Genomic DNA, 57671 nt, shown 5'->3' with positions numbered 1-57671 from the left:
CGATAGGCGCGCTCCTCGACCTGCTTGTGCTGGTCGTACAGAAAACTGCCCACCAGGCCCGCACCCGCACCGATCGCCGCGCCTAGCCCGGCGTTCCCGGCGATGGCGCCGATTGCCGCGCCGGCCCCGGTCGTGCCGACGGTACCGCTCAGCATCCGCTGCTCGCTAGGAGACATGCCGGCGCACCCCGATACCAAGGCTGCGCCCAAAAGACCCGAGAAAATTCGCGATTTCATAACTGCCATCTCTCTTGTCCGTGGATCAATCGCTGGGCCGGGCCGTTTTTTTGCAGGGCCATTTTTCGGCCATGAATCTGAACATCACATCCACCGGCCGTTCGTTGCCGTATTCCGGGTGAGCTTGTGCCCAGGATACGAACTCGCTGATCGCCTGCTGGCGGGTCGGCTTCGGATCGGGAGGACACACCAAGGGTTGACTGTCGGGCCCGGAATACAAGGAGTCGTGATAGTGGTAGGCGCCCACCAGATAACCGGTGCAAAAATGCACGGCGGCGACATTGAGCGGATCGTCGCGGGGCGTTGTGCAAAGATCGATCAGGTCTTCGGCGTTTCGAACCAGAAAATCCTCCTCCATAACCGCCGAGGCGTAGGACATGGGGAGCAGGGTCGCCAACAGCACCATTCCTTTGATTATCAAACGCTTGACTCGCATGGGTTTACCTCCTTGAATCCATGTCTTGTCGGATATCGAACCGATCTTAATCGGCGCCACGCTGTTCCCGGCTTAGCCTGCGCATAGAGCAGCGCCGGCAGGATGTTGGGTGCACCCTCGGGCGCCTGCAGAGGTATCGAGCCGACAACGGAGCCTTGGTGATTTATCCCGATTGTGGCACCTGGGAGCCGATACTCCGGCCTAGGGTAAATGTTTCGTCCAATTTGACCTGAAATTTCTAATCCTCGGTTTGCAACGCAGTGCGGATGTCGTCGGACATCCCGAGCCTTATGGAATCCGCAGTACCTGGCCCGGATAAATCCGATCGGGGTCCTTCAGGACGTCGCGGTTGGCCTCGAAGATGCGGGGCCACTGGCTGGTATTGCCGTAATAACGCCGGGCGATCTTCGAGAGGGTGTCGCCGGAAACCACGGTGTAGGAGGCGCCCGCTGACGAAGGGTCGGCCGTTGCGGTGCTTTCCGCGCTACCCATCGGAGCAGCAGCGGATGGCGCCGAAGTTTTCTGGCTTCCCGGCTCTTCTTTGTCCCCCTTGCCAAAGAACTTGGCGGCGGCGCCGGCCGCCAGTGCGGCACCCAGGCCGCCCAGGAGGGCTTTGCCCATGGTTGACATTTGGCTCTTGTCCGGAACACGGCCTTCCGGCGTCAGCTTGTCGAGCAGTTCCGGCAGAAATTGAGAGAGCACGTTCGCACCCTGGCTGGCCGAAATGCCGGCCCGTTGCGAAAGCGTCTCGACCCGCTCCCTGCCCAGAATATCGGCCACCTGATCCGATGTGATGGAACGATTCCGTCCCGTTCCGATCCACGATGAAACGATATCACCGAGCCCCTGCCGCTGAGCCCGACTTCTGATCCCTTCGATCCCGCCGGTATTCTCGTCTTGCAGCATATCCAACAGACTTTCGGCGAGAGTCTGGGTTTGGCGCTGGGCGGAATCCGAGTCGCTGCCGGCCAGGCGTTGAACGATTTCCGTAAACAGGCTCACGATTCCTTCCTCCGTTTGCTTGATTTGCTCAATCGTTCCGGAGAGAGCAGTGGAACGACGATATGCCATAACGGGAACGGCCTGCCTTGCGGACGCCGCTTTCCCCCAGGTCGATGTGACTGTGTGACTGCCGAATGCCTCCTAAAGTTTCTGTATTGCCCGGGCGTCCCCGGTAGCCGCCGCCGTTCGAGCAACACACCCGCTTATGACGCTTCGAATGGCGATGCCCGCCCCACCGCCGCTTCGATTCAAGCCTATTTCCTTTGACGCTATTTCCAGGTAAAGATAGGTCTTCACGGCAAGAGGGCTGAAAACCATGAATTTTTGCTCTCTTAATTGTTTCCGGCTTTTCCAAGACCATCGCCCGATCCCATGTTGCCTCATCTCCGGCCTCTCATCCTGCCTTTGCTGAGGAGAAGAAAGTCCGTGAAAAAACGCCAGGTCGCCGCATTTTGCTTCGCCCTCCTGTCCGCGCTGTCGGCCCAGGCCGGGACCTACGACCTGGTCGTCGGCAAGAAGGCGGTGAATCTGACCGGCCGGGAGCGTACCAGCCTCGTGGTCAACGGCTCCATGCCGGCGCCCACGCTGCGTTGGCGGGAGGGCGAGGAAGTCACCTTGCGCGTGACCAACCGATTGGGCGAGCCGACCTCGATCCACTGGCATGGCATCGTGCTGCCTTATGACATGGACGGCGTCCCCGGCATCAGCTTTCCCGGCATTCCGCCCGGCGAAACCTTCACCTACCGTTTCAAGCTCGGCCAGAGCGGGACCTACTGGTATCACGGCCATTCGGCGATGCAGGAACAACTGGGGCTGATGGGCGCGATCATCATCGAGCCCGCGAAGGGCGAAATCCAGACTTACGATCGCGACTATACGGTGATCCTGTCCGACTGGTCGGACGAGAACCCGCACCGGGTGCTTTCGAAGCTGAAAAAACAGAGCGACTACTACAACTTCCAAAAGCGCACCGTATTCGATTTCTTTCGGGATCTGTCGGGCAAGGGGGTCAAGGAAACCATGGCCGACCGACTGGCCTGGGGCGAGATGCGGATGGACCCGACCGATATCGCCGATGTCACCGGCTATACCTACACCTTCTTGGTCAACGGCCAAAGTCCCGAAGCTAACTGGACGGCTCTGTTCAAACCGGGCGAGCGCATCCGTCTGCGTTTCATCAATGGGGCGGCGATGACCCATTTCGATGTGAAGATACCGGGGCTCAAAATGCGGGTCATCCAGGCGGATGGACAAAACGTGGAGCCGGTCGAGGTGGACGAGTTTCGTATTGCCGTCGCGGAAACCTACGATGTGCTGGTCGAGCCCCGCGAAAACCGAGCCTACGCCGTTTTCGCGGAAGCCATGGACCGCAGCGGCTATGCCGGCGCGACCCTGGCGCCGCGCCGCGGCATGAGGGCGGAGGTTCCGGCGCTCCGGCCGCGCCCGCTGGTGACTTTGGCCGAGATGGGCGCGGCCCACGGGATGAATCACGGTTCCGCGGCCATGAACCATTCGCCGGAAGAGGAAACCGGAGCGAACGGCCATGAAGGTCATGATATGGCGGGCATGGACCATGCTTCAATGCCGGAGATGAATCACTCGATGTCTCCCCATGCCGGTCACGAGGGGCATGCCATGGCGGACCACGGCGAGGAACCCGCCGGCACGGCTCATCGGGTGCTCACCTATGCCGATCTCAAAAGCGCGACGAAACACGCGGACTGGCGCGAGCCCGATCGGGAAATTGTTCTCCGCCTCACGGGTACGATGAACCGCTACATCTGGTCCATCAACGGCAAGAAGTACTCCGAGGCCGAGCCGATTCGCCTGAAATACGGCGAGAGGGTGCGTTTTACCTATATCAACGAGACCATGATGAACCATCCGCTTCATCTGCACGGCATGTGGCAGGACCTCGATAACGGCAAGGGGCCGTTCAACCCGCGCAAACACGTCGTCAACGTCAAGCCGGGCGAGACCGTGCATGTCGACGTGCCGGCCGATGCGCCGGGCGAATGGGCGTTTCATTGCCACCTGGTCTATCACATGGAAACCGGGATGTTCCGCAAGATCATCGTGGAGTATCCCGATACGGCTGCGAAAAAGGGAGCTTGAGAGCGTGACTCCGGGTCTCGATAACCACCGTAACCGGCATTCGATTCCGGTTTATGCAGCGGCCATCTTGATTGTGTTCGGCAGCGGCCGCGCGACGGCTCAATTGGACGAGGCGATCTACAACTATCTCAAGTTCGAACGGTTCGAGTACGAGGGAAACGCCAATATTCACCTCTTCAAGTGGGACGTCGAAGGCTGGACCGGCAGCGACTACAACAAGCTGTGGGTGAAAAGCGAGGGCGATTACGTCTTCGATCAGGATATCTTCGGGCGGGCCGATCTTCAGTTGCTCTACAGCCGCAACATCGCCACCTTTTGGGATGCCCAGATCGGCGTCCGCCGCGCCTTCGAGCCGGAACGCACCTTCGACAGCGTGATCGGCATCCAGGGGCTTGCGCCTTATTTTTTCGAGACCGAAGCGGCCATGTTCATCAGCGAGAACGGCAACGTGCTCGGACGCTTCAAGCTGGCCTACGAACTTTTGCTGACCCAACGCCTCATCGCCCAGCCGCGCGTCGAAATCAATGTGTCCGCAGACGACATCGAGAACCGCGGCGTAAAAGCCGGCATCACCGAATTCGAAGCGGGGCTCAGGCTGCGCTACGAGATCGTGCGGGAATTCGCGCCTTATATCGGCTTCGATTACGTCGAGGAGCAGTCCCTGCTGGAGCACAAGCACACAGTGAGGGCAGTGGCCGGTTTTAGGGCCTGGTTTTAGCTTCGCGATGTCCACAAAAGCTGTGGAGCGGCTTGTGGATAATAATGTGAAAAGCCACAAATGCTCACGTTATATCAATGGTTTAACGGATGTGTCCAAATCTCGGACACCGGTGCGGCAAACTGCTTGGGCTATGAGGCCGCAGGTTTTATCTCAGTTGTAATACCTCGTCTAATCTTGTGGGAGCGGGCTTTAGCCCGCGATCTTGGGTGGCCTCCAGTCGCGGGCTAAAGCCCGCTCCCACGGGAGGCAAGCACTCCTTTAGCGTGGGCGCGGCAGGGGTAGGCCGGAATAAGCTGATGCTAAGGTGATCGACTCCGCTCGAGTTCGATTGCCGTAGCGCAGACCGTCCGAATGGCATTCCCGAAGTCCGCGAAAGCGGCGTCCCAGGTACGAGGCGTATTCAGCAGCAGCCGTGAGCGGCAACGGCGTCGTAACTCATGGTCCGACAGCAATTGTTCCAAGCCGTCTCGAAAAGCGTCGGGATCGGCGATGGGCGCAACGAAGCCGGTCTTTCCGTGCTGCACGATTCGAGAAGCCTCGCCGACGGCCGTGGTCACGATAGGTAGCCCAACGGCCGCCGCTTCCGCCAAAGCCATGCCGTAAGCTTCGAACCGGCTGGCGAAGGCGAAGATATCCATCGCACCGAGAAGTTGGGCCAGTTTTGGCGTGTCCAGAACGCCGTGACGGGTAATCCGGGTTTGCAGCCCCAGTTCCGCGATCCTTGAGCGGAAACGTTCGGTATAGCCGGGATCGGTTCGATCGTCGCCTACTAAATGCCATGCCCAACAGTAATGCTGGAGTTTGGCCAGGATTTCGAGCAGTTCGGTTAGCCCTTTTGCGGGAAGCAGGTTGGCGACGGTCGCGATTTGAATTGTCCAGCCTGCTGTCGGCTCGGCCGAAGCTTGTCTTGCGGCGAGAAACGCGGCATCGACTCCCGGCTCGCAGAGGAAAACCGGTTTGCCGGGGTAGAGACGTTCGAGCAGACGTTGAATCGATAATCCGGTCGCGATGAAAAACTGGACACGCTCCGCGGCCCGCTCGAACCGGTCTTTCTCTTCTTTGCGCCGATCCGCGTCGAGCAGCGGGTTCAGAAAAGGGACATAATGCGCCAAAAATCCGTGGATCGGTCCGTCCTGAACCAGCGGACAGTTCGATAAGCTTTCCAAAAGTAGGCTGTCCCACAGAATAATCGAGTCGCGCGGCAAACGGGAAAACGTCGGCATCGCGCCGTCGGACGAGATAGCCATGGTTTCGAGCGGAAAGCCGCTTTCTACCGCCCGGTCGATCACATGGCGGTTAAAAACATTGCCGCCGGAGGGACAAGCATCGAGCGGCGGATGAACGAACACGAGTTTCATCGAATCAACCGAATAGAATCCAAATACCGAGAATGAGTCATAACGCGCCTCTTGAATCCAAACTGGTCGAATGGAGCGAACGCCATGCGATGTTGATGGGCCTGGCCGTCGGAGGTCTGTGGTTCCATGCGCCGCCGGAGTTTCTCGCGGCAATGGCCGCCGCGTCGTTTCTCGGTCTGATCCGGCAGTTCCGGCGGCAATGGACCCCCGCCGAAGCGTTCGGCGCGGCTAATGCGATCACCTTGATCCGTTTGATCGGAACGTTCTTCCTGCTGCTTTTTCCGATCGGAAACGGCTGGTTATTGGCTTCCATCGTCCTGCTCATTTTATACGCCGACGGCTTGGACGGATGGGTGGCCAGACGCTGGAAGCTGGCTTCACCCTTCGGCGATTGCTTCGACAAGGAAGTGGATGCGTTCTTTTTTCTGGCCCTGTGCCTGCTCTTATACAATCGCGGCCATCTCGGCGTTTGGGTGCTGTTTCCCGGAATGTTGCGTTATTTGTTCGTGTTGTTCGTCAAGATTGCGGGACCGCCGTGCCGCGTCGTGGAGGGCAACTGGTTTACCCGCTCCGTCTCGGTAATCGCCATCATCGTTTTCACGCTGTGTCTGCTCCCGGTGGGGCTGTTCTGTACCGAACTCGCGATGACGGCTACAGCCGGCTTGTGTGTCTCGTTTCTTTACTCCCTGGTTCAGCTCCGTCGGCCGCAACTCCGGATATGATCTGATGAGCCTACGCACTACGCCAGTCAATGGTTTGGATGACATTCGGGCGTTTTTCGACCGTCTCGCGCCGGCTTATCGCGATTGCCACGGCAAGGCGGACAAGCTCCTGCGCTATCGGCTCGGCATCATCGATCGCCTGCTGGACGGTGCGAACCGCAGTGTCCTGGTGGAAATCGGCTGCGGTACGGGAATGCATCTTTTTCCCCTGGCCGCCCGGTTCGAGCGAGTGCACGGCACCGATCTTTCGTCCGGAATGATCGAACAGGCGGAGCTTCTTCGTCTTCGACACCCTTACGCCGAACGCATCGGTTTGAGCGTCGATCCCGCCGAAGCCTTGATCTCGGTGGGCGATGCCGAAGCGGACGCGGTGCTGTGCGTCGGCGCCCTGGAACACATGCTGGACCAGCGGCAAGCGCTGCGTGAAGCCGGCCGCATTCTCAAGCTCGGCGGCGTCTTCGTCTGCCTCACGCCCAACGCCGATTATGTCTGGTACGCCCGGTTCGCTCCCTGGCTGAAGCTCAGTACCAAACATCTGAGCACGGATCGGTTTCTCGGCAAAGAAGAATTGGCCAATCTACTAGAATCTGCCGGATTCAAAGTCGACAGCATCGGCCCGTGGACCTTTATTCCGCGGGGCGATATGCCGCGGTCTCTCGCCGGGATTCTGGTGCTGCTGGACGGCGTCGGGCGTCTCTTGCGCATCCCGTCCTTTCGAGGCGGACTCTGGTGCCGTGCGGTCAAGCGCGGCTGATCGAACGGCGTTGTGAGTTTCAAAAGATCATCGCACGGGGCGAGGGCGCGTCCTTCGGGTTATCATTACGCCCGCTTTCCGGCCGGCGCTGTCGCGCACTAACCGAACGTGCCGGACACCCGAACCGATTTTCCGCTTTTGACTGACAACTAAAAAAACCGATGTCGTACTATCTGGAACCTAATAAAGATTACCGCAATGATAGCCTGCGCCATGGCGCCGAGTTTTCCGAGGAAGACATTCGCGTAGACACCGCGAAGCATTACGACGACTGTTATTGGGATTACCGGACCGCATGGTTCGATAACGAGAATCTGGCCTTGCATTACGGGTATTGGGACGAAAATACCAAGACTCACAGCCAGGCCTTGCTGAACAAGAATCGCATACTCGCCGAAATCGCCGGCATCAAGCCGGAAGACCATGTCCTGGATGCAGGCTGCGGCATCGGCGGCAGTTCGATCTGGCTGGCGAAGCATGTGGGTTGCCGAGCCACGGGCATTACCGTCAGCGCCCAGCAGGTCGAGCACGCCAAGCGGAACGCGGCCCGCCATGGAGTTTCCGACAAGGTGGATTTCCAGGCGGCGGATTTCTGCAAGACCCCGTTCCCGGACGAATCCTTCGACGTGGTTTGGGCGGTGGAAAGCAGTTGCTATGCGACGGACAAGCGGGATTTCTTTCGGGAAGCTTACCGCTTGCTGCGCAAGGGCGGGACGCTGATTGCCTGCGACGGTTACGCCACGCGCCGGGAATTCAACGAAGAGGAGTGGCAGGCCGTCATGGACTGCCTAAATGGGTGGGCCGTGCCTAACCTTTCCAGTGTCGAGGAATTTCAGGCCGGCATGGAGGAATGCGGATTCCGCGATGTGCACATCACCGAAGCCACGGCCGAGACCATGCCGTCGTCCCGGAGAATGTACCTGACCGCCCTGTGGACGTATCCGATGCAATTGACCATGCAATGGCTGGGACTCCGCAAAAAAGCCCAGACGGCGAATTTCAAGGTGGCGCTCGCCCAATACAAGGTATTCCGCGACCAGATGGTTCGCTACTGTATTTTTCGAGCAAAGAAGTAAGTGGTAGGGTGGGTTAGGTGTGCCCCCACACAACCCGCGTGTAGCCAGCGAGTTAGGCGCGCAACCCACCAAAGCGAGCGGCAAGGCTACTGAGCGTTGATCTGGTGGGTTACGGCGCACTCGAAGCGCAGTGATCGACGGCCAGCCTGTGCCGGAGTGCGCCTAACCCACCCTACGAAATCCCGGTTTTCGTACCCTACAGAAGCTATGTCGATACCGGGATAAGCTGTCGTAGATCGGCAATCCTTTGCCGACGAATGGGTTAAGTCCTGAGCCGGCTCCGAAACACCGGCAAGCGCACCCGCGCTTCGAGACCGCCTTCCGGGCGATTGTGAAGACTCAGCGTTCCGCCTTGGGCGCTGAGCAGATTGGCGGCGATCGGGAGCCCCAGGCCGGTGCCGCCGGTTTCCCGCGAGCGCGAGGTTTCCAGCCGAAAAAAGGGCTGCATCACGTCGCCGAGGTGTTCTTCCGGGATGCCGGGGCCGGCGTCCCGCACCCGAATCAGCCAGTCGTCGCCCGAGCGCTCCAAGGTTACGTCGGCTTTCCCGCCATATTTAACCGCGTTGTCGATGAGGTTGAGAAAGCTGCGCCGTAGCGCTTCCGGCCGGCCGGAGATCAGCGCGCCGTCCGGTCCTTCGAAGCGGGCGTTCCCGCCGGCGTCCTCGGTATCGTCGCAGAGGCTTTGCAGCAGGGCGCCGAGATCGATCGTTTGCGGCGGCGGCCCCGAGTCCAGGCTGCGCGCCAGGGCCAATCCTTCGTTGACCAGCGCCTGCATGGCGGCCACATCTTCCGCCAGCCGGGTGCGTAGCCGCTCGTCGTCGCACTGTTCCAGCCGCAGGCGCAACCGGGTGAGCGGCGTCTTCAAGTCGTGGGTGATGGCGGCGAGGATGCGGGTTCGCTCCTCGATATACGAACGCAAGCGTTCCCGCATCCGGTTGAAAGTCCGGGCCGCCTGCCGTACCTCGATAGGCCCGGATTCGTCCATGGGAGGATGATCCGGATCACGGCCGAACGACTCGGCGGCATGAACCAGGCGCCGCAAGGGTTGCAGGACCAGGCGGACGGCGAACCAGACCACGATTGCCAGCAGACCCGCCAAAATCGAAAGATTGGCGATGAACCCTGCCATCCTCGGTGCGCGAGGTGGCGGCAGCTCGCGGGTCGCTTCGATCAGAACCCGTTGTTCATCTGCAAACCGGATCCGCGCGCCGACGGTGCGGGACGGCGAACACTCGGCCGGGCCATCGCGGCAGTCGGGGCCTACGGTTCTCCAGGCCGCTTCCACCGTGATGGATGGTCCCGCCGCTTCGGCCAAGGCGGCGGTGAAGGAAGGGTCGTCCGGGCGCTCCTCGGACGACCGTTTGCGATTGGAAGGGTTGTCCGGGTGCTCCCCGGATGACCGTTTGCGATTGGAAGGGTCGTCCGGGCGCTCCCCGGATGACCGTTTGCGATTGGAAGGGGGGCTCTGGTGCTCCCAGAGATCCCGTTTGCGACTGGACGGCAGGGATTGCGCCGGTTCCGCCGCCGTCCCGTCCACCGGTTCGATGCGCCATTGACCGGACGGCAAGGCGCGAACCGTGGCTAGACGCTGTTCGGGCGGCAGGGCGGCCAACAGGTGCAGGATGTCGGCGATACGTTCGGCCGTCCCGTGCTCCCGAAAGCTTTGCACGATGCGTCCGCGCTCCTGCAGCGCCAGACTCAGGGTGATGAAGACCGCCGCCAGCACGCCGGCGAGCAGCAGGAGAAACAGCCGGACGGCGAGCGAGCGGGGTGGGAAGGGGAGTCTCACGGTTCCTGCTCCACCGTCGCGGCCAGTACGTAACCCTCGTTTCGCAGGGTTTTGATCAGGCTCGGTGCCCGGGCGTTGTCGCCCAGCTTCTGGCGCAGCCGGCTGACCCGGAGGTCGATGGAGCGGTCGAAGGGGTCCGCCTCCCGGCCGCGGGTCAAGTCCATGAGCTGATCGCGGGTGAGCACCCGGTTGGGATGGGTGAGAAACACCTGTAATAAACGGTATTCGGCACCCGATAGTGCCACCACCACGCCCTGGGAAGAAGTGAGTTGGCGCGTCTGCCCGTCCAGGGTCCAGCCGGCGAAGCGCCAGCGGTGCGCCGCATCCGAAACGCCTCGGTTCGGCAGTGAGCGGGCGCGGCGCAGAATATTGCGGATGCGGGCCAGAAGTTCGCGGGGTTCGAAGGGCTTGGCGAGATAGTCATCAGCGCCCATTTCCAGTCCCAGCACCCGGTCGATCGGTTCTCCGCGAGCGGTGAGCATGAGCACCGGGAGATCAGAGCGGGCGCGCAAATCGCGGCACAGGCTCAAGCCGTCCTGGCCCGGCAGCATCAGGTCGAGGACGATCAGATCGATGCCGCTGCTTTCCAGCACCTCTCGCATCTGCCGGCCATCGGCGGCCAGACTGACGCGGTAGCCGTGCTGCTTGAGATAGTCGCCGACCAGCATGCGGATTTCGCGGTCGTCGTCGATGACCAGAATGTGTTCTGTGGTGTCCATGGAGGCTTTTTACCGCGGTTGCCGGTTGAAAGTCATGGTCTTTTGTATCGCTTTGTATCGGCTGCGGTTGCCGACAAGAAACGATACAAAACCATCGCCGGCCGGACACATACCTGATACATGTGACGTGTGAAATAGGTTCCGAAGACGGCGGGACGACCCCGCAGGTCTAAGCAGTGTCTGTCGGCTTCAGCCGACTTTTCACAACCGAATGAGGAATCCATATGAAATCTTACCGCAAAGCACTTGTGATGAGTCTTGCCCTACTCAGCCCCGTAGCCGTGATCGCCGAACCCGCCCAAACGGGTACCGAATCCGGCATGGTCGGCCAAGGCCCCGGTGTCCCCCGCGGTGAACACGGGAAGCGCTTTATCGAGGAGCGGATGGCGGAACTGCACAAGGAATTGAAGCTGACGGCAGCGCAGGAAGCGGACTGGAACACCTGGTCCGCCAAGATCAAGGAAATCAGAGAAGCGAAGAAACAGTCGCGTCCCGACCGCGAGGCCATGAAGAACCTGCCGGCACCGGAGCGCCTGGAAAAAATGATCGCCCACAATAAGGCGAAACAGACCTATCTCGAAGAAGCTCTGGGTGCGACCAAGACCTTCTATGCCACGCTGACCCCGGAGCAGCGTAAAGTCTTCGACGACCTGACGCCGTTCGGCGAGCGTGCCCCCAAATGGAAGCACCACGGCGGCCCGCGCCATTCGGGCGCGAAGTGACGGGTCGTTCCGTAACTCGGAACCCATAGGCTTCGTAGGCTTCGTAGGCTTCGTAGGGCGGGTTAGCCGGTACCCCGGCGTAACCCGCCGATGCCGTTGAATCAAACCTTCTCGGCTAGTACATCGATCTGATGAATGATCAAGCCGAGCTCTCGGGTTTCCAAGCGCTCGGAGCGCTCCCGGTGCCATTGGTCGAGCGCTTCCTTCGGGAATTGCCCGGATTGGATGGCTTCGTCCCGGATCATGTTCAGCAAGGCGGTGAGGCAAACGGCATCGCGGTCGCGATAATAGGTGCGGCGGAGCGGGGTAATGTTCCAGTCGGAGCTGCCGTAGGCGATCGGTTCAAAGCCGGTTTCGCCGAGGATGCGGTGCAGCCGTCTTCCGGAGCGTGCGCCGCCGCTGTTTTCGTCCCATACCCTGCGCTCTTCCATCGAGGTGTCGTACAGGGCAAGGATGCGGCTTTCGAAATCTTCATCGCGGTAGACCGGAAACAGTGCGGTCTCGCCGTCGTAATTGATGGTGCTGTAAAACAGTCCCTTCGGCCGCAGCCAGCGTGCTATCCGTTCGGCCATGGTCCTTAGGGGCAGAAGATCCATCACCGCGTGGGTGATGACCGCATCGAAAGATGCCGGGGCTTGATTCGGCGCGAAGTGCTGTAAGTCGCTGCACACGAAATCTATCGAAATTTCATGGCTACTTTGCCGGGCACGGATGCCGGTCGGCTCCGCCGAGACATCGAAGCCTCTATGCCGAAGCAAATCAGCCATCCTTTCTTGGGCGATCCCTAAAAGCGTCGGGTCCCGATCCACGGCGGTGATGTGCAAATCGGCTTCGGTGACCAAATTCAGCAGCCGCCGCACGGAAGCGCCGGTGCCGGTGCCGAGGTCGAGGCAGGTCACGCGCGGTTGGCCGGACACCCATCGGGCAAACTCGGTTTTGACGTCGGGGTTCAGGCTGCGCTCGTCGAGCGCGAATTTGGCTTCGAGATAGTCGTGGAAATGGATGTCCACGGCCTTCGGGGTTCTAAAGCGAACTGCCGAAAGCCGCCCAATCCCGGTCGTTCTCCCACAGCTTGATCGTCATCTTTACGCCGCGCAGCGTCAGTCTGTCCCTGAGCAGTTCCCAGAAGATGCGGGCGAAGTGTTCGAGGCTGGGATTGAGGCCGCGAAAAGCCTCCAGATCGTTGAGGACGCAATCCTTGAACTCCCCGATCAGCGCCATCGTTGCTTGCTCCAGATCCACGATGTCGATCAGATAGCCGTGCCGGTCGAGCTGCAGGCCTTCGATCAGCACTTCCGCCTTATAGTGGTGGCTGTGCTCGTGGTTCTCGTCGCCCCAATCCCCGCCGATCAGGAAATGGCGGGCGATGAAGTCGCGGGTGATGGCAAGCTGGTACATCGCTATTCCTCGAATCGTCAGGTGTACTCGAAAACCGGCTGCAACACGCCCGCCCGTTTGCTGTCGACCAGCTCGAAAGCCTCCTGGCAGGCACCGGGTGGGAAATGATGAGTGATCAATCGCTCCGCGCGAATTTCCGCCAGCCACTCCCAGGCGAGGTCGATCCGGCGTTTCTTGCTCCAGCGGCCGGAGAGCAGCGGATTGATCGTGCTCACCTGGCTCGAAATCAATCGAATCCTCTGCCGGTGAAAATGGCTGCCGAGATCGAGCGGCGTCGTGCTTTGGCCATACCATGAACCGATCACGATGCGTCCGGCGAAACCGGTCAGCTCGATGGCCTGGTTCAGAGCGGTGACGTTCCCCGAGATTTCGATGGCGGCATCCAGTCCGTCTGCGCCGTCGTAGAAAAGACAGTCTTTAAGGGCTGCGACTTCCCGCTTGACGTTCGGATTGATGGACAAGGCCGCGCCCATCTCCGTGGATTTTTGCCGACGGAAGTCGAGGGGATCGGCCGTGATCAGTTCTCCCAGCGGGAAACGGCTGAGGACCGCGGTGGTGAGCAGCCCGACGATGCCTTGCCCGAACACCATGATCCGCTCTCCGGGCAGCGGCGCCGTATCGAAAACCAGGTTCAGCGCCGATTCCATGTTGGCGAGAAACAAGGCGCGTTCCGCCGGAACGCCTTCCGGCAGGATTTGGCAATCCCTCTTATCGACGATGGCGTAGTTTTGATGGGGGTGATAGGCGAAAACCCGGCGGCCCAGCCACTCCCGGTCTTCGTCCGAGCCCACGGCGGCGACCTCCCCGACCAGGGAGTAGCCGTACCGGAACGGATAGCTGAAGTCTCTTTGCAGGCTCCCGATGCTCGTGTCCTGGGGCAGTTCCGCGGGAATCTCGCCCCGGAAAATCAAGGATTCGGTGCCGGGGCTGATGGCCGAGCACAGGGCTTTGACCAATAATTCCCCGGACCGAGGGGAAGGCACATCGGTATCCTGCACCGCCACCGACTTGGGGGCCACGTGATAAACGGCTTGCACTCGCATCAGAGGTAACCGATGGGGCCGAAGGCGATGATATCCGAACCCAGAATATGGTACTGGCAGTCCGTTATGGTTAAAGGCATTTGCTCGCCGGAGCGGCATAGATCGTCGATGGCTTTGAGTCCGCCAATTATTTTTGGTGTTATTGTAATCACGCAATAATTCACTAAGTGATGTTTGAGAAAGGTGCCAATGATCTTCGATCCCCCTTCAACCATGAGGGTGCGGATGCCGAGTTGGCGAAGTTTCGTCAGGGTTTCTTTCAAGTCGACGCAGCCGTCCTCGCCCGTTCCGACTACGACAATCTGCGCGCCGGACGCTAAGAGCGCATCCCGTTTGCCCGGGTCCGATTCGCCGGTGGTCACAATGATAGGCGGTTTTTTCGACTGCTTCAGAACGCGGCAGTCCGGCGGCGTACGCAGGCTGCTGTCGAGAATGACGGGCTGCGGGTCTTCGCCCTCATAGTAACGGACATTCAGCTGGGGATCGTCGCTGAGTATCGTGTTAACCCCGACCAGCAGCGCGTCGTGGTGCGCCCTCAGAAAATGCGTGAGCGTCAGCGACTGCCTGGAGCTCAGAGCATAAGGGACTTGGGCGTCGACGGCAATGCTGCCGTCGATGCTCTGGGCGTAAGTCAGGGTGACGAAGGGGCCGACGTCCGCCGGGGGGTGGGTCAGTGAGAGCTGATCGACCAAAGGCCTGATGAAGGCCAGATCGTGGTGGAACGGCGTTCTTTCCCGGAACGTCAGCAAATGAGCCAGTTTCTCGGCCTTGGAGCGGAGATAACCCAGGTTGTCGTGGTGATGGCCGACCTCGATGGGTACGCGTGCCTCGACGTCGATGCCGTGCTCGGTAAGCTCATCGACTTTCCGGGGATTGTTGGTAATAAGCCGGATCGAACGGACGCCCAAATCTTTGAGCATCAAGGCGGCGACGCCGTAATGCCGCTCGTCGGGCTGATGGCCGAGGCTGATATTGGCCTCCACCGTGTCGAGGCCGTGATCCTGAAGATTATAGGCCTCCAGCTTTTTGCGAAGGCCGATGCCGCGTCCTTCCTGGCGGAGATAAAGCAATACGCCGCAGCGGGAGCGCCCGAGGTACTGGAGCGTGTGCTTGAGCTGATCCCCGCAATCGCAGCGCCGCGATCCAAACACGTCGCCAGTCAGACATTCCGAATGAATCCGAACGGGAACGCCGGTCTCACCGTTTACGTCCGATTTCACCAGGGCAAGATGTTCCTTGCCGTGCTCGGTGTAAAGATAAAGCGTGAATTCGCCGTAGCCGGTCGGAATTCGAGTCTTGACGAGATTCTTCACTACAGGTTTTTTGGAATTTCGCGGTGAAAAAGACGAACAGTATAAACACCAATGTCGCCGAGTCGATACCGAATGAGTTTTGTAGGGCGAGCTCGGTCGTCTTGCCTGGAAAGTAGGGGCACTTCGACGGAGCCTATCCCGTGCTGCGTCGAAGAATCCGGGATAGGCCCGTCGATGGCTTCCCTGCCGAATTAGAAAGGGGAGTGCCGGTGTATCGTTATTTCTTCCCGTAATCCGGGATCAGGCCAACGGCATCGATTCCGGCGATCGCGCAGCTCTCGTCGAGATCCGACAAGTCGCCGCTGATTCCGACCGCACCCATGATCCGATCGTCCGCCGAGCGGATCAGCACGCCGCCGGGAACCGGCATGAGCCGGCCATCCGCCACCTCGCCCAAAGCCGTCATGAAATAAGGGCGCTCTTTCGCCATCTTGCCCAATTCCCGCGACGACACGCCCATCCCGATGGCTCCCCAGGCCTTGGCCAAAGCGATGGAGCTCCGCATGAAAGACGCGCCGTCCTGTCGCTGCATCGTTTTCAAGTGACCGCCATCATCCAAAACCGCCACGGCCAGCGGCGCCAGTCCTAAGTCCCGCGCCTTTCTAAAGGCGCCGTCGATAATGGCATTGGCGATGTCGAGTGTCAGAGTGCTCATGCATTTTCCTTATTTTGTCCAAATAAAAGTTGGATTGCGGTAATACCGAGAAGCGGGTTTCCGTCCCACCTCGCTCTCAGCCTGAGCAATTTTATCCGTCTTTTCCGACATGTCATTCGGCTTCAGGCATGATTGTTTTCTTTAAATCCCGAAGAACCGGCAGCGCTCCCCGCATTGATGGCGTTTTTAGGTCGCCGGGCCGCCCGGCATCATTCCGCAGGGTTTTAATATCGACTGCCAGGCGCGGGTGTGGCGTTGCAGCGCGGCGTTAAAGTGGTGCCAGAGACCTTGATCATTTCCGGGATCAAGGATGACGGCGTAATAGCTCTCGAAGACGGGCGGAATCTCGACCCTTTGGTTTTCTTTCAAATACCTCATGCTTTCGAGCAATGGCGAGGCCGTTTGATGAAGCCGGCTGATGTAAGGCTGCACTTCACCCGCGTAGAACTTGACGAACACATTGAACAGATACTCGGCCTGCCGGGTTTTTTTGCCCATCGGGCAAATTCGGCCGGTCGATGCGGCCTGTTCCAGAAGCCGGGCGACCCGATCCAGATAAAACCCGCTAAGGCTCAGGGCACGGACGATTTTGCCGCCGGTTTTGTCCGCTTGGAGCTCGAAGTAGCGCTGCTCGAATTCATTCGGGGGAATCGACGGCGCTTCCTCGAGTTTCGAGCCAAGCGAGGCGAGATACCGAATCGGCCTTTCGAAGCGGGCCGCCGAGATTTTTTCGTCCCGTTGCAGCGGGTTCGTTGCCGTATCCATGAAGACACGGAATTCCTTGGCCGCGAAAGTGGCGTTCCAAAATGCCTTGGGTAAATTTTCGGCTTTGGCTTGCCGGATGGACTTTATTTTGCGATCGAAATCTTGGTCCTCTTCCGAGCTCTGAAGTTCCGCTTCGCACTCGGAGAGCTTGCGGAACACATTCAGTTCATAGAGGAAACGGCCGGTCTCGCGTTGTACTCGCCCAAGCGAGCTGTTTCGCCCGCTGATCTCGCCGATCAGCCCGCATCGGGTCATTTCCAGGTAAGTGATGACGCCGATTCGGATATCATCGACCGGGAGCACGATATCCCGCGCCCGCGGATAGGGTGGAACGGCGGGCGGCGCGGCCGCTTCGTCAATCTTGATCTCGGTCACGTTCGCGAGGCGTTCGAGGTAATTTTCGAACATCGCTTCCGGCGAATCGCCGCCGCAACCCGCCAATCCGAGTACGAGTACGATGACGATAAACCTCATGAAAGATGCTCTAAAGCTAGATCCGGGGTGCGATCCCGCGGCGCCCGAACCGACGATAGTCTTCATATACATAAGGCATTAAAGCAGTGAAACAAGTTCTCCTGAAATCGGGAGTGTGGCTTAATCGCCGGAGTGTGCGTTTTGTGTTAATGCTGGCGGTGCTGGCCTTCATTTTTGCCAAGATAGACCGCTCTTCGCTGCTGGCGCATCTAAGCCGCTTCGATCCCGCGGCGGGCATCGCAATCGTCGCGATCTTCCTGCTCTCGATCGCCGTGTTCGCCCTGCGCTGGTGGTACATAAGCCGCGCTTTGGGGGTAGAGGCTCCGTTCAAGGACTTTATCCGCGTCCTTTGGATCAGCCAGAGCGTCAGCGAGTGCGGTCCGCCGCTAGTGGTCGGCGAGTTGGCGCGGTTTCAGCTGATGCGGGGCTCCGCGGAAACCTGGCAGCTAGTTGTCGGCCAGGTCCTTGACCGATTGTCCGGGAAGGCCGTTCTGCTGCTCATGGTCGTCGGATTGACGCCGGTTTACCTGCGGTTATATCGCGAGTTTCCCGGGTTTCAAATCGCGTTGTTCGCTTTGATCCTGCTCGCATCGGTGAGCGTGGCCGCGCTCGTTTTCCGGCGATTCTGGCCGATGGCGCGTTTGCACACGGGGGTTGTTCTTGCGGTTTGTAATCCGTTGCGGTCACCGCGGCATTATGGGCTGTCCTTGCTGATTCAGATTCTGTTGGCCATGAATTTCGCTCTGGCGGCCATCGGATTGGGTATCTCTGCCGACTCGCTGACCGTGTTTGTGCTGGGGCCGCTGTTATTGCTGGGCGTCAGCTCGCTGCCGGGTTTGGTTTCGGACTGGGGCAAGCGGGAGGCGGCCGCGGTGTTTTTGCTCGCTCCCGCCGGATTGACGCCCGAGCAAAGCCTTGCCGTGTCGCTGGTCTTTGGAGCCTTGCATTTGTTGACGGCGTTGCCGGGTGCGCTATTGCTCCTGCTGGTGCGACGCCGGGCAACGGTTTCCGCCCCGAGCGGATAGCGTCCTCAATACATGGACAGGGTGAATCGGTCTTGCTTCAAAACGGGCTGCGGGGTGGTCTGCCGATAGCCGAACACGTACCGCTCGGCGGGACGAAGGGCGCGTAGGCGTACCGACTCCCTCAAGGACGGATACGCGATGGGGGCGGAGCGGTCCCATACCGGCCACTCCGAAAACAGCTCGCGCCAGACGTCCGGTTGTCGCCGGCGGAGCATATGAATCGGATCGAAGCCGTACCAAGCCGCCGGCGGCTCAATCAATCCGATGCCGTAAGCCTTCGCGAGCAGCCGCATTTCGTCCTGGAAGCGGCTTACCCGGTCGTACAGCACCGGCCACGCGATTTCGTGCATCGGGAAATAAGTTCTGCGCAACAATTCGAATTTCCACGGCGGCAGCCGTTCGATGCTCGCAAGCGGCAGGGACATCAGGGCGATTTCACCGCGCTGTTGGGCAAGCCGATCCAGGCACGCATCGACCCAAGCGAGCAGTTGGGGAACGGTGACGCCGTAAACCAGATCGTTGCCGATATCGATAACGGCGGCGAGTGGCGGAAGGCTGTCCGGGCCGTGTTTCCGCAAAGCCGCCCACAGCCCGCACTCGGCGATGCCGGGAAGCGTCCGGCCCAGCATTTGGCTCCAGAGCCCATAGGACCGACCGTGCCCGAATGCCGCCAGCACGGCCAACGGTTCTCTCAATCCCGCTCGCAAGCCATTCACGACCAAGGGAAAGGCCCGTGCAAGATTGCTCGCGCCCATAAGGATCACGGGCTGAATAGGCTCCTTGCTATTTTCGATAACCATTTTTTCCGATTTTGCGCCGCCGCGAAGCGATTTGGCTCAAGCATCATGGTCCATGAGCGGATTTGTCATGCGACGGTAACAATGCGGTGAGTAGAATAATCGGTTAAGAATTTGACAACACCATTCCCGTAGTTAAGCTCGCTTGGCGCTAGCGATGCGCCTTTAAGTCTTTTGAACGCCCGCCATGAAAAAACGATCCTGTCTGACGACGCTCCTCATTGTTTTAATCTTGTCGACGCCTTTGTCGGCTCCGGCTAATTCCAGCCGAAACCCAGGCTTGGACAGGATTCGCCACATTGTGGTGATCTATTTGGAGAACCACAGCTTCGACAATCTCTACGGGTTGTTTCCGGGGGCGGAAGGATTGGCGAGTGCGCCGGCGGACACAACGCGGCAGGCCGATCGGCAAGGTCGGACTTACGCCGGCTTGCCCAGGGTCATGAATACCGAGAAGAAGCCGGCCGTTCTCGACGAACGCTTTCCGTCGGATTTGCCGAATCGCCCGTTCGAGATCAGTCAGTATGTTCCGATCGATCAAAAAATCGGCGATCCCATGCATCGGTTTTATCAACACCAGGCCCAAATCAACGGCGGGCGCATGGACCGCTTCGCGGCTATATCGGATGCCGGCGGTTTGACCATGGGCTATTACGACGGCCGTAAGCTTCCATTGTGGGAATATGCGAAGAAATACACGCTGGCGGATCGTTTCTTTCAGGCGGCCTTCGGCGGGTCGCTGCTGAATCATTTTTGGCTGATTTGCGCCTGTACACCGCACCACGATAACCCACCTGTCGAACTGACCGCTGTTTTGAACGAAAAAGGCGAGTTGATCAAAGATGGGGTCTTCACGCCCGACGGTTACGCAGTCAACACCATTCAGTCGATCCAGATTCCCCACAATCCCGCGATCACCGATCCGCGCCGGCTTTTGCCGCCGCAAACCTTGCCCACTATCGGCGACCGCTTGTCGGAGAAAAAGATTTCATGGGCGTGGTATTCGGGCGGTTGGAACGACGCGATTGCCGGGCACGCCGATAAAAGCTTCCAGTACCATCATCAGCCGTTCGCGTATTTCAAGCGCTACGCCCCAGAAAGTCGCGAAAGGGCCAGGCATCTCAAGGATGAGTCGGACTTTCTGAAGGCCATTGAAAAAGGGACGTTACCGGCCGTTTCGTTCTACAAACCCATCGGAGCCCACAGCGAGCATCCCGGCTACGCGGATCTTCTGGCAGGGGAGACTCAGGCGGCGGCGGTGATTCGTAAGATCGAACAGAGCCAGTTGTGGCCGAATAGCGTGATCATCGTCACATACGACGAATACGGCGGGTTTTGGGACCATGTGCCGCCGCCTCCGGGCGACCGCTGGGGACCGGGCAATCGGGTTCCGACCATCGTCATTTCCCCGTTCGCCAAGCGCGGCCATGTCGATCACACGCCTTATGACGGCACGTCCATCCTGAAATTCATCGAGACCCGGTTCAACTTGGAGCCGTTGGGCGAGAGGGACGCCAAAGCCAACGACTTATCGAATGCGCTGGATTTGTGATCGCGTTAAGCCCTATTGGCGCTGCGCCAGCTCGTCCAGGCGCATTTTGGAATCCCGAAGCGATCGCAAGGCTTCCATCAAGGACTCGGCGCTGGTCTGCAACACCGCTTCCCGCTCGCCCATGGAATCGATTTCGGTTCTGAGTTCCTTGATCAAGCGGTCTTTTTCGTCCTCGTAGGGTTTCCCGAAACGGACGTGGAACCAGCCTCTGGCTTCTTCGAGCAAGCGCACGAAATCCGCCTCGGTGAAATCGTCCTCGGAAATCCAGCGTTCCAGTTCGACCAAGGGATCGATCAACCTGCGGTCGAACTGTCTCTCGTAGCTGGATCTGAGAAATTCCGTAAGCTGGCGGATCTTTTCATCCGATTCGCGAACGTTCGCCAGCAACTGAACGATTGTGCTGTCGGGACTCTTGATCGGCCGTTCGTGGCAGCGTTCGTAAATGGTTTCGAGGGTCCCGCAGATTTCTTTCAAGTCGTTTTCGGGGAATCCCTTGATTTCGAGATCACGGTAGAGCGCTTGAATCGTATCAAAGGGAAACGCGCTAAACCGTTTGATATACGTCTCGATCTGGGATTCTATGGATTCCCGCGTCAACGCCGGAGTGAACCCGGCGCGTTTGGGCAGTGCCGAATGCATTTCGCTTGAGGGCGAATCGTAAGTTCCGCCGGGGGAATCCTCGGGCGCGTCGGCGTCCACCGTCAGCGGTTCGAGCGTCTGCCTGGATCGCTTGTTCTCCACCGTATTCCAGTAGCGGCTGAAATTCGATGCTTCCGCCACGGCGGGCAGCCGTTCCAGAACGACTTCCGCCATCTGTTTGATGGCTAGGCTTGCCGGCGCGCCCGGATGGGTTTGCGCCACGGGAGCCTGCAAGCTCACGGCGTCCAGCAAAGCCTCGTCGAGCGGCACGTAGCCGAGATAATGGACGTCCAGGCTCAGATAGTTCTTTACCGCGGCTTGGAAGCGGTTGAATACCTCCAGACTGCCAGCCCGGTCCTTGGACATATTGACCAGCACGTGATAATTGATATCAGCCCCTCGGTTTCTCAGGATCTTGATCAGCGAGAAGGCGTCGGTAAGCGACGTAGGCTCGGGCGTGATCACCAGAATCGCGGTGCCTGCCGCCAGCAAGAAATCCTGCACGTTGTTTTCCACGCCGGCCGCCGTGTCGATCAGGATATAGTCGTAGCGGGAGTCCAGGTCGGCGAGGCCGCGGATCAGCCGGCTCCGTTGTTCCGGCTCCAGATTGGCGCACTGCGCGATGCCGGACGCGGCGGGAATGATGTCGAAATTCTCGCGGTACCGGAAGATGACGTCGTCCAGGAGCCTTTGTCCTTCCAGGCAGTCGGCGAGCGTGAGTTCGGGACGTACGCCCAACAGTACGTTAACATTGGCGAGGCCGGTATCCGCGTCGAACAGGCAGGTTTTTTCCGCCCGATCGGAAAGCGCGCAGGCCAGGTTGACGGCGAGATTGCTTTTGCCGACGCCGCCTTTGCCGCTGGTGATCGCAATAACACGAGCCATGATTGCAGGACCCTATGTTTTGGTTGTCTGGTCGAGGTGAAGGAATCAGTAAAAGTGTAGCTGTGGATGAAGCCCGGTGCGATGATCTCAAAGCCGCGCGGCGGTTTTCGAAACTCGTTCTTTGCAAGGCAGACCGGCAGTAGTAACCTAGTTCGGCGCGGCTGCGGAATGCCTTGGGAGGGGTTTCCGTCTGTCGCTACCCGTTCGACGAGGGGAACGAATACATTTATGGACGTTACAAGGAGCGTGACATGGCCTATATGCCCCTGCTTTTGTCAAGGAAGCGTTTTTCCAATCTTTTACCGTACCCAAGTCCTCCGAGTATCGATGGGATGGTCCGGCGGTGAACGATCACGGCACCCTGGCTTCGAAGCGCTTCCGACCGCAACTTGAGATTCGCAAAACTTCCCTGGCCACCGACGATGCTTGCGGCGGTCGCGGTCAGTTCGTCGAAGTCTCCCGAGCATGTGGTCCCCTACACGGAAGGCTCGCCGCGTTGCTTTTTCGGGAAATGACTTGCGGGGAGGCCAATCCGGCCGAAAGGGGCAGCTCTGCCCCGATCCTTCTATATCAATAGTAATGCCCTCGTTTTTCTACGAGGTAGGAAAACGATGGCAACCGACTTCATGACCGAACAACAGGCAACTAAGACTGGTTTTCCCGGGCCGGCGCGTCTCGAGGGGGATGCTGTCTTGGACTTGCGCATCGACAACGGGCGGATCGAAAACCTTACGCTCCATATCTCCGAGCAATCCCGGTTGCTCGCAGCATTTCTTGAAGGCCGGGAATGCTTCGAAGTACCTGACGTGGTGGCGCGTATCTGCGGGACCGGTCCGGTGGCCTATCAAGTGAGCGCCGTGCAGGGTCTGGAGGCGGCATTGGACTGTCGGCCGACACCTTGGATTCAGGCCATGCGGCGGGTCATGTGCTGCGGAGAGTGGATCGCGAGTCATGCGCTGCATATCCACTTGCTGGCCGCGCCGGATTTTCTGGGCTTTCCGAGCCTAGCGGAAATGTCCCGGGATTTTCCCGACGAAGCGCGCCGCGGCTTGCGTCTGCAAAACCTGGGCAGCGAGTTGATCCGGCTGTTTCATGCATCATCCTCCCGCTCTGCCGGAGTCCGGGTCGGCGGATTTCACCATGTGCCGTCCAAGGCTCAGGTTAGGCAGTTGGTCGAGCGATTGCGCGCAGCCTTGCCGGACGCGGAAGCACTGGTGGCCTGGACAGGAGCCATCGATCTGCCTCGCAGCGAGCAAGCTTTCGTCAACGTGGCCCTGCGGCATCCGGAAGAATATGCGATGTGCGCCGGCAACATCGTTTCCAGCACCGGGTTGAACATCGCTGCCGAGCGGTTCGAGAGGCATTTTCAGGCGCATCAAAACCCGCCCGGGGCAGGTTATTCATTGTTCGATGGAAAACCCTATCTCGTAGGACCTTTGGCTCGCCTTAATTTGAACCAGGACCGGTTGCCCGATCCCGTGGCTGAGGCATTGCGCAAAACCGGCATCGGTTTTCCCAGCCGAAACATGTTCCACAGCATCGTGGCGCGCGCCGTGGAAGTGCATTTTGCGATCACCGATGCCATTCGCCTGCTGGACGGCTACGAGCCGCAAATGTCGTACGTTGGAGTCCAAGCCCATGCCGGGAGCGGATTTGGCTGTACCGAAGCGCCCCAGGGCATCCTCTGGCACCGTTACGACCTCGATGTCCTGGGCCGTGTGATTCGCGCCCGCATCGTCCCCCCGGCCATGCATAATCAGGCGCGTATCGAGGAGGATCTTTACGGGGCGCTGCAATCGTTCGGTCCGGAACGGAGCGATGCGGACTTACGGCTTTGCGGGGAGAAGGTGATCCGCAACTACGATCCCTGTACCGCATGTTCGACTGATTTTCTCAAGCTGCATGCGGTTCGGACTTGACGACCCTAACGAACGTCGGCCCGGGCGGTCTCCTCAGTAGACGAGTGGTCGGAGCGCCTTGTTTGCCGCAGGTGGAAACTCGTACTATCGTGCTCGAAATCGGATGCTTCGGACGGATTTTCCGCTCCTCTTGAGAGATGCTTCATATGGCCACTTATGCGCGGCTTGTCGCAAGACAGAATCTGGTTCTGCTTCTGCTTTTTGTCATCGGCCTAGCCGGTTGTTCCTCCGCCTATTACCGAGCGGCGGAATCATTGGGTTTTCACAAGCGCGACATTCTCGTGCACCGCGTCGAAAAGGCGCGCGACAGCCAGGAAGAAGCCAAGACCCAATTCAAAAGTGCGCTGGAGCGATTTACCGCGCTTACGGGATTCAAGGGCGGCAACCTGGAAGAGAAATACCAGGAACTTAATTCGGAGTTCGAGCGGAGCCAATCCAAGGCGGATGAGGTTCGGAAGCGAATCGACGACATCGAGGATGTTTCGGAAGCCTTGTTCGACGAATGGGAGAACGAACTGTCCCAATACCAGAATCCGTCGCTCAAGCGCAGCAGTCAGCAAAAGCTCAAGGCGACGCGCCAGCGCTACGATCAACTCATCGCCACCATGAAGCGCGCCGAGTCCAAGATGGACCCCGTATTGCTGACGTTCCGCGACCAAGTCCTGTTCCTGAAGCACAACCTCAACGCCCAGGCCATCGCCTCGCTGCGGGGCGAACTCGACAGTCTTCAAACCGACATTTCGGCGCTGATCAAATCTATGGAAGTCTCGATCCGGGAGGCGGACGAGTTTATCAAGTCGGTCGGCGGCCCCGTCTAACGAACCTCTTTGATACCCGTGGCAGTATCTTCGAAGGCATCCGCGTGCACCCGACAGTAAAAACCCATTATTCCTTCAAAAACGGCCGTTCTCGGGCTGCAATGGCTCTATGGCGAAAGCCGGAACGTCTCATAGCGCGCCTTTCTCATTGATACCTTGACCGTGAAACCGAGCGCCTTGCCGGACGCGCAACTGAAACGGAAAAAGCCGAAATCAAATAACAACAGTTTGGTCCTTACAATGCCGTCTTTTTTGAGAAATACATGAATTTCGAAATTCCCAACGATTTTTTCGATCCGCTGCCTAATCGAGACGAACGTTGGCCCAATCACCCCGAGCTGCGTCGGGCAGTCAATTGGCTGAAATCGTTTATGTCTGAAAAGGATTGGATCAAGCGGCGCGAAGTGGCAACCAGAAGGCTCTATGCAGCAGCAATTGGGCTGCTTAATGATCCGACTGGCAAGGGACGCATTTTTTCGGAAAATGATACCTTTGGATGGTATCTATTCCTTGCCGAGGCATGCCTTGATCACTTTTGGAACTACGAGCCAGTTTTCGGCTCCCGCGTGGTGCCACTACTCATGGCGATAGGCCGTGACTTACCACTGCTGGAATCGATACCGGGCCTCAACGCAAGAGTCTGCAAAATGGTAGGGGCAGACAGGCGGCAGCCCAACGGTTGCCTTTTTGAACTGCTCGTGGCAGCAGCTTACCGCCGGTGTGGTGCCAAAGTTGAGTTCGTAGAAGAGAAACCTGGTAAAAAACGAACGCACGACATGAATATCGAACTTGACGGCCAAATCTGGGCTGTCGAGTGCAAACGGATGGAAACAGGAGAGTATGGAGAGCGTGAACGCACTCGGATGCGAAAGCTTTGGGGACCTAGTGCTGCCTTTTTCAGACGTGAAGAGAAAAGCGTATTTTGTGATGTGCATTTCACAGTAGAGATTGATGCAGTACCCGCCGACTATCTCACGAGGAAAGCCAAGCAGTGGCTGGAGTCTTCTCTCTCGTCGTTCTCATGGAATGATGAGATTGGGAATGGTTTAATCAGAAATCTAGATCTAAGTCCGCTAAGGACAGTATTAACTAACGAGTATGTTCTTGGAGGTAGTTCGAAGGTATTTGAATTGCTGACAGGTCAGTACATGCGTAATGCGAGCTACATTTCAACATTGAAAATAGAACCCGCCGAAAACCCACGGTATATAAACGATTGCTCCCTCGCCATTCTGCTTCGTTGGGAAAGCATGTCTCCTGCATCAATTAAAGGAAGAGCGCGCGATATTTTAAATAAGCTATCCGAAGCAACCGAGCAACTTCCCGATAACGTACCAAGTATTGTTCATATCGGCTTCGAGGCTGTTGAAGGGGATCGAGTAGAGAAGGCGCGCCACGAAAAAATCTTGGCAACGGCAAGGCGCTTCAACCCAGGCTCCAAGAGCCTCGAATACATTTATTGCCACTATTTTGTACCGGAAAGCCCACCCGATCAGGCTTGGAACTACGAAGAAACCACTCAGTGGTGTGCTATCAAGCCCAGCCGACCGCGCCCACTTAGAGAACACCACCTTGTTCTCCCGCCTTCTGCTACTGAGAGCCGCCCCGGTCCTCATTGGCAAGATTAAGAGTTCGCGTAGGGCAATGAAATGGACTCCTCCCGCCTAACGGCATCGAGGTGCCAGACTGTAGTTTCTATGCAAACAGTCAACAGAAGGAGGAGTCCCAATGAAGCTTAAACGAATCGGGGTTGATCTCGCAAAGAACGTGTTTCAGGTTCATGGGGTAGACAGCCATGAGCAGGTCCAATTGAGGAAGCAAGTGAAGCGGAAAGACCTGCTGAGCTACTTTCGCCAGATTGAACCGTGTCTGGTGGCTATGGAAGCGTGTGGCAGCTCGTGTAGGGCGCATTAGCTTTAGCGTAATGCGCCAAACGGAACGCCCCCACGCGGCGGAATACGCGAGTACGTTAGTCCGCCCCACATAAGCTGACCGAAATCAAAGTTTGGACCGCCCGACCGGCGACATCACGACCCAGCGCTTCGACGTCTTCGACAAACCGACCGCCAAGACCGGTCCCATTCTGCCTACGGCTACTGTCACGCAGCGACTGAAATGCCGCACAGCCGCTCAGAAACGCAAGAGTAAGCACCGCTGCCCCAAGAACAACTGCCTTCCTTCAAGTAGCCTCCACCAGCGGAAGCTCAACTCGGATGCGGGCACCCTGTTCGTCCTGCCGCGGCTCGATGCTCTCGACTTTCCCCTGGTGATTGGCCACGCACTCGCTCACGATCGCCAGCCCCAATCCGGCACCTTCGGTGTCGATCGTTTGGGCTGCCTTGCCTCGAAAAAACGGCTCGAATATCCGTGGACGCTCGGTGGCGTCGATGCCGGGACCGTCATCTTCGACCTCCAGCTGAATACCGGTTCCCAAGTCACGAAGAATGATCCGGATTTTGCCTCCTTCCGGGGAAAACTTGATGGCGTTGGAGAGCAGGTTGTCAACGATCGTTCGCACTTGGTCGGGAACCCCGAAAAACTCGACCGGTTGTACCAACTCCTTGATGGTAAGGGACTTCGCCTTTAGGGAGTCCTGATAATCTTCGATGACGGATGCCAGCAATGTCTTCATGTTTACCGCGTTCTTCGGTTGCGGCGATGGATTGTCTTTGACCTGGTTATAGTGGAGCGACTCATCAAACAGGTTTTGCAATTTTTGAACGTCTTGGCTCAGCCGCGCCACGAGGTCGCGTTGCTCCGGATTCAACGCGCCGGCCGCCTCGGCCATGAGCAGCCCAGTACTTTCGAAAATACCGGAAAGCGGTGTTTCGAATTCGTTCGAGACCTTGCTCATGAACTGTTGCTTCGACTCTTCCCGACCCAACAGACGGGCGCGCAGCCAGTCGAGCCGGTCGCCGAGATGCCGAAGGTTTTTCGGTCCAGTAACCCTGATGGGTTTTCCAAAATCTCCCGCTCCCAGCCTTCGGATGGATTCATCCAGTTGCCGGATCGATCTGGTAAACACGGCCAGCAGACCCGAACCAAAGCCGAGGCAAATCAGCACCAGCATGCCCACTATGGCCCCTTTGACCAGAAGGTCCTGCCGAACCGCTCCCGAGTGCTCGGGAAGGTCACGAACTGCTCCATCAACCCGGCTTAAAGCGTCCTGCCAGAACCCGTTCACGGCATCCTGCAGCCCCTGAAAGGCCTCATCTATCGACAGCCGGGCTTTAGCGTCGGCCGCAAAACCGACGATTTGGTCATAAAACAGCTTTTTCTTTTCCGACAACTCGTTGACCAGTGACCCCATCTTATTGTCGCTTTCGGCCTTGAGGAGTTTGTCCGGTGTCTGCTCGAGCGATGCACGAACACCTTTCAGCGCAGTAGGCAGGGTCGTAACGCGATCGGCAAACCCGCCGAACCCGTCATGGCTTTGCACGAGCCAGAAGGCGCAAAAACCGAAGAACACCACGAACGCGAGACGCCGTTTAGTCCGAATGGGTTTTCCGGATTTGTGCACCTCACGCATCTCGCCAGGCACCGAAACCCGATTCTTCCAATAGTCCCGATCTTGCACCACCATAGGACACCCCTTGAACAGTAAATGCAGGGAGAATTCAAAGACGAAAAGTGACACCAAACAGGTAAAAAGGTCAACCCATCGTACCAAGTACCCGTGTTACGGGCACAGGCACTTCTAACGAAAAACTTCAAGGCAGGTGTCGCCTCGGTGGCGTACTACTGTTGATAGCCGGCATGCCGGCGAATATCGGGCGGAAACTTCCGGATGGCTTCCAGTGAGCCTGCGTAGGATGCGGTAAACGAAGTGCACCGCATCGTTCGAGAGCCTCGCTCAACTCAGTTGGATGGAGTTTGGAGTGAAAGGGGAAGCGGACGAGTTCATCAAAACCGTTAATGCTCCGGCATGACGGACGCGCGGGCTCGGGGGGCGGCGTGTTTCGGCACATTGGAGCTGACGGCTGCCCGCTTTCCCAGCAGAATCTCGTTAACGTTTCCGCCGATTGTCTTCGCCAATTCATCGGTGGGAAGATCGTTGGCGTCGTCGCCGAAGGGATTTTCGATTTCTTCCGCGATCAGTTCCAGGCTGGCCAGGACGAAAAACACGAAAGTGCTGAACAGAACCGTCCAATAGCCGAACTCGTGCACGAAGCAGAACGGCATGGTGATGATGTAGACGAAAATGAATTTCTTGATGAAAAGGCTATAGGAATAGGGAATCGGCGTTTTTTTGATGCGTTCGCAGGCGCCGCAGATATCGGTCAATAGCGTGAGCTCGCTATTGAGGTTCAGATAATGCACTCCGGTGAGGTCTCCGGTGCGGTGCAAACGGTCGATTTCCTTGAACAAGCTGTTGGCGATAAGATTCGGCCCGTGCCCGTCCATCGGTCTGCCTTGCTGTGGCTTGATGTCGCGGAGATGCTCGTTAAGCACCGTGGCATAAGCGCCGATATGCTTGGCGATGATCGACCTGGACCGATGATCTTCCCGAAGGAACGCGTTGAGCTTCAGCGCCAGATTGCGGGACGTGTTGACTAAGGCGCCCCACTGTCGCCTGCCTTCCCACCAGCGTTCGTAAGCGGTATTGGTCCGAAAAACCAGCAGCAAGGAAATCACGAAGCCCAAGAGCGAGTGGACCAGGCCGGTGCCTTTTAGCTGGTTCGGCAATAGATCGCGATCGATATAGGCGACGAGGGCGGTGAATAAGGCGACTGTCATCATGGCTGGCAGCAACCTTCTGAAGGTGTCGCTCTTATGGAACTTGAAAATCAGTCCCCACCAGGATTTGGGGTTGTAATTAATCACGCTGGGCTCTTAAACGGATTACGATCTGTGGGGGCGGATTATAAAATGCTTCAGCTTAATTGGCCGGATTTCGACCGGCATCGTGAGGGGGCGGCGAGAAATTCATGCTAAAAACGGTCAAGACGCTCTGGAATCTGTTGCGGGCAATAACCGGCGATAATGCTTATGAAAAATATCTGGAGCATTGGCGGACCCACCACGCCCATGAGGGCGGGGAGCCTTTGAGCCGCAAAGCTTTTTTCGATGCCGAACTACAGCGGCGCTGGAGCGGCGTCAAACGCTGTTGCTAGAGAGGCGAGCGCATCCCGCCGATTGGTAGCGGGCGGGATGCCGAGGCGGGCCGGCCGTTATACTCGGCTCTTGATCCGTTCGTAGGCGCTTCTGATTTCCTCGCCGAGCATTTTGACGCTGGTCCAAACATCTTCCGAGGCGTCCTTTGCTTCGTCGGCGACTCCGGCGAGCCTAGTTTTAAACTCTTCGAGTTTTTCTTCCGTCTTGCTCCACTCTTCCTGGGCTTCGAGTTTCGCCAGATTGATCTGAACTCGCAGTTCGTCGCGCTGCTGAAGCAAGCCGTCCCGAAATTTTTCCAATTCCTCTTGAATGTTCATGATGGTTTCCTCTGTGTTGGTTGGCGGAGGAGTCATCCTCCGATTTCTCAGCCTTCGGCTAAAGCGTGCGGTCCCGCGAAAACCTGTTACATCGATCTGTCCGAGCGCTCATGGTAACAATCCCGAACTGATCTCTTCCAGCATGTTTTAAAGCGTGAACATAAATTCATCGATAGGAGTCTTTCGACTGCTTGATTAGAGATGGAAGCAAGCCCCGCGGTTCGAGGCTGGGGCGGATCCGCCGGGGAGCGTCGCCAAATTCGGGTTTATGAGAGATTTGTGGGGGCGGGGAGGTGTCGGAATTGTCTGGATTGAGCCTTGCTTTTGCGCAGAAAGAGGAGCCGTGGCCGTCCCTGGCAACTCTGTGAAAGGATCTAGCGGATCTTGAATCGGGTGACCTGTTCCTGAAGGTGTGAGGCTAGCCGGGCCAAATCCTCGCTGGCGGTCGCCGTCTGCTCGGAGCCTTGAGCCGTCTCATGAGAGATTCCGCTGATGTTGACGACATTGCGGTTGATTTCTTCGGCGGTGATGCTTTGTTCCTCTGCGGCCGCGGCGATTTGCGTATTCATATCCTTGATGGTGTCGATGAAGCGGTTGATGATTTCGAGCGATTCGCCGGCGTTGATCGCTTGATCCACGCTGGTTTTAGCCGCGCTCTTGCCCTGCACCATGGCGGAAACCGCTTGATTTGCTCCGGTCTGGAGCCGCTCGATCATGCCCTGGATTTCCTGGGTCGACTGTTGGGTGCGGCTTGCGAGGGTGCGGACCTCGTCCGCCACGACCGCGAAGCCCCGGCCTTGCTCGCCGGCGCGTGCGGCTTCGATGGCGGCGTTGAGCGCCAGCAAATTGGTCTGCTCGGCAATGCCTCTAATCACGTCCAGAACGGCGCCGATGCTCACGCTGTCCTCTTTCAGCTTGTTGATGGCTTCGGACGTTTTTTCCACCTCGGTCGCGAGGCCGTTGATGCTTTGGATGGTGTGCCTTACAACCGAGGTGCCGTTCTTGGCCTGTTCGTTGGCATCCTGGGCGGCTTCGGCCGCGCGGGATGCATTCTGAGCGACTTCGTGAACGGTCGCCGACATTTCGGTCATGGCCGAAGCGACTTGCTCGGTTTGCTGGTTCTGATTGAAGACACGCTGCCGGCTTTGTTCGGTGATCATGGACAGTTCTTCCGCCGCGGCGGCCAACTGCTCGGCATCCCTGACGATATCCCGTACCATGCTGGTCAGGTTTTTTCCTACCGTGCTGCACTTCCAGGCCATCCACGAGAATTCGTCCTTGCCTTGCAGCGAAATGTCCTTGGTGAAATCGCCGGCGGCCATCGCGGTCAGTGCCTCCACCAGCTTTTCGGCGCGTTTCGCGGAATGCCGGCCCAGATAGGCCGCCAGCGCCAGCATCGTGAGCGATGCCGCGACAGCCGTAGCGATAACGTCGGTTATGTCATTGTTTCCGCCCGCCGTCTTGATGCTTATGAACGTCACCGAAGTGACGCCGACTATGCCCACGCCCATGGCCAAATACATCTGGCGGGACAGATTTAGGTTCTCCACGATAGATTTCAGCATGGCTCGATCTCTGGGTTAATTATTGTTCTGCGACCTGAGTCACAAGTGTAGTCAGAAATTTTCGAGCCGTCGGGCGGACGCAAGTCGGCGTCTTTTATAAGTTTTTGACGATCTCCTTGACCAAAGTCGGGCCTCGGTAGATGAAGCCGGTGTAGATTTGAATCAAATCCGCGCCGGCCTCGAATTTCCGGCGAGCCTCTTCGGCGCCGACGATGCCGCCGCATGCGATGATGGGGATGGCTCCCCGCAAAGCTTGCGCGAGGTGGGCGACGACATCGGTAGCTTTACCAAACAAGGGGCGGCCGCTGAGTCCGCCGGTTTCTTCGCTGTGGGTAAGCCCTTCCACGCCTTCGCGGGAGGCGGTGGTATTGGTGGCGATCACGGCATCGATCCCGTTTTTGACCAAGGCGTCCGCCAGGTGTTTGACCTGATCCGATTCGAGATCGGGAGCGATTTTGACGGCCAACGGAACGCGCCGACCATGAGTTTGCGCCAGATTTTCCCGTTCCTGCCGCAAGCCGAACAGCAGATGTTCCAGGTTTTCGCCGGCTTGCAGGTCTCGTAGGCCGGGCGTGTTGGGGGAGGAGATGTTCACCGTGACATAGCTTGCATACGGATACACCTTGCGCAGGCCGATCAGATAATCGTCCAGCGCCCGATCCAGCGGTGTGTCGCGGTTTTTGCCGATGTTAATGCCGAGTATGCCCCGGTAACGCGCTTTTTTGACCTGCTCGACCAGGTAGTCCACACCTTTATTATTGAAGCCCATGCGATTGATGAGCGCCTCGGCTTCGGGCAGGCGGAACAGGCGCGGTTTTGGATTGCCCGGCTGGGGGCGAGGCGTTACGGTGCCGATTTCGATGAAACCGAAACCGAGTGCGGCCAGACCGTCGATGCATTCGCCGTTCTTGTCGAGCCCCGCGGCCAAACCCACCGGATTCGGGAAGGTGAGGCCCATTACTGTCCGTTGGCCGGCGGTTGGCGATCGGAAAAGAGGATTGAGCGATCCCAACCGGCTCAAGCCTTGAAGCGCGGCCAAGCTAAGATGGTGAGCGGTTTCAGGGTCGAGGCGAAACAGCAAGGGGCGAAGCAACTCGTAGAGCATCGGTTTTCCGGCAGTCAGGCGGCGGTTCGCGGCGATGCATTGCCGCGCTCGCCACTTACTAGGTTTGAAATTGCGCGTACGGCATCGAGGTCCAGGGCATCGACGCGATTGCCGCCGCACAGGGCTCCTCGGAAGCCCAGGTAATCGGGTTTCAATTCCAGCAGCGGTGCAATGTCCGTGGCGCGAAGCGATCCGGCCAAGCCGCAGAGCAAGCCGTGCGAGTGAGTTTCGGAAACGAAAGTCCGGAGAAAATCGTTCGAGCACGATTGCCGCAGCGATCCTTTTTTCTTATCCCGTGTATCCAGCATGGCTCCGGCGAAACCGGCCGCTGCGAGCTCCCCGAGCCAATGCAGATCCGGCGATTCGTCGCCGAACATGACCGCGATAAGACGGACATTTCGGCGGGCGAGGGGTTGTAAGCTACGAATGACGCCGGCCCAGTCCCCGCCGGGGAGAAAACCGATTTTCACGTAATCGACGCCGGTCGCCGCCATCGCTTCCACGGCGGGCAGTACGATACTGGGTTCCATCGGCAGATCACCGACGGTGGCACTGACCGGCCGGTCGCCGCCCAATCGACTGACGATGCGGCTGACTTCGGCAACGGCCAAGGCGCCCAAGGCTCCTTCGGCGGGATTTTTCAAATCGATGATGTCGACGCCGATTTCCTGAACCTGGCGGGCTTCGGCAAGGTTGGTGACGCTGGCGAGCATGCCGGTCATGTTCGGACCGCCTTGTCGGGGTTGGCGTGTTTGAAGTCTTCGATCATGTCCATCAGCCAGCCCCAAGCCTCCAGTTCCTTGGCGCCCGCCGTTTTGTCCAGGCCGATGCGGAGATATGCGAGCTCGGATTCGATCTTGTCCCACGGCAGCATGTGCAAGCGGCTGACCAGGATCGCCGCTTCCAACACGGCGTACTGGGCCCGGTTGAAACCGCGAAACGGCGCGTGATTCGCTTCGTGAACCACGCGGCAGTAAAGCTTCGGCCGGAGCTCGTCCTCTTCCCAGCGCAGCAGTTCCAGTTCGGCATGGGCGAGAGTTTCGGCCAATCGTTGGCCGGGTACGCGTTCCGCTTGGATCAGCGGCCAATCGCGGCGCCCGCTGAGGCAGCCGGCGAAGATGCGGACGTCGTCGGTGTAATTGATGACGGCAGCGCGGCTGGCCAGAACGTTATCCAAGGTGGTGGACGGCCGGAACGGCATAATGAGCAGTTCGTCGTCCAGAACATGCACGCCCATGGGCGCGATGTGCACAACGCCTTGGGGCGAACAGCTCGTGATGATGGTTTCGCGAATCATTCTTCGTCTTTCGGTGTTTTCTGTAAGGTCGAACCGGCGGGCTTGTAGGCGTGGGGATCGATCGCTCTTTCGGGCGCTTCCACATGGCAGCCCCACTGCAAGGGCTCGTCCTGCGAGTAACGCTTGCCGAGCTGCCAGGCAATCTGCGCCCGGGCCAACTCGACCCCGAGATAAAAGGCGTGGCCGCCGTCGGTTTCCACGCCCAGCTTCGGATAGAGCTCGAAGGGATCGGCGGCGGTGTGAAAGCCCTCGCGGTTGAAAATGTGCACGCCATCCGGGCTGATCTGGATGCGATAGCTCGGGTCCTTGATCTGTCGATAGACTTCGTCGATCTCCTCGCGGCTGAGCGGAAACGGCGCCCGCTCGTGCAGGGCCATCAGCCGGTCGTCGATATGCTTGGGCAGCGTATTCAGTTCGCGGGCGGCGAACAGGATGCGGCGCGCCAGGTCGGCCTCGCGCACGGCCCTGCGGGCATGCTTGCTGACCTGGGTAGCGAGGATGTGTTTGATATGCAGCTCCGAGCAGATTCCCAGCAGGGTCGCGTTGATGCCGGCGGTGTCGGCATGGGTGAGTTCGGTCAGATTGCCGACCCCCATCATGATCTCGATATCCGGATGGCGCCTCCGGACCTCATGGTAGCGGACCAGCGAATCGGTGAACCCGAAATGGATCGGGTCCAGGATCGGATCGACGATGAAGGCGCGGCTTTTTGCCCGCATGGCTTGAATGGCTCGGTCGAGCGAATCCAAATCGGTGTGTTTGGCGGGAATGAGAATCGGGGTTGAGGCCACCTGGTCGGCGATCCACAGCGACTCTTCATGGAGGCTCAGCAGAAAGTCGGCGCCCGCCGTGCCGCCCCGCAGCAGATCGTCGTTTTCGAGCGAATCGACGCTGACTTGGAAACCCTCGGCTTTGAGCGCGCCGACCGCCTCCTCCAGATGGGGAAACGGCGTCGCCGGCAAACAGCCGACGTCGATCACGTCGGCGCCGTCCTTCCGGTAGTCGCGCGCTTGGCGGAGGATGCCGTCGATGTCCAACCGGGGTGCGTCGACGATTTCCGCGAAGATGCGGAGTTCGTAACGGCTGATATCCGGCTTTTTCTTCTTCTTGCCGAAAAATTCCGGCAGATCGTGCAATTCTTCCGGTCCCCGTTCGATGGGAATACCCATGTCCTTCGACAAGGTTTCGAGATCGCCCCGGCAGCGCCCCGGCACCAACACGCGGTCGGCGCCGAAGGTGTCCTTGAGCCGCCGCCGGATCATGTCCGCCGTCATCAGCGCCGCCACGGTCAGCCCCAATTGATGCACGGTGTACCCGAACTCCGGTTCCATGTCCTCCAGAGTGCGGCGCAATTGCTTTTCCGCCAGCTTGCCGGTGAGAAACAGGATGTGCTCGGGCATTTAACGGTGGGGAAGGTGGTGAGATAGACGCGTTACGGGCTTGGACCGCGCGATTATAACAAAGATCGGGGTTCCGCTCCCCGAAGACCCTGGGTCTTAACGGCAGGTATGGAACAGTGTGACGCTGCACTCGCTGGCGCACCGTTGGACTATATTTCGTCTCGCCGTCCCGATCGGTCAATCATGAAGGCTGAGAAAAAGCAGCGCTTAAGGTGCCGGACCTTGGATGTTCGCTTTTGGAGGGCCTCCGTTTAGTCGAATGAACATACTCGGACTAGGATAATCATGGAGCGCAAGCAAAAGATCTCGAAGGAATCGTTCACATGGATATTAGGCAGCCTATGCAGACTGCACCATATTCCCTTTGACGCACGCCTGCTGCTACAGCGCCACCCGCCGGGCGAGAACGGCGGTTATGCCGTCGCTGATGTGCTGAACGCTGCTGAGGATCTCGATTTTAGAACCGGTGTGGTTGCCGCCGATGCCATTGGTGATTTTGGGGTGCTCACATTGCCTTGCCTGGCTTTTCTGCGGGGGCCGCGCGAAGAGCCGGTTGCAAACGAGCATGCTCAAGGATCCCGTGCCGCGGAGCAGGGATGGGCCGTTCCGATTCTGGTTGCGCGATCGGAGGAGGGGCGGGTCTTCTACTTCGAGGCGGGTTGCGTGACTCCCAAGGAGTGTTCCCGCGATGAGCTGGTCGGCCGTTTAGATCCGGTCTTTCATCTATTCGCTCTCAAATCGGACCCGGTAAGGGATAAGGATGGCGCCGAGCTGGCCACGGAAAAACCTTTCGGCTTCGCGTGGTTTGTCCCGGAGCTCTTAAGGCATCGCCAGGTTTGGCGAGACATCCTTGCGGCGTCACTCGCCCTGCAACTCGTCGGTCTTGCCATGCCGCTGTTCACTCAGGTGGTCATCGATAAGGTCGTCGTTCACCAGACCCAAGCCACTCTTGTGGCGGTGAGTGTCGGGCTTGGCCTTTCCATCATCTTCTCCGCCATCTTCTCCTGGGTGCGGCAATACCTTGTGCTCCATACCGGCAACCGTATCGATGCCGTTTTGGGCAGCCGAGTCTTCGCCCATTTACTCAGGCTCCCGATGCAGTATTTCGCTCATCGTCCCACCGGCACATTGGTCGCCCGGCTACAGGGCGTGGAAACCATCCGTGAGTTCCTTTCCGGCGCGGCGGTCACGCTGATTCTCGATCTGCCTTTCATGACCGTTTTGTTGGCCGTGATGTTCTGGTACAGCTGGCAGCTTTCCTTGATTTCTCTGGGCATATTGTTGCTGCTCGGTCTTCTCAGTCTTGCCGTCACCCCGCTGTTCCGGGAGCGCTTGAATCGGCAGTTCCTATTGGGTGCTCGCAACCAGGCGTTCGTCACGGAATATGTGTCCGGAATGGAGACCGTCAAAGCGCTTCAACTCGAACCCCAATTGGAGAAGCGCTACGGCAGCTATTTTGCCGATTACTTGGCCGCCGGATTCGATACCCGGCAGGTTGCCAACACTTACAATACCGCCGCCGGTGCCCTGGATCAGATCCAAGGGCTTGCAGTACTGGTGGCCGGTGCGCTCTTGGTCATGAATAACGACGGCTTCACCATCGGCATGCTGGTCGCTTTCCAAATGTTCGCCGGGCGGCTCTCCCAGCCTATGCTGAGGATTGTCGGGTTATACCAAGAGTTTCAGCAGGCGAGCCTTTCGGTCAGACGTCTAGGTGATCTGATGGGTGCGCCGGACGAGCCGTACTCGCTGGTTCCCGTTCGCACCGGTTCCGCTTCGAGTACGATCGAGCTGGAGAGTATCGGTTTCCGCTACGACGAAAGCCAGCCGTGGATTTATCGGGGGTTTTCCTACACCTTTAAACCGGGCAAGACGACTCTGATCATGGGACCCTCCGGTTCGGGAAAAAGCACGCTCGGAAAGCTCCTGCTCGGTTTCTACCGGACGTCCGAAGGGCGAATCCTTTTGAACGGCCAGGATATCCGATACTTTGCAGCCAACGAGCTGCGCGCCAGGTTCGGCGTTGTGCCCCAGGAGACCGTTCTTTTCTCCGGTACCCTCTACGACAACCTCCACATGGCCAATCCATTGACCGGTTTCAGCGATATCGTGAACGCGTGCCGGCTGGCGGAGATTCACGACACCATCGAAAAACTGCCCAAGGGTTACCAGACCGAGATCGGCGAGCACGGGGTGGGCCTTTCAGGAGGCCAGAAGCAGCGTGTCGCCATTGCCAGAGCTTTACTCAAGCGTCCTCATATTCTGATCTTCGACGAGGCCACATCCAGCCTCGATGCCCAAACGGCTGAGCACTTCGCCGCGACCATCAACCAGTTGAAGGGCAAGGTCACGATTCTCTTTATCGCGCACCAGGTACCCAAGGGCTTGCGGGTGGATGAGACAGTGATTTTGGGGATTGCCGCGGCTGTGCGTGAGGAAAATCGGGGTGTCGAAGTAGAGAATTAGGGCGTTTCATCTAGTGGAAATGATCGGCAGTACCGAGGATGGCGGGGCGGTGTATAGGCCGCTCATGACTAATGTGTAATCTACGACTGACAAAAAACCGTGAGCGATGTCACAGATTTCGGTGCCCGGTTTTAATATTCTGCAGGTTAAGTTCTGTTTAGGGTGCAAGGATTATGCGGTGTAAAAGGACTTCTCAAGTTGCAATGGCTTTGCCCATTAATGATGCAAAAACCAAATGAGCAGTATCAATATCGCTAATGCTTTGAGCCTATTTATAGGCACATGCGCATTTTTCATTGCAGCGATTACTGTCGCTGATGTCCAACCTAAAGTCTGTGTGGAGATTCAGGGATTGCTGGCAGCCCGGCAAGCGGGGCGTGCCCCTCCCGGCTTTGAAGTCGACTACCGACCGCTAGACGGTGGGGATGATATATACCCTGGTCTAGATATAGACAGCGATGGCGTCGGCGATCACATTTTGAGGAGTTGCGGGGCAAGCCTCGATGCACTCTGCACCTTATATATTGAGCTTTCAACCGGTGAACGGCTTGAATTGGAAGAAGAGCGTTTTTTCTTGGTTCGCGTGGGGGCCTACCTTTATGTGATTGTGGGCGAAGGACTGTTAGAGCCAGAAGAAATTAAGCGAGATAAGCGCCGCGTTTATCAAGTTACTAAGCAAGCAATAAAATTGATTTGCCCGCATATTTAGGACTCCCATGCTTTCCTATAGAACTCTGACTACGCAACTGTATATCGATGCGGTTATCGATGTAATCAGCAAAATGGAAGGACACCTCTTCAGGGTTACTGACCTCCATGATGGCAAGTCGACGATTGGATACGGATACACGTTCGAGCGTAACGATAATGTTGTGCTGTGGCAAGCTGCCGGTATTAATCTAAGTGCTGTGGATTTGGCGGTATTACAGCAGATCGACGCAGCGGCTCGAGCTCAAAAGACGGCCATCGCACTTAGTCAGTTCGGCAAGACGTTGACGAAGGAGGAAGCGAAAGCACTCTTGGGGCAGACTTACCAGAAATATGAGGCGCCCGCCAATGATCTCGTCATGCCCGAGTCATGGGAGCGCGTCGCGCTCGTATCTGTAACCTACAATCGCGGGACCGGGAATGTGCGAAATAAAATGCAAGGATTTTATAATGCCATCCGTAACGCAGATCGAGCTGAAGCATGGTTCGATATCAGGTACGGAGCAAATGCCGCAAGCTCGGCATTTGCGCCTGGAATCGCTAAACGCCGCTATTACGAGGCAGAGCTCTTCGGCCTATACGACAATCCAACCAATGTTGGTGAAGCCGAGGCCATGCACGTTCTCCGCATGTACACCCGCCATCACGACGCCATCACGGCTTATGAAGCTAAATTCGGTGTTGATCTTTTCGGGAATGTGGGTAGCCGCAACATGATCGCCGAGGCCAACAACGACTACGGTCTTTCTGTATTTGATCCTGTGAACACCCTGGCGGAAGCGCTGAAACCAGCGCGGGATCTGCTTATTTTCAACTATGTGACCGATAAAGGTTTTAGCGCAGATATTAACGGTGAAGTCTTGGTGGGCGATTTCTGGTTCGACCTTCGGGATCAACTAACCGGAAGGGACCAGACCAATTCAGCAAATGCCCAGGCGCAGACTAGTAATGATCTTCTTTTAGGCGGGCAAAGCGACGATGTACTGAAAGGACTTGATGGGCGGGACGTATTGTACGGTGAGCGTGGCAACGACACTCTAGAAGGCGGCAAAGGCGATGATTATCTGTTAGGCGGTGAGGGCGATGACATCTACATCTACCATTCCGGCGACGGCAATGACCGGATCATCGACCCGGACGGCGGCTCGATCATCATCGATGATCAGACTCCTCAGAATTTATTTGCTTCCGGTGTCTTCATCAAAAAAACCGACCAGAATCTCTGGACCAAGACGGTCGGCGAACAGACTTTAGCGCTGACTCACAACAGCCCCTGGAAGTTGATGTTGCCGGACGGCTCGACCCTTGAGCTCGGAGATGCCTTCGATCCCGAGTCATTCCACATGAAGCTGGTCGATGACCAGATACCCACATTCATGCCCGATCAAACCATCCTCGGCGATTTGATCGAACCCAATCACAACGATGTCCTCCAAGACACGGCCGGCAACGACCTCATGCAGGGCTTCGGTGGTAATGACGTCCTTTATGCCGATCAAGGTGGTAATGACTGGCTTGAAGGCGGAGGAGGCAGCGATGCCATCGCCGGTCGAGCAGGTAATGACACTATCATCGGCGGCGCGGACCCCGATTTTCTGCGAGGTGATGACGGGCAAGACAAGCTCTACGCCGAAGCCGAAATCACCATTGAGGCGGCATTGGCCCGGCAAGATGTGGCTCCGTCCGGCCTCAAGGGCGACTTCTTCGACGGCGGCGTGGACGACGACACCTTGGTGGGCGACATCGGCAACGATGCCTTGAACGGCGGGAACGGGGACGACCTGATTTTGGGCGGGGCCGGCAACGACAACATCAACGGCGATCTCGAAACCGACGTTGTCTTGAACGGCTGGACCGTGGAGCGAAGCACCGTTCCCACCAGCAACGGCAGCATCGCCTATCACCTTACCTATATCAATACCTATTTCGAGCTTCCCACTGAAGGTGGAAACGATGTCATCTATGCCGGTGGCGGGGCCGACTGGGTATTCGGGGATCAAGGGGACGATTGGATCGACGGCGGTAGCGGTGACGACGTCCTGTTCGGGCAAAGCGGCCATGACCATATTTTCGGTGGCAGTGGCAACGACTGGATCAATGGTGATCAAACCGATACTCCGGAAAGCGAGCAGGGCGATGATTATCTGGCCGGCGAAGGGGGTGACGACAGACTGCTGGGCTATGCCGGCGACGACAGATTGTTCGGCGGCGCTGACAATGACCGGTTGGATGGCGACGTTCTTGGTGTTGCCCAAGGCACCGATTATCTCGATGGTGAGGCGGGCGACGATATTCTGCTCGGCGCCGGCAATGACGACACCCTGTTCGGAGGTGCGGGCATCGATTGGCTCCAGGGCGACAGCGGTATCGGCCTGGATGATGGAGATGATTTCCTGGACGGTGGGGCGGACGACGATACCCTGTTGGGCGAAGGCGGGGACGATGAGATTTGGGGTGGCGACGGCGCCGACTTCTTGATGGGCAACGCCGGCATGGATGTACTTTACGGTGGAGCCGGCAATGACCAAATCGTCGGAGATAACGGTGGGAGCGATACGAGTGGCGAGGCCGATATCATCGACGGCGGCGACGGGGATGATGTGATCGATGCGCAGGGAGGAGATGATACGGTCTCAGGCGGTGATGGCAACGATCTCATGGCGGGTAGGCTCGGTAACGACACGCTCTACGGCGATGCCGGGATAGATCAGTTGCAGGGCGGAGAAGGCGACGACCTCCTGGACGGCGGGAGCGAGAACGACACCCTGTTCGGCGAGCTCGGCAACGATACGCTCATTGGCGGCGACGGAGCCGACCTGCTGCTGGGTGGACAAGGCGATGACATGCTGGACGGCGGTTTGGGGGACGACGTCTATTACTACGGATTGGGTGAAGGCGTGGATCACATCGCCGACAGCGGCGGCATTGATTGGCTCGTGCTCTACAACGGCGCCACTTTGAATGATTTGCGCTTGGACGTGGGTTCGCTCAAGCTGGTTTTTACCGATGGGAGCCAAATCCATCTCGACGATTTCGATTCGGAGGATCCTCTCGGTCCCGGAGGCATCGAATACATTAAATTTGCCGACGGCACTGTCATGAGCCGCCAGCAGTTGGTCCAGGCGTTAGGCTTTCAAATAGAAGGTACGCCCTTCGACGATTTTCTTTCCGGCACAGCCTTTGGCGAGCCCATCCGTGCGCACGAGGGCCATGATGTCGTCATGGCTCGCGGCGGAGACGATGTCGTGGAATTGGATGCGGGCGACGACTGGGCGGACGCCGGCGAAGGCAATGACCGGGTGCTGGCGGGCGAAGGGGCCGACATCGTTTACGGCGGCGCCGGAGACGATCGGTTGTATGGTGGGATCGGCGATGATGTCCTGGTGGGCGATGCCGGAGCCGACCGTCTCTATGGCGAAGCCGGAAGCGATGTTCTGGCGGGTGGCGCCGGGAGCGACATCCTCGAAGGTGGCGATGGCAATGATATCTATCGCTTCGGCCGGGGTGATGGGCAGGATTTCGCTTTGGACGGTGCGGGCAGCGACGCCGTGCAACTTGTCGGCGATCTGGGAATCGATAACGTAACTTTGATGCGCCAGGGAGATGATCTTCTGATCTCCATCAAAGACACCAGCGACGACCGGCTTACGGTGAAAAACTGGTTCGACCCGGCGAGCAGTTTCCAAAGCGTCATACTGGGCGACGGTGCCACGCTGAACCGGGCAGGCGTCGAAGCGCTGATCCCGCGCAATCAGATGCCTTCGGCGATGGAAGACGTTATGGCGTTATCCGAGGACGGCGTGATCATGGCCTATGGCAATGCACTCGCCAATGACGTTGACCCTGAAGGACGGGCCTTGCGAGTGATTAATCCTGGTATGTACGCGGGTGCCTACGGCACCTTGGCGCTCGATGCCGGCGGCAATCTCAACTATACGCTCGACAATACCTCGATATCGGTGCAGGCGCTTGCCGCCGGGCAGACGGTGACCGAACGCTTCGGCTATACCGTCACCGACGATGATCCGGCGGGTGCTTCGACGGCGTCTTCATTCGTAGTCGTCGAGATTGCCGGCAGCAACGACGCGCCGACCGCGGAGCCCGACACGCTCCACATGATCGAGGATGGTGGTCTTACAGCAACCGGCAATCTGTTGGCCAACGACCGCGATATCGATGCGGGCACGGCGCTCCGAGTGACCGCGCCCGGTATTTATGCAGGCGCCTACGGCACGCTCTCGCTGGGAGCAGACGGCGGGTATACCTACGTTTTGGACAACACCTCGGCGGCCGTTCAATCGCTCGGGCGTTATCAGCAGGTCGTCGATCGTTTCGAGTATGATGTGACCGACGGAATCGTCGCAGTTTCCTCCGGATTGGATGTCACGGTATCGGGAAGCAATGACGCGCCCGCGATTGTCTCGCCGCTGCCCGATCAGACTATATCGACCAATACCGCCTATTCCTGGCAGGTGCCGGACGGAACCTTCGCCGATGTCGACCAGGGTGACGTGCTTGTCTATAGCGCCTCGCTCGCCGATGGCTCGGCGTTACCCTCCTGGCTGAGTTTCGATGCATCCACCCGAACGTTTTCAGGCCGCGTGCCGCGGGACGCCTCCAGCTATCTCGACATCGGCGTCACCGCCACCGATAGGGCTGCGGACAACAGCGATCTAAGCCGGAGCCTTGCGGCAAAAGATGTTTTCCGGCTCACGTTTGCCGCCAAGACGGGCGGCGGTGGAAGCGTCGGCAACGAAGGCGCCGGGAATGGTCCGGATGCCCCGCCTCCGGGCCACGATTATAGCTTCAACGATGGGGCCGGAGCTTCGCCCGGCAATCCGGGCGCTCAAGGTGGAAACGGCTATCAACCCGATGTGAATCCGCCGGAGATTTCGGCAATTGCGCCGGATAGCATTCAAGTAGCCGCGCCCGAGCTAAAGCAGGCTCACGCGGCTCAGGCATTACCGAGTCACCGCAGCAATGCGCATGCGGGCCGACAAGAGGGTGCCGGTGGAGCGCCTGTGATTCCCGAAACACCGGTGTCGAACATATCCGCTCCGGCAGATGCTCCAGTGATGGACGCAGATACAGGGGGCGGTCCCAAGCCAATAGGGTCTAAAAATCATGGCATCGCGGAAGACTCGATTGCCGATAGCTATCGCTGGTTCAATGCCTCACCGCAGGATTTGCAAGAGCCTACTTACATCGATCCAGATCGTTTAGAAAGCGGTAGGGCTACCCAGCTTTCCACTACGGTGGATCCCGGCACATGGGACGCCTTGTCGCATTGGAGTGATTTGGACGAACGCCTGTTGGCTCATCTGGCGAAGACGGATGGGGCGGCTACCGGGAACGACGCGGTCACTGGCAAAGATTTTGCCGGCTTCGATGGCTTTCTCGGTTCAACGGTCGGATTTGCCGAGGATGCGCTTTCCCTGGGCGGTGATGGCAATCGTCTAAAGCCTTTCCGAGGACTGCAGGAAGGTTTCCGCCCTGTTGCTTGAGGTGATCTTGGGGGGTTAAGTGGAGGAGGTTAGCCATGAAGGCCGCATTGAAACCACAGCGTTATAACCGCGGCTTAGGGACGAATCCTGCCGAATTCGCTCCGGATATGCTGCGCATCCAGACGATGCCGCCACGTCCTTTGCCGCGTGCGGTATTCAAGCTGACATTGATTTTCTTTGTGGTCACCGTAGCGTGGGCCGCACTTTGTCGACTCGACGTGGTCGCGGTGGCTCACGGCAAACTCGTTCCTCAAACATACGTCAAGATCGTGCAGCCTGCCGAAGCGGGTATCGTGAAGGAAATCCTGGTCAACGAGGGGGATGTCGTTAGGGAAGGGCAAGTGCTGATACGTATGGACAGGACGTTGGCGGTAGCCGATTTGGAAGCGCTTCGGACGGAATTTCTGCAAAAATCGCTTGCCTTGCGGCGTATCGACGCGGAATTATCGGATCGGCCGTTGGTGCCCGATTCAAATGATCCTCCGCAACTTTTTCGCGAAACGGAGGCGCAGTACGTCGCCAATCGCCGGGCTCTTGAAACGGCAATCGCCGAGGAGAAAGCGGCCTGGCAACGGTCTAGGCAGGAAAGGGCCGCGGCCCGTGAGACCGAGGAGAAGTTGGAAAAGATTTTGCCTCACTACAGAGAGCAGGGCGAAGCTTACCGCGAGCTCATGAAGAAGGGGTTTGCCGGCAGGCTTATGGCAAACGAGAAGACGCGGGAGGTGATCGAGAAAGAGCAGGATCTTCGAGCCCAAAGATTCATCATCGCGCGCGAAGAGGCCGGCATGATGCAATCGGAGAGAAAGATTGCTCAGCTTGAAGCCGATTATCTGCAGAAGCTACGGGCCGAGCGGGCGGAAGTATTCGAAAGGGTTGAGAAGCTTAGGCAGGAGCTTGCGAAACAGGATCACCGGCAGGGGTTGCTTGAGCTTAAATCTCCTCAGGAGGGAGTGGTAAAGGATCTGGCAACGCATACTATCGGCACTGTTGCTCAGCCTGGCACTATTCTGATGACCTTGGTGCCCGCTTCCGAATCCTTGCGCGGAGAGGTATGGGTATCGAACGAAGATGTCGGATTCATTCGGCCCGATCAGCCTGTGAAATTGAAGCTGGCCGCTTTCCAATTCCAAAAGTATGGCATGGTGGACGGTCGGGTGAGTTATGTGGCGGCTGACGCAGCCGACTCGCAGGAAGAATCCGTGGATGCGAGCAAGCAAACCGATGCTCTGGTTTACCGGGCACTCGTTACGCTCGAAAGCCAGCAGTTGGTGGCGGATGAGGTGCCCTACAAGCTGGCTTCCGGAATGCAGATTGCGGCTGAAATAAAGCTCGGAGAGCGGACAGTATTGGAGTATTTACTCTCGCCGCTTCAGAAGGCGTTCCATGAGGCTGCCCGGGAGCGATAACAATTCTGAGATGACAGCTGTAATAAAATCGTAACCTTGCACGGCTATTTTCGCGAAGCTTTAACGAACTGTTCGCGGTTTGTCATTAGCCGAACAAGCGAGTCCGATTATGAACACCATACCCACGGCTTTGTCGCGCGAGGACTATTTGAGCCTTAAGCGGGCGCACCGGCATCTCGAACATCCCAGTCTCGCAGTCAGGCTTGCCGATGTCATTGGGACACCACTGGAGAAGGGGGTTAAGCTCCTGCCGAGGCAGTTGCACCAAGGTTTGCAGCGCTGCGCTGAAAATGCCATTTGGAGAGCCTTGGGCGTGGCGGTCGCGAGTTTGAAGAATAAACAGGGCGCGGCGTCCCATGACGCCTGCTACAAGTTGCTGGGCATAGCGAGTGGTGCGGTCGGCGGTTTTTTCGGCGGGCCGGCCCTGCTGGTGGAACTGCCGTTTACGACCACCCTTATGTTGCGTTCAATCGCCGATATCGCCCGTAGCACGGGTGAAAATCTGGACGATATCGCAACCCGGCTGGCGTGCTTGGAAGTATTTGCCTTGGGTGGGCGCTCGAAGGAGGATGATGCGGCGGACACCGGTTACTACGGATTGCGTCTCGCTTTGGAGATGCCCGTCGCGGCAGCCTCTAGCTATATCGCTCAGAATGGCCTTGCCAATCGTGCCGGGGCACCGATGCTGGTGGATTTCATTACGATGATCTCGAGCCGTTTCGGCATAACGGTCTCGGAAAAGGCTGCTGCGGAAATAATCCCGATCATCGGGGCGGTAGGCGGCGCTTTGATCAATAGCGTGTTCATTCAGCACTTTCAAGATACGGCACGTAGCCACTTTACGATCCGCCGTCTCGAGCGCAAGTACAGTCCGAGCCTCGTCCAGGCCGAGTACTATAAGTTGCGCAGTCCCGAATACAGGCTGCTGTACGCGGCGGCTTAGTCTTTCTCTATTTAAACTTTTCGTGGTCCTTGGCCCACTGGCATAATAGCCTTGGCTTCTAGGCAAGCCGAGGTTTCGTTTTTCATCAATCAGGACATTTCTGGGGTCCACGGAGGTATCGATGGCAGGTCTCGGCGATTTTTTCGAAAATGGTGTGGCAAAAGGTGTTGTGATCGGGCTAGGTGTGGTGGCGGCCGGCGTCATTCTTGCGCCGGCGTTGCGGCCGGCTGCTCGTGCAGCCGTGAAATCAGGCATTCTGCTTTTCGAAAAGGGCCGCGAGTGGGCGGCTGAAGCCGGTGAAACCCTCGAAGATTTGGTAGCCGAGGTTCGGGCGGAATTGGCGGAACAGGCGGCGGCTGCGGAAGGCTTTGAAGCTGCCGAGGAAACCGCTGCGAAAACCCATCCGAAAGGCTGAACGATGGTCTCGGCCTTTGTCATTCATGAGCTTCCCGGCCGCTTGCGACTGAGAATTCCCGAAAAGCGCAGCGATGCGGTTTTTTTTGCCGATCTTGCCGAGCGTTTAACCCAATGTCCGGGCGTTACGCGCGTCGCGCCCAATGCGCTCACCGGTAGCGTGTTGCTGCTTCATTCCTCGGAAACGCGCGCGGTCGACGTTGCAAAGTATGCCGAGCAATCCGCTTTGTTTTCCGTGAAACCCGTATCGGCAGCGCCCGTCCGTACCCTGGGCCAGCATGCCTCCGAAGGTCTTGACGCGTTTGACCGCAGTCTTAACTCGGTGAGTGGCGGATTGGTGGATTTGCAGTCGGTCTTTTTTCTTTTATTGCTGGGATTGGCGGTTCATCAGGCGAGGCGGGGACAGCTTTTGGTGCCGGCAGTTTCCCTGCTTTGGGAGGCGATCGGTTTGGTTGGTGCGGATAAAATCGGCAAGCACTAGGCCAAAAATGTGCTTGCATCCTGTCGGACGTCCCAGGCCGTCTAACGGCTCCTGAGGCGCTAACTCAAGCGCTGATGCAAAGGGCTTTTGCGGGGAAAGTGCGCTTTCAGGAATTCCATTTGATCGGTTAGCACCCGGCGTCCCTGCAGGTAGACATATTCGGCATGGGTCGGGGCGAACGGGATGGCGAGGAGTTGCATGCCGGCTTGCTCCGGGGTCCGTCCGGCTTTGTGGTTGTTGCAGCGCTTGCAAGCGGTTACAACATTGTTCCAGGTGTCGGCTCCTCCGACGCTGATCGGAGTAATGTGGTCGCGGGAAAGATCGCTATGGTGGAATCGATGGCCGCAGTAGAGACAAAGGTTATTGTCGCGGCGGAACAGGGCGGGATTGCTTAGGGGCGGAACGTAATTGGGGTCAATGCCATGGCCGTGATTGTGATGGTGAAGCGTGGCGATAATCGAATTGACTTCGATCAGGCTGCGGCGACCCGTCTTGGCATTGATTCCGCCGCGCAGCGTATACAGGTGGGTACCGCAGCTATAGGCCACTTGGTCTAGATGATAAAGCTTTGCCGCCTCTTGGTAGCCTATCCATTCCAGCGGCATGCCAGAGGCATCGGTACGTAACACCTGTAAATGATGAATCTCCATAGCTCCTCCATTGGTCGATTGCTGTCTTTCATTGCAAAATGGTTAAACGATTGATTCCGGATAGTGTCGTCAGTCAACTTATGCACAGTGTATTCAATTTGTTTGTCAAGGAGAAATTTGGATCGGTGCTGCCAGAATTTAGTATCTTCTGGGTTCGTTAAGTCATTGATAAAAATATAAAAGTAAGTTTTGGCCAAAATTTTTACAATTTGATGAAACCCTAGTTCTCATGCATTTTTCGGCAACATCCCGACACCTATTCCACAAAGTTATCCACAGAAACTGTGGATAAGCAAACGTTGCTGGCACCGTGAGGCCTGGTGCGGTTTTCCCGATTTTACCCGGGTTATGTGCCGATTAGGTGAATATGCCGAAGATTCTAAAGATCGCCGTTTCGGTTCCCTTGCGGCGGCTGTTCGACTATCTCCCGCCTCCAAACACCAATTTGCAGGATTTGACGTGCGGCGTCCGCATTGAAGTTCCTTTCGGCCGTCGTCGGAAGATCGGTATTCTGCTGGAAATCTCAGAGGAATCGGTGGTGGACCATGGACGTTTGAAGGAGGCTTTAGCGATACTCGACAGCGCTCCATTGCTGTCTCCGGACGATCTTCGATTGCTGCGGTGGGCGAGTCAGTATTACCACTATCCGATTGGCGAGGTCGTGTCAGCGGCTCTGACCGTCCTCTTACGCAAGGGCAGTGCAGCTGAGCTCGCGGGAGAACGGCGTTTGCGCCTGACCGAGGAGGACAATACCGTTGCGGAGCAATCGTGCAAAAGAGCCCCTCGCCAAACGGCATTGATCGGATTGCTCCGCGAGCACCCGGACGGCGTTCCTTACGGGGTTCTGAGCGGATTGGATTGGGATTGGCGTGGCGCCGCCGACGGTCTGATTCGTAAAGGTATGGCGTGCTGGTGCCAGAGTCAGGAAGCCCAAGTACCCGCTCGCCATTTATTTGAATCTCCTCCTTTCGAACTCAACGAGGGGCAGCAGCATGCCATAGCCACCGTGCGGGAAGCCATGGACGCCTACAGCGCTTTCCTGCTGGAAGGCGTCACCGGCAGCGGTAAGACCGAAGTCTACTTGCAATTGACGCAGGAGGTTCTGGAGCGCGGCAAGCAGATCATGATTTTGCTGCCGGAGATCAATCTGACGCCTCAGCTGGAAGCCCGCTTTCGTACGCGCTTTTCGGTTCCGGTCGCGATATTCCACTCCGGTCTTACCGAGACCGAGCGTTGCCGTTCCTGGCTGCGAATGCAGCGAGGGGAGGTGGGTATCCTGCTCGGCACTCGTTCCGCCGTGTTCACGCCGATGAAGTCCCCGGGGATGATTATTCTGGATGAGGAGCACGATACTTCGTTCAAGCAGCAGGATGGATTTCGCTTCTCGGCGCGAGATGTGGCGGTCATGCGAGCTCGCCTGCTCAATATTCCCATTTTGCTGGGATCAGCCACGCCGTCCTTGGAAAGTCTCTGCAATGTGTGGCAGGGGCGTTATCGCCATTTGCAGCTTCTTCACCGGGCCGGCGGAGCGGTCCAGCCCAGCTTTCGATTGCTCGATATTCGAGCGCAGCGCTTGCGCGAAGGGCTTTCGCCGGCGCTGATCGCTTACATCGCGGATACATTGAGTCGGGGTGAGCAGGCGCTGCTGTTCGTCAATCGGCGCGGCTTCGCGCCGACTTTGATTTGTCACGCCTGCGGATGGGTGGCTCGCTGCCGGCGCTGCGATGCGAACTTGGTAGTTCATGCCGGTGACGAGCGTCTACGTTGTCATCACTGCGGTTTTGAACAGTCCTTAGCCAGTTCTTGCACCGGCTGCGGCTGTGAGGATCTGCGCCCGTTGGGCTTGGGGACCGAGCGTGTGGAGAAAGTTTTGGCCGAGTTGTTTCCCGACGCCCGCGTTGCCCGTATCGACCGCGACAGCACGCGGCGCAAAGGGCAATTGGAAGCGCTTTTGAACGATATTCATGAAGGTCGGGTGGATATTCTTATCGGCACGCAGATGCTGGCCAAAGGCCATCATTTTCCGCGGGTGACTCTGGTCGGGATCACTGACGTGGATTCCGGTCTGTACAGCACCGACTTTCGTTCCGGGGAACGGACGGCTCAGCTAATTACCCAGGTGGCGGGTCGCGCCGGGCGCGAAGAGCGAATGGGCGCGGTAGTGCTGCAGACTCGGCACCCAGGTCATCCGTTGCTCCAGGTATTGATTAGAGACGGCTATTCCGGTTTTGCGAAAGCCTGCTCGGAGGAGCGCCGGGCGGCTCATCTGCCTCCCTTCACCTATCAGATCCTGTGGCGGGCAGAGGCGTCCGACGCCGAGGCGCCGCTACGCTTTCTGGATCGTGTGGCTAATCTCGCGCACGAGCGATCATCGCCCGGTCTGCAGGTGTTAGGGCCGGTTCCCGCGCCAATGGCGCGGCGAGCGGGGCGGCAGCGTTATCAGTTGCTGTTTCAGTCCTCTAAGCGCAATGCGCTGCATAGTCTTATCAATACGCTGCTGCCGATGGTTTCGGAACTTGAGGAAGTCAAACGGGTCCGTTGGTCTATAGATATTGATCCCGTTGACCTTTATTGACGTCTAAGATCCCATTGATGGGGGCCTTGGCTTTTTTTCCAGCGGGGCTCACCTTAGCATCAGAGTAGAAGTGATCGCCGCGAGCCGCCTTAAAGATTTTTCTGCATAAGACTCAGCAAGCATGCGAGGAAGCTATGTTCCCATTACGAGACGAAAATCCAATTGTCAGGAGGCCTGTGGCGACGCTCGTGATAATCGGCCTGAATATCGCCAGTTGGGTTTTTCTTCAAGGTATGGGGAGCGGCGAGCCGCTGGCGAGATCGTTATGCATGTACGGATTGATTCCGGGTGAGTTGTTCGACCTCGCGCCGGTCGGAACCGTTATCCCCCTCGGAAACAATCTAGGCTGCGAGCTGGACGGAAGTACATCCGTTCTGACCTTGGTTACTCATATGTTCCTTCATGGCGGCTGGTTCCACATCATCGGGAACCTCTGGTTTCTTTGGGTATTCGGGGACAATGTCGAAGACTCGATGGGGCCGATCCGGTTCTTTATTTTTTATATAGTGTGCGGTTTGGCAGCCGCCGCCGCTCAAATCTTCACCGATCCGGCTGCGGCAATACCCATGGTGGGCGCGTCCGGTGCGATCGGGGGTGTTATGGGCGCGTATGCCCGACTCTATCCAAAAGCTAGGGTGGTTACCCTGATTTTTCTTGGATTCTACGTGACCACCGTGGCTTTGCCCGCTATCGCGATGCTGGGATATTGGTTTTTTATCCAGATTGCAGCCGGACTCCCCGCCCTGCAAGAGGCCGGTGGCGGTGTGGCGTTTTGGGCTCATATCGGCGGTTTCTTGGCGGGCTTGATATTGGTCGGCCCAATGCATCGCCCGGATTATCTGGCTCAGCACCTCCGGCATGCGCCGGGGCCGTATAACCGATACTGATTTTCCCGATGTTCAAAGTACTGGCTTGAAAGAGTTTCATGCTACCTGCCGTTTCCTGAGCAAGGGTCGCATATCCGCCAGGGCGACAATCAGGAGGTAAAGCGCAAGGAAGGCGGAAGCAACCGTCCAGGACGTCCAGCCACACGATTCCACCAATTCCTTGTGTCCGCCGTACAGCAAAAGCCCCAGTAGGAGATAGCCAGTGATCGTTCCGATTGGGTAACGAACCGGGTAATAGTATTGGCCCAGAGCGTACGACATAACGGTCATCGCGGCATAACACGCCAGGGTTGCCCAGGCGGAACCCATATAGCCCATGATCGGGATCCACCAAATATTCAACGCGATGGTCAGTGCGGCGCCGATCAGCGATACCCATGCGCCCGTCAGGGTTCGGTCGGTGAGTTTGTACCAGATGGACAGGTTCACATAGATGCCGAGGAACAGGTTGGCCAAGAGCAGGACGGGCACGACGTCGAGTCCTTCCCGGTATTCCTCGCCGACAAAGTACTTGAATACGTCGATGTACAAGGTCACCACTAGAAAGATGAACACGCAGAAGATCACGAAGTACTTCATGACGAGGGCATAAGCGCGCTTTGCGTCCGCTCGCCCGGCATAGGCAAAGAAAAAAGGCTCGCCGGCATAGCGGAATGCCTGTATGAAGAGAGACATCAATATCGACAGCTTGTAACAGGCGCCATAGATACCCAGCATGCGCAAATTGGTCGCAAGATCGTAGGGCAGCATGAACTTTAGAATGGCGCGGTCGAGCATCTCGTTGACCATTCCCGCGAAGCCGATAACCACCATGGGCAGGGAATAAACTAGCAAGCTTTTCAATAGACGCGAATTGAGTCCTAGCCGCAAGCTTCTAAACTGAGGCAGGAGCAGCAAGAGTTTGAAAGCGCTGGCCGCAAGATTGGCCAAAAAGATATAACCGACGCCGATAGCCGGGTCATACAATTGAGCGCCAAGCGAGTTTGGCCAAAGCTCGTCGGCCTTTTTGCAATAAACCAGGAAGAACAGATTGAGTCCGATAGCGAGCAGGATTTCGATCAGTTTGATGCCGGCAAATCGCCAGGCCCGGTTTTCGGAGCGCAATTTGGCAAACGGCAGCGCGGCTATGGAGTCGAGTGCCAGGATCGCGCCGAACCACACCAGATATTCCGGATGCTCCGGGTAACGGAGCAGCGAGGCGAGAGGCTCGCGAAATACGACTATTCCGGAGACAAACGCCAGATTCGCCAAGATCAGGAAGCCGAGCGCCGTCGAGTACACGGCGTCTGACCGGAGTTCTTGCCGGTTGCTGAAGCGAAAATAGCCCGTTTCCAGACCGAAGATCAGCAGTACGGCGAAAAAACCGGCATAGGCGTAGAACTCCGAAACGACGCCGTATTCCTGCGCCGGAAACGTATAGGTGTACAGCGGTACCAGCAGATAGTTGAGAAACCTGCCGATGATGCTGCTCAAGCCGTAAATGGCGGTTTGCGAGGCGAGCTTGCGGAGAGGGTTCAAAAGTTGATATGCCGGAGATGTTTGAAGGCCGCCATTTTATGGCGAGTCTGAATAGACGCCAAAATCTTGTCTACTTTTGTTCATGCGAGTCGCTCCGTGCCCGGCAGTCTCTTGAGTTTGCCGCGTGCAGAGAGAGCCCCTCGGATTCGTGGACAGCTGTCTCGGCATTCGCATGGTCCTGCGTTTAAATGCAGTCAAATTTTGGTCATTTAAGCGTGTCAAATTAAAACGTTTTATTGATTTTGGAAACGCGCAAAGCAAATCGTGGGAAGGCCCAATTTGGATTTGTGTGGTCTTGTATTTTAAGTTCATCGGCTAACAAGCAGATCGAGGTAACCTAATGGCGCCATTTATCGCAGAAAACCCTCTGGGCACCGATGAGCTGCAAAAGCTCGATGCCTACTGGAGGGCGTGCAACTACCTTGCGGTCGGGATGATTTACCTGAAGGACAATCCCTTATTGAGAAAGCCATTGAAACCGGAGCATATCAAGGAGCGTCTGCTAGGCCATTGGGGTTCCAGTCCCGGATTAAGTTTCAGCTACGTTCATCTCAACAGGCTAATTAATAAATACGATCTAAATGCGATTTTTATCGCCGGCCCCGGTCATGGCGCGCCGGGTGTGCTGGCGCCGATCTATCTTGAGGGCACGTATGCCAAGATCTATCCGAATAAGAATGAAGATGAAGAGGGCATGCGTCTCTTGTTCAGGGAGTTTTCGTTCCCTGGAGGCATCGGTAGTCATTGCACGCCGGAAATGCCGGGTTCGATCCATGAAGGGGGCGAGCTGGGCTACAGCGTTTCCCATGCCTTCGGTGCGGCATTCGACAATCCCGACTTATTGGTTGCCGTAGTCGTCGGCGACGGCGAGGCGGAAACCGCCGCTTTGGCGACGTCTTGGCATTCCAACAAATTCCTCAATCCCGTCCGGGACGGCGCCGTGCTACCGATCCTCCATCTCAACGGATATAAGATTAATAATCCGACTATCTTGGCGCGTATTCCTCATGAGGAACTGGAGCGGCTGTTCGAGGGTTATGGATGGACACCCTATTTTGTCGAAGGCAGTGATCCTGAGATCATGCATCAAGCGATGGCTGCCACTTTGGAGCATTGCGTACTCGAGATTCGCAGGATTCAGCAGGAGGCCCGCCGTGATGGCAGGCCGATCCGGCCGCGCTGGCCCATGATTGTGCTGCGCAGCCCCAAGGGTTGGACCGGCCCTGAGACGGCTGATGGCCACAAGATAGAAGGTTTTTGGCGTTCGCACCAGGTGCCGCTCGCTGGGGTAACTCAAAATCCGGCACATCTTGAGATGCTCGAAGATTGGATGCGAAGTTATGAGCCGGAGAAACTGTTCGATGCTAACGGCCGCCTTGTTCCCGAATTGAAAGCCTTGGCTCCCAAAGGGAGCCTGCGCATGAGCGCTAATCCCCACGCTAACGGCGGCTTGCTCCGTAAAGCCCTAAGAATGCCCAATTTTCGCGAGTATGCTGTCGAGGTACTAAATCCCGGCGCCGAAAGGTCGGAAAATACTCGCGCCCTCGGGCGGTTTTTGCGCGACATTATGGCGCTGAATCCCAGTAACTTTCGGGTATTTGGCCCGGACGAGACTACTTCAAACAAACTGGACGATGTATATGAGGCCAGCAAGAAGATGTGGCTGGCGGATTATTTGCCGGAAGACGCCGATGGCGGCGAATTATCGCCAGATGGGCGCGTCATGGAGATGTTGTCGGAGCACACGCTTGAAGGCTGGCTGGAAGGTTATCTGCTGACGGGGCGGCACGGATTCTTTTCGACCTACGAAGCCTTCGTTCACGTTATCGACTCCATGTTCAACCAGTTCGCAAAGTGGTTGGACATCTCCAACGATATATCATGGCGTGCCCCCGTATCGTCCCTAAACCTTCTGATCACATCTACCGTTTGGCGGCAAGATCATAATGGCTTCACCCATCAGGATCCCGGATTTCTCGATCTCGTAGTCAACAAGAGTCCGGAAGTCACTCGCATTTATCTGCCGCCGGACGTGAACACGCTCTTGTGTGTGGCGGATCATTGCCTCACAAGCACCTATACCGTCAACGTAATTGTCTCGGACAAACAGAAGCATCTGCAATATTTAGGTATGGACGCGGCCATAAAGCATTGCATCAAGGGCATCGGGATCTGGGATTGGGCGAGCAATGATCAAGGTTACGAGCCCGACGTGGTCATGGTCGGATGCGGCGATATACCCACACAAGAAGCGCTTGCCGCTATTGTGCTCTTGCGGGAGCATTTCCCGAACTTGAAGATTCGTTTCATCAACGTGGTGGATTTGTTCAAGTTGCAGCCTCCGAGCGAGCACCCCCATGGCCTGTCCGACCGCGACTTCGATAGTCTGTTCACCCTGGATAAGCCGATTATTTTCAACTTTCACGGCTATCCATGGCTGATTCATCGCCTTGCCTACCGTAGGGCAAACCACCAGAACCTGCATGTTCGCGGGTACAAGGAAAAAGGAAATATCAACACCCCGCTGGAGTTGGCCATTCAAAACGAAGTCGACCGTTTCAGTCTGGCGATCGATGTGATCAACCGCGTGCCGGGGTTATTGGTCGCGGGAGCCCATGCCAAGGAAAAATTCCGGGATATGCAGATCGAATGCAGCAATTACGCGTACGAGCACGGCGTGGACAAGCCGGAGTTTGCCAATTGGAAATGGCCGCAATGAGTAGCCGAAGGTTATGCGGCTTTGCCCGAGTCTCCGGGAAGGCTTCGAAGATGCATGTTTGCGCTTAACCCATAAGTCATGTCGAGGAAGCTTTTAGTCCTCAATTCCGGCAGTTCGTCCGTAAAGTATCGGTTGTTCGGTTTGAGTGACGAACGTGTCTTGGTGTCGGGCATTATTGAACGAATCGGAGAGGCTCCTGCTTCTCCGGTTGGTGCTGATGGGGCGAGCGGATTCACTAACCACCGGCAAGCCATCACCGAAGTGGTGCACAGGCTTAGGGAGTCGGGCGAACTGCAGGAACCAAATGAGCTTTTCGGTATCGGGCACCGCGTAGTGCACGGTGGTGAGGCTTTCAGTTCCGCAGTTGTCGTGGACGATGCGGTCATAGAGGCCATTCGAGCCGCTATTCCCCTCGCGCCTTTACATAACCCGCCAAATCTACTGGGAATAGAGGTTTGCCGTGAACTCTGGCCCGGCGTGCCTCAGGTGGCGGTTTTCGATACGGCATTTCACCAATCCATGCCGCCCTATGCATATCGTTATGCGCTGCCGAAAGGATTTTATCGAGATGATCGAATACGCCGGTACGGATTTCATGGATCATCCTTTGCGTATGTAACGAAACGTACCGCGGCATATCTTGGGCGGTCGCTGGAGTCGTGCAATTTCATCGTGTTGCACCTTGGTAATGGAGCGAGTGCCGCAGCCATTAAGCAAGGCCGGAGTGTTGATACATCAATGGGTATGACGCCTTTGGCCGGGTTAATAATGGGTACTCGGTGTGGCGACATTGATCCGGGCATCGTGCTCTATTTAATGAAATCCGGCAAATACTCGGTGAGCGAGCTAGAGCGACTTCTAAGCACGAATAGCGGGCTCAAGGGGCTTGCAGGAGCGAATGACATGCGTGAGGTTTTGGCGTGCGCCGAAGCGGGCGACGGAGACGCTCGTTTGGCCGTTGAAGCCTATTGTTACGCGATCAAGAAATACATTGGGAGCTACTTGGCAGTCCTAGGCCATGTCGACGCGTTGGTCTTTACAGGAGGTATCGGCGAGCATGCTGCCCCGATCCGCCACAAAATTTGCTCGGGCCTAGAGTCCTGCGGGATTACGATCAACATACCGAAAAATACGATAGAGCCGGGCGGAATGGCAGAACTTCAAGCTGCCAATAGTCGGGTAAAAATCCTGGTTGTGTACACCGATGAGGAACTGGAAATCGCCCGCCAGTCTGCTGAAGTGATCGAAGCCCGGGGTGTGGTCTCAACCGAATAACATCAGAAAAAAGCGGCTGGATTTGTTACCCCACACCCAGGCGCGCCAGATATTTGTCTGCCGCGCGGAGCGCTGCGTTATTCCGAAGGGCAGTGCTCACCTCTCTGTGACGACCTAGCCGCACGTCTTGATTTTTTCTCTTAGCTATATAAGCGCGAGCGGGTAACGACGTATCCCGTTCCTGCCTTCCAGCTAAGGCCTGGCGCGGCCCGCGGGCCTTAGCGGCCGCATCGTCTGAATATATGCGTATAGCCTTGACAAGGTATGAATGAGTGATAGACTGCAACGCACCCTAAAGGAGTGGGGCATTTTGTCGCAGGTGTTTCGGCGCCGCGGGGCAAGAGTGAAGAAGACAGGGACGCATGACGAGGCAACGGTGCGGCGACGCATCGC

General features: G+C 57.6%; 46 protein-coding genes and 2 pseudogenes (1 of these 48 running past the window's edge). 24 read left to right on the top strand and 24 right to left on the bottom strand.

What is annotated here, in order from left to right; genetic code table 11:
• The 3 genes and pseudogenes from VEB01_RS16045 to VEB01_RS23140 form a co-directional block, all read right to left on the bottom strand.
• Positions 1–236 carry the 5' portion of a hypothetical protein gene (locus VEB01_RS16045; protein ID WP_324877171.1) on the bottom strand. It extends 52 nt beyond the left edge of the window, so 236 of the gene's 288 nt are visible here — the first part of the coding sequence; its start codon is at positions 234–236; its stop codon lies off the left edge, out of view.
• 25 nt (positions 237–261) lie between these two features.
• Positions 262–672 carry a Rap1a/Tai family immunity protein gene (locus VEB01_RS16040; RefSeq protein WP_324877169.1) on the bottom strand — a complete coding sequence of 137 codons (411 nt, stop codon included), beginning with the start codon at positions 670–672 and terminating at the stop codon, positions 262–264.
• Positions 673–960: 288 nt separating this feature from the next.
• Positions 961–1749: pseudogene (locus tag VEB01_RS23140) on the bottom strand (YidB family protein); the annotation flags it as partial.
• 351 nt (positions 1750–2100) lie between these two features.
• Here VEB01_RS23140 and VEB01_RS16025 point away from each other — a divergent pair.
• Positions 2101–3789, top strand: coding sequence for a copper resistance system multicopper oxidase (locus tag VEB01_RS16025; RefSeq protein ID WP_324877168.1), 1689 nt, complete (start codon positions 2101–2103; stop codon positions 3787–3789).
• Between the two features lie 4 nt (positions 3790–3793).
• The gene (locus VEB01_RS16020; RefSeq protein WP_324877167.1) at positions 3794–4507 is read left to right on the top strand and encodes a copper resistance protein B; all 714 of its coding nucleotides are present in this window, start codon (positions 3794–3796) and stop codon (positions 4505–4507) included.
• Between the two features lie 302 nt (positions 4508–4809).
• Here VEB01_RS16020 and VEB01_RS16015 read toward each other — a convergent pair whose 3' ends face one another.
• Positions 4810–5868, bottom strand: a complete 1059-nt coding sequence (locus VEB01_RS16015; protein ID WP_324877166.1) for a glycosyltransferase family 4 protein — start codon at positions 5866–5868, stop codon at positions 4810–4812.
• A gap of 32 nt (positions 5869–5900) precedes the next feature.
• Between VEB01_RS16015 and VEB01_RS16010 the strand changes: the two genes are divergently transcribed.
• The 3 genes from VEB01_RS16010 (at position 5901) to VEB01_RS16000 (ending at position 8420) form a co-directional block, all read left to right on the top strand.
• A complete protein-coding gene (locus tag VEB01_RS16010; protein ID WP_324877164.1) occupies positions 5901–6590 on the top strand; it encodes a CDP-alcohol phosphatidyltransferase family protein in 690 nt (229 codons plus the stop codon).
• Between the two features lie 4 nt (positions 6591–6594).
• Positions 6595–7344, top strand: coding sequence for a class I SAM-dependent methyltransferase (locus VEB01_RS16005; RefSeq protein ID WP_324877162.1), 750 nt, complete (start codon positions 6595–6597; stop codon positions 7342–7344).
• Between the two features lie 161 nt (positions 7345–7505).
• Positions 7506–8420: a methyltransferase domain-containing protein gene (locus VEB01_RS16000; RefSeq protein WP_324877160.1), complete on the top strand. Its 915-nt coding sequence runs from the start codon at positions 7506–7508 to the stop codon at positions 8418–8420.
• A 262-nt stretch (positions 8421–8682) separates the two neighbouring features.
• Here VEB01_RS16000 and VEB01_RS15995 read toward each other — a convergent pair whose 3' ends face one another.
• Together VEB01_RS15995 and VEB01_RS15990 are read right to left on the bottom strand one after the other, a co-directional pair.
• Complete coding sequence (locus VEB01_RS15995; RefSeq protein WP_324877158.1) at positions 8683–10209, bottom strand: sensor histidine kinase; 1527 nt, start codon at positions 10207–10209, stop codon at positions 8683–8685.
• A complete protein-coding gene (locus VEB01_RS15990) occupies positions 10206–10928 on the bottom strand; it encodes a response regulator transcription factor (protein WP_324877156.1) in 723 nt (240 codons plus the stop codon). Before VEB01_RS15990 ends, VEB01_RS15995 begins: the two co-directional genes overlap by 4 nt.
• Positions 10929–11152: 224 nt before the next feature.
• Between VEB01_RS15990 and VEB01_RS15985 the strand changes: the two genes are divergently transcribed.
• Positions 11153–11650 carry a Spy/CpxP family protein refolding chaperone gene (locus tag VEB01_RS15985; protein ID WP_324877155.1) on the top strand — a complete coding sequence of 166 codons (498 nt, stop codon included), beginning with the start codon at positions 11153–11155 and terminating at the stop codon, positions 11648–11650.
• 101 nt (positions 11651–11751) lie between these two features.
• On the opposite strand, the gene VEB01_RS15980 is transcribed toward VEB01_RS15985, so the two are convergent.
• The 6 genes from VEB01_RS15980 to VEB01_RS15955 form a co-directional block, all read right to left on the bottom strand.
• Positions 11752–12660: a class I SAM-dependent methyltransferase gene (locus VEB01_RS15980; RefSeq protein WP_324877152.1), complete on the bottom strand. Its 909-nt coding sequence runs from the start codon at positions 12658–12660 to the stop codon at positions 11752–11754.
• Between the two features lie 13 nt (positions 12661–12673).
• Positions 12674–13048, bottom strand: coding sequence for a 6-pyruvoyl trahydropterin synthase family protein (locus VEB01_RS15975; protein WP_324877150.1), 375 nt, complete (start codon positions 13046–13048; stop codon positions 12674–12676).
• 17 nt (positions 13049–13065) lie between these two features.
• Positions 13066–14091: a zinc-dependent alcohol dehydrogenase gene (locus tag VEB01_RS15970; protein WP_324877149.1), complete on the bottom strand. Its 1026-nt coding sequence runs from the start codon at positions 14089–14091 to the stop codon at positions 13066–13068.
• Positions 14091–15404 carry a GTP cyclohydrolase II gene (gene ribA / locus VEB01_RS15965; protein WP_324877148.1) on the bottom strand — a complete coding sequence of 438 codons (1314 nt, stop codon included), beginning with the start codon at positions 15402–15404 and terminating at the stop codon, positions 14091–14093. The genes VEB01_RS15970 and ribA overlap by 1 nt, the downstream gene beginning before the upstream one ends.
• 217 nt (positions 15405–15621) lie before the next feature.
• Positions 15622–16059 (bottom strand): GlcG/HbpS family heme-binding protein, encoded by a 438-nt coding sequence (locus VEB01_RS15960; RefSeq protein WP_324877146.1) that lies wholly within the window; start codon positions 16057–16059, stop codon positions 15622–15624.
• 186 nt (positions 16060–16245) lie between these two features.
• Positions 16246–17298, bottom strand: a complete 1053-nt coding sequence (locus VEB01_RS15955) for a DUF3080 family protein (protein WP_324877144.1) — start codon at positions 17296–17298, stop codon at positions 16246–16248.
• 86 nt (positions 17299–17384) lie between these two features.
• On the opposite strand from VEB01_RS15955, the gene VEB01_RS15950 reads away from it, so the two are divergent.
• Positions 17385–18323, top strand: coding sequence for a lysylphosphatidylglycerol synthase transmembrane domain-containing protein (locus tag VEB01_RS15950; RefSeq protein ID WP_324877142.1), 939 nt, complete (start codon positions 17385–17387; stop codon positions 18321–18323).
• Positions 18324–18328: 5 nt separating this feature from the next.
• On the opposite strand, the gene VEB01_RS15945 is transcribed toward VEB01_RS15950, so the two are convergent.
• The gene (locus VEB01_RS15945) at positions 18329–19123 is read right to left on the bottom strand and encodes a hypothetical protein (protein ID WP_324877140.1); all 795 of its coding nucleotides are present in this window, start codon (positions 19121–19123) and stop codon (positions 18329–18331) included.
• A 184-nt stretch (positions 19124–19307) separates the two neighbouring features.
• Between VEB01_RS15945 and VEB01_RS15940 the strand changes: the two genes are divergently transcribed.
• Entirely contained in the window at positions 19308–20672 is a 1365-nt protein-coding gene (locus tag VEB01_RS15940; RefSeq protein ID WP_324877139.1) for an alkaline phosphatase family protein, read from the top strand.
• 12 nt (positions 20673–20684) lie between these two features.
• Here VEB01_RS15940 and VEB01_RS15935 read toward each other — a convergent pair whose 3' ends face one another.
• On the bottom strand, positions 20685–22196 hold the full coding sequence (locus VEB01_RS15935; protein WP_324877137.1) for a MinD/ParA family protein: 1512 nt from the start codon (positions 22194–22196) through the stop codon (positions 20685–20687).
• Positions 22197–22807: 611 nt separating this feature from the next.
• Between VEB01_RS15935 and VEB01_RS15930 the strand changes: the two genes are divergently transcribed.
• From VEB01_RS15930 to VEB01_RS15915, 4 genes and pseudogenes are all read left to right on the top strand, one after another.
• Complete coding sequence (locus tag VEB01_RS15930; protein ID WP_324877135.1) at positions 22808–24115, top strand: Ni/Fe hydrogenase subunit alpha; 1308 nt, start codon at positions 22808–22810, stop codon at positions 24113–24115.
• Between the two features lie 146 nt (positions 24116–24261).
• Positions 24262–24933 carry a DUF2959 domain-containing protein gene (locus VEB01_RS15925; RefSeq protein WP_324877133.1) on the top strand — a complete coding sequence of 224 codons (672 nt, stop codon included), beginning with the start codon at positions 24262–24264 and terminating at the stop codon, positions 24931–24933.
• Positions 24934–25196: 263 nt separating this feature from the next.
• On the top strand, positions 25197–26561 hold the full coding sequence (locus VEB01_RS15920) for a hypothetical protein (protein ID WP_324877131.1): 1365 nt from the start codon (positions 25197–25199) through the stop codon (positions 26559–26561).
• A gap of 100 nt (positions 26562–26661) precedes the next feature.
• Positions 26662–26832: pseudogene (locus VEB01_RS15915) on the top strand (IS110 family transposase); the annotation flags it as partial.
• 280 nt (positions 26833–27112) lie between these two features.
• On the opposite strand, the gene VEB01_RS15910 reads toward VEB01_RS15915, so the two are convergent.
• On the bottom strand, positions 27113–28516 hold the full coding sequence (locus VEB01_RS15910; protein ID WP_324877129.1) for a HAMP domain-containing sensor histidine kinase: 1404 nt from the start codon (positions 28514–28516) through the stop codon (positions 27113–27115).
• Positions 28517–28845: 329 nt separating this feature from the next.
• Positions 28846–29757: a bestrophin family protein gene (locus tag VEB01_RS15905; protein ID WP_324877128.1), complete on the bottom strand. Its 912-nt coding sequence runs from the start codon at positions 29755–29757 to the stop codon at positions 28846–28848.
• 104 nt (positions 29758–29861) lie between these two features.
• On the opposite strand from VEB01_RS15905, the gene VEB01_RS15900 reads away from it, so the two are divergent.
• Positions 29862–30047 (top strand): YbdD/YjiX family protein, encoded by a 186-nt coding sequence (locus VEB01_RS15900; RefSeq protein ID WP_324877126.1) that lies wholly within the window; start codon positions 29862–29864, stop codon positions 30045–30047.
• A gap of 57 nt (positions 30048–30104) precedes the next feature.
• Here the strand turns inward: VEB01_RS15900 and VEB01_RS15895 are convergent, their stop codons facing one another.
• From VEB01_RS15895 to VEB01_RS15870, 6 genes are all read right to left on the bottom strand, one after another.
• A complete protein-coding gene (locus VEB01_RS15895) occupies positions 30105–30365 on the bottom strand; it encodes a hypothetical protein (protein WP_324877124.1) in 261 nt (86 codons plus the stop codon).
• A 374-nt stretch (positions 30366–30739) separates the two neighbouring features.
• A complete protein-coding gene (locus tag VEB01_RS15890) occupies positions 30740–31930 on the bottom strand; it encodes a methyl-accepting chemotaxis protein (protein ID WP_324877122.1) in 1191 nt (396 codons plus the stop codon).
• A gap of 94 nt (positions 31931–32024) precedes the next feature.
• Positions 32025–33035: a quinone-dependent dihydroorotate dehydrogenase gene (locus VEB01_RS15885; RefSeq protein ID WP_324877120.1), complete on the bottom strand. Its 1011-nt coding sequence runs from the start codon at positions 33033–33035 to the stop codon at positions 32025–32027.
• Positions 33036–33049: 14 nt separating this feature from the next.
• Positions 33050–33757: a (5-formylfuran-3-yl)methyl phosphate synthase gene (locus tag VEB01_RS15880; RefSeq protein ID WP_324877118.1), complete on the bottom strand. Its 708-nt coding sequence runs from the start codon at positions 33755–33757 to the stop codon at positions 33050–33052.
• Positions 33754–34332 (bottom strand): DUF447 domain-containing protein, encoded by a 579-nt coding sequence (locus VEB01_RS15875; protein ID WP_324877116.1) that lies wholly within the window; start codon positions 34330–34332, stop codon positions 33754–33756. The genes VEB01_RS15880 and VEB01_RS15875 overlap by 4 nt, the downstream gene beginning before the upstream one ends.
• Positions 34329–35732 carry a DUF6513 domain-containing protein gene (locus tag VEB01_RS15870; protein ID WP_324877114.1) on the bottom strand — a complete coding sequence of 468 codons (1404 nt, stop codon included), beginning with the start codon at positions 35730–35732 and terminating at the stop codon, positions 34329–34331. Before VEB01_RS15870 ends, VEB01_RS15875 begins: the two co-directional genes overlap by 4 nt.
• 285 nt (positions 35733–36017) lie before the next feature.
• Here VEB01_RS15870 and VEB01_RS15865 point away from each other — a divergent pair, with 285 nt between their 5' ends.
• From VEB01_RS15865 to VEB01_RS15835, 7 genes are all read left to right on the top strand, one after another.
• On the top strand, positions 36018–38198 hold the full coding sequence (locus tag VEB01_RS15865; RefSeq protein ID WP_324877112.1) for a peptidase domain-containing ABC transporter: 2181 nt from the start codon (positions 36018–36020) through the stop codon (positions 38196–38198).
• Positions 38199–38433: 235 nt separating this feature from the next.
• Positions 38434–38907 carry a hypothetical protein gene (locus VEB01_RS15860; protein WP_324877111.1) on the top strand — a complete coding sequence of 158 codons (474 nt, stop codon included), beginning with the start codon at positions 38434–38436 and terminating at the stop codon, positions 38905–38907.
• A 7-nt stretch (positions 38908–38914) separates the two neighbouring features.
• On the top strand, positions 38915–44410 hold the full coding sequence (locus VEB01_RS15855; protein ID WP_324877109.1) for a VCBS domain-containing protein: 5496 nt from the start codon (positions 38915–38917) through the stop codon (positions 44408–44410).
• A 35-nt stretch (positions 44411–44445) separates the two neighbouring features.
• Positions 44446–45816, top strand: coding sequence for an HlyD family type I secretion periplasmic adaptor subunit (locus VEB01_RS15850; protein WP_324877107.1), 1371 nt, complete (start codon positions 44446–44448; stop codon positions 45814–45816).
• Positions 45817–45925: 109 nt separating this feature from the next.
• Positions 45926–46759: an EcsC family protein gene (locus VEB01_RS15845; RefSeq protein ID WP_324877105.1), complete on the top strand. Its 834-nt coding sequence runs from the start codon at positions 45926–45928 to the stop codon at positions 46757–46759.
• A 121-nt stretch (positions 46760–46880) separates the two neighbouring features.
• Complete coding sequence (locus VEB01_RS15840) at positions 46881–47174, top strand: DUF5132 domain-containing protein (RefSeq protein ID WP_324877103.1); 294 nt, start codon at positions 46881–46883, stop codon at positions 47172–47174.
• Positions 47175–47177: 3 nt separating this feature from the next.
• Positions 47178–47654: an HMA2 domain-containing protein gene (locus VEB01_RS15835; RefSeq protein ID WP_324877102.1), complete on the top strand. Its 477-nt coding sequence runs from the start codon at positions 47178–47180 to the stop codon at positions 47652–47654.
• A gap of 59 nt (positions 47655–47713) precedes the next feature.
• On the opposite strand, the gene VEB01_RS15830 is transcribed toward VEB01_RS15835, so the two are convergent.
• Positions 47714–48304: an HNH endonuclease gene (locus VEB01_RS15830; RefSeq protein ID WP_324877100.1), complete on the bottom strand. Its 591-nt coding sequence runs from the start codon at positions 48302–48304 to the stop codon at positions 47714–47716.
• A 367-nt stretch (positions 48305–48671) separates the two neighbouring features.
• Between VEB01_RS15830 and VEB01_RS15825 the strand changes: the two genes are divergently transcribed.
• Positions 48672–50879, top strand: coding sequence for a primosomal protein N' (locus tag VEB01_RS15825; protein ID WP_324877098.1), 2208 nt, complete (start codon positions 48672–48674; stop codon positions 50877–50879).
• Positions 50880–51067: 188 nt separating this feature from the next.
• The gene (locus VEB01_RS15820; RefSeq protein ID WP_324877096.1) at positions 51068–51766 is read left to right on the top strand and encodes a rhomboid family intramembrane serine protease; all 699 of its coding nucleotides are present in this window, start codon (positions 51068–51070) and stop codon (positions 51764–51766) included.
• Positions 51767–51802: 36 nt separating this feature from the next.
• Here VEB01_RS15820 and VEB01_RS15815 read toward each other — a convergent pair whose 3' ends face one another.
• Positions 51803–53284, bottom strand: coding sequence for a lipopolysaccharide biosynthesis protein (locus VEB01_RS15815; RefSeq protein WP_324877094.1), 1482 nt, complete (start codon positions 53282–53284; stop codon positions 51803–51805).
• Positions 53285–53624: 340 nt separating this feature from the next.
• Between VEB01_RS15815 and VEB01_RS15810 the strand changes: the two genes are divergently transcribed.
• Positions 53625–56003, top strand: a complete 2379-nt coding sequence (locus VEB01_RS15810) for a phosphoketolase family protein (protein WP_324877093.1) — start codon at positions 53625–53627, stop codon at positions 56001–56003.
• A 78-nt stretch (positions 56004–56081) separates the two neighbouring features.
• Complete coding sequence (locus VEB01_RS15805) at positions 56082–57278, top strand: acetate/propionate family kinase (protein WP_324877091.1); 1197 nt, start codon at positions 56082–56084, stop codon at positions 57276–57278.
• Positions 57279–57671 lie beyond the last annotated feature (393 nt).

Origin of the sequence: Methylocaldum sp., assembly GCF_035627495.1 — a bacterium.
GTDB lineage: Bacteria > Pseudomonadota > Gammaproteobacteria > Methylococcales > Methylococcaceae > Methylocaldum.
The sequence above is the reverse complement of the archived record's forward strand: the minus strand, read 5'-3'. Positions and strand labels throughout refer to the sequence as shown.

Excerpts from the sequence above, each read along its gene's own strand:
- VEB01_RS16040 (WP_324877169.1), bottom strand. The coding sequence starts at position 672 with ATGCGAGTCAAGCGTTTGATAATCAAAGGAATGGTGCTGTTGGCGACC.
- VEB01_RS16015 (WP_324877166.1), bottom strand. The coding sequence starts at position 5,868 with ATGAAACTCGTGTTCGTTCATCCGCCGCTCGATGCTTGTCCCTCCGGC.
- VEB01_RS16010 (WP_324877164.1), top strand. The coding sequence starts at position 5,901 with ATGAGTCATAACGCGCCTCTTGAATCCAAACTGGTCGAATGGAGCGAA.
- VEB01_RS16005 (WP_324877162.1), top strand. The coding sequence starts at position 6,595 with ATGAGCCTACGCACTACGCCAGTCAATGGTTTGGATGACATTCGGGCG.
- VEB01_RS16000 (WP_324877160.1), top strand. The coding sequence starts at position 7,506 with ATGTCGTACTATCTGGAACCTAATAAAGATTACCGCAATGATAGCCTG.
- VEB01_RS15990 (WP_324877156.1), bottom strand. The coding sequence starts at position 10,928 with ATGGACACCACAGAACACATTCTGGTCATCGACGACGACCGCGAAATC.
- VEB01_RS15985 (WP_324877155.1), top strand. The coding sequence starts at position 11,153 with ATGAAATCTTACCGCAAAGCACTTGTGATGAGTCTTGCCCTACTCAGC.
- VEB01_RS15975 (WP_324877150.1), bottom strand. The coding sequence starts at position 13,048 with ATGTACCAGCTTGCCATCACCCGCGACTTCATCGCCCGCCATTTCCTG.
- VEB01_RS15970 (WP_324877149.1), bottom strand. The coding sequence starts at position 14,091 with ATGCGAGTGCAAGCCGTTTATCACGTGGCCCCCAAGTCGGTGGCGGTG.
- VEB01_RS15960 (WP_324877146.1), bottom strand. The coding sequence starts at position 16,059 with ATGAGCACTCTGACACTCGACATCGCCAATGCCATTATCGACGGCGCC.
- VEB01_RS15955 (WP_324877144.1), bottom strand. The coding sequence starts at position 17,298 with ATGAGGTTTATCGTCATCGTACTCGTACTCGGATTGGCGGGTTGCGGC.
- VEB01_RS15945 (WP_324877140.1), bottom strand. The coding sequence starts at position 19,123 with ATGGTTATCGAAAATAGCAAGGAGCCTATTCAGCCCGTGATCCTTATG.
- VEB01_RS15940 (WP_324877139.1), top strand. The coding sequence starts at position 19,308 with ATGAAAAAACGATCCTGTCTGACGACGCTCCTCATTGTTTTAATCTTG.
- VEB01_RS15935 (WP_324877137.1), bottom strand. The coding sequence starts at position 22,196 with ATGGCTCGTGTTATTGCGATCACCAGCGGCAAAGGCGGCGTCGGCAAA.
- VEB01_RS15930 (WP_324877135.1), top strand. The coding sequence starts at position 22,808 with ATGGCAACCGACTTCATGACCGAACAACAGGCAACTAAGACTGGTTTT.
- VEB01_RS15925 (WP_324877133.1), top strand. The coding sequence starts at position 24,262 with ATGGCCACTTATGCGCGGCTTGTCGCAAGACAGAATCTGGTTCTGCTT.
- VEB01_RS15920 (WP_324877131.1), top strand. The coding sequence starts at position 25,197 with ATGAATTTCGAAATTCCCAACGATTTTTTCGATCCGCTGCCTAATCGA.
- VEB01_RS15910 (WP_324877129.1), bottom strand. The coding sequence starts at position 28,516 with ATGGTGGTGCAAGATCGGGACTATTGGAAGAATCGGGTTTCGGTGCCT.
- VEB01_RS15900 (WP_324877126.1), top strand. The coding sequence starts at position 29,862 with ATGCTAAAAACGGTCAAGACGCTCTGGAATCTGTTGCGGGCAATAACC.
- VEB01_RS15895 (WP_324877124.1), bottom strand. The coding sequence starts at position 30,365 with ATGAACATTCAAGAGGAATTGGAAAAATTTCGGGACGGCTTGCTTCAG.
- VEB01_RS15890 (WP_324877122.1), bottom strand. The coding sequence starts at position 31,930 with ATGCTGAAATCTATCGTGGAGAACCTAAATCTGTCCCGCCAGATGTAT.
- VEB01_RS15885 (WP_324877120.1), bottom strand. The coding sequence starts at position 33,035 with ATGCTCTACGAGTTGCTTCGCCCCTTGCTGTTTCGCCTCGACCCTGAA.
- VEB01_RS15880 (WP_324877118.1), bottom strand. The coding sequence starts at position 33,757 with ATGACCGGCATGCTCGCCAGCGTCACCAACCTTGCCGAAGCCCGCCAG.
- VEB01_RS15875 (WP_324877116.1), bottom strand. The coding sequence starts at position 34,332 with ATGATTCGCGAAACCATCATCACGAGCTGTTCGCCCCAAGGCGTTGTG.
- VEB01_RS15870 (WP_324877114.1), bottom strand. The coding sequence starts at position 35,732 with ATGCCCGAGCACATCCTGTTTCTCACCGGCAAGCTGGCGGAAAAGCAA.
- VEB01_RS15865 (WP_324877112.1), top strand. The coding sequence starts at position 36,018 with ATGGAGCGCAAGCAAAAGATCTCGAAGGAATCGTTCACATGGATATTA.
- VEB01_RS15860 (WP_324877111.1), top strand. The coding sequence starts at position 38,434 with ATGAGCAGTATCAATATCGCTAATGCTTTGAGCCTATTTATAGGCACA.
- VEB01_RS15855 (WP_324877109.1), top strand. The coding sequence starts at position 38,915 with ATGCTTTCCTATAGAACTCTGACTACGCAACTGTATATCGATGCGGTT.
- VEB01_RS15850 (WP_324877107.1), top strand. The coding sequence starts at position 44,446 with ATGAAGGCCGCATTGAAACCACAGCGTTATAACCGCGGCTTAGGGACG.
- VEB01_RS15845 (WP_324877105.1), top strand. The coding sequence starts at position 45,926 with ATGAACACCATACCCACGGCTTTGTCGCGCGAGGACTATTTGAGCCTT.
- VEB01_RS15840 (WP_324877103.1), top strand. The coding sequence starts at position 46,881 with ATGGCAGGTCTCGGCGATTTTTTCGAAAATGGTGTGGCAAAAGGTGTT.
- VEB01_RS15835 (WP_324877102.1), top strand. The coding sequence starts at position 47,178 with ATGGTCTCGGCCTTTGTCATTCATGAGCTTCCCGGCCGCTTGCGACTG.
- VEB01_RS15830 (WP_324877100.1), bottom strand. The coding sequence starts at position 48,304 with ATGGAGATTCATCATTTACAGGTGTTACGTACCGATGCCTCTGGCATG.
- VEB01_RS15825 (WP_324877098.1), top strand. The coding sequence starts at position 48,672 with ATGCCGAAGATTCTAAAGATCGCCGTTTCGGTTCCCTTGCGGCGGCTG.
- VEB01_RS15810 (WP_324877093.1), top strand. The coding sequence starts at position 53,625 with ATGGCGCCATTTATCGCAGAAAACCCTCTGGGCACCGATGAGCTGCAA.
- VEB01_RS15805 (WP_324877091.1), top strand. The coding sequence starts at position 56,082 with ATGTCGAGGAAGCTTTTAGTCCTCAATTCCGGCAGTTCGTCCGTAAAG.